Genomic DNA, 46,736 nt, shown 5'->3' with positions numbered 1-46,736 from the left:
AGAAGATTTTGCGATTGTCAGTCCAATTAATAGAGAACATTTTATCAACAAAGTGAAAAAACAAGCAAAGTAAAATACATGTAAAAAAAAGGGAACTGGATCGTCTTAACATCCCTGTTCCCTTTTTTTATTTTTCCATAGTGAATGAGATGGTAAAAAAATAAATTAATTACCTTTTATGGAATCCATGCAACGCTAGTGGGTACCTCACTAGTGAAAAATGGCCATGGCAATTGTAGCGTATTAACTGAATTAAATCTGGCACAGGCACCCAACTCTAAAGCCGCTCCATGTTACCACGGAACGGCTCTTGTTTGTAGTTGCATGCAAGATTCCTATCGACTCTTCACATCCCGAATCTACGTATCACCCTTGGCAAAGCTCTTCGGCGATATTTACAAAATAACTCACACCATACTGTAATGCTTTTTCCTCAATCTTAAATTTAGGATGATGTAAAGGATAAGCAAGACCGAAGTCTTCGTTGTGAACGCCAATAAATTGCATGGAAGCTGGAACGACCTCTGAATAGGCGGCAAAATCTTCTGCCCCGAACATAGGCTCCGGCAAGTCGTGCACATTTTCCTTTCCGACTATTTTTGCCGCTGCTCGACGGGTAATCTCAGTCGCTTCCTCGTCATTGTGGACAGCCGCACAGCCAAGGTCCCACTTCACCTCTGCTGTCGCTCCATGAGTACTAGCAATCCCTTTGGCGACCTGCTCCAAAAACTCTCTTGCCTGCACGCGAACGACCGGATCGTGTGAGCGGATGGTCCCACCCAATGTAGCCTTTTCTTCTATGACATTCAATGAATTTCCGCAGTTGAACTTCGTAACAGTGATAACTGGTGCATTCAAAATGGGTAATTTACGAGACACAATCAGCTGAATATTCGTTACAACTTCCGCCCCAATAATCAGTGGGTCAATCGTAAGTTCCGGGGTGGATGCATGTCCTCCTCGACCTTTTATTGTAATCTCAAAGTCATCGCCTGCTGCATTCATTTTGCCAGCGCGCATTGAGAAAGTCCCGGCATTTTCATACGGATAGACATGTAGCGCAAACACGTAGTCCACATCTTTCATAACTCCGTGCTCAACAAGCTCCATCGCTCCTCCAGGCGTCACTTCCTCTGCATGCTGGAAAATGAAACGGATTTCCCCACTGAATTCATCTCGCCGATTCGATAATGCTTTTGCAGCTCCAAGCAGCATTGCCGCGTGCGCATCATGGCCACAGGCGTGCATGACGCCGGGTGTGTTTGATTTGAAATCGACATCCGCTTCTTCCTGGATGGGTAGTGCATCGATATCTGCGCGGAACGCAATCGTGCGCGGCTTTGCACCAGCCCGCTTTCCGCCTTTCAGTACAGCATACACGCTCGTCTTTGTAGGCCTAGTGACAGTCAGCCCCGGAAATGTCGAGACCGTCTCATAAATATAATCAGACGTTTTGTATTCATGATAAGATAGTTCCGCATTTTCATGTAAATGTCGTCGCCATGCAATAACTTCTTTTTGTAATTCATCCTGGATTGTCAATGTGACAACCTCCTCTCAATTAAAACGGACCATAGTTGATCGTTTGTGCAATTATGATGAAAATGATAGCAATTCCAACTTGCAGTAAGAAATAGGGAAAGACCCACTTCAACCATTTTGTAAACGGAATTCCTGCAATTGCAAGTCCCGCCAACAACACGCCGCTCGTCGGAATGACCATATTCGAAATGCCATCCCCCATCTGGAAGGCAAACACCGCTGTTTGTCTCGAAACGCCAATCATATCAGCAAGCGGCGTCATGAGTGGCATCGTCAATGCTGCCTGACCACTCCCGGACGGAACAATGAAGTTAATGAACAACTGCATGATGAACATCCCAACAGCATTGATGGAAGCAGGCAACTGTCCGACTAGCCCGGCTGCATAATAAAGAATTGTATCGAGCAGTCCACCATCTTTTGTTACGACCAGTATGGTTTGTGCAATTCCGATTATCAACGCGCCGGCAACCATTTCGCGTGCTCCTGAGACGAAGCCATCCGCCATTTTGTTCGGTCGTATCCCGCCAATGATCCCCATAATAATCGCGCTCAACAGGAAAATTCCTCCTATCTCGCTAATGTACCATCCAAACTTAATGACCCCAACAATTAATGCAATGAAATTTCCGAGCAGAACAAGCAATGCGAAGAAATGTCTTCGACTCATCTTGAACGTCAAGTCAATTTCCGGTTGTTCATTCGGATTAAACTTACCGTATACGCCGAGTTCGGGATTCTTCTTCACTTTTGAAGCATGTCTATAAATATAAATCACTGTAAGAAGATAGAACACGATGAAAATCGCGATTCGCAATCCCATCCCCGAATAGATCGGTAGCTCTGCAATACTTTGGGCAACCGCCACGTTAAACGGATTCGTGATCCCCGTCACAAACCCCGTTGCGAGTGTTCCAAGCATAACAATCGCAAAACCGGTCAATGCGTCCATCCGTAGTGCCATCGTCAACGGCACGATGATGGCGATGTAAACTAGTGTATCCTCTGCTGATCCGATCAATGTCCCTAACAAGGCAAAGATTAACACAAGCACAGGAATGAGTATGGCCTCCCGCTTCCCAAAACGCGCAGCGACGACTTTGATGAACGAATCGATTGCTCCAGTAGCCTGCATGATCCCAAGCGCCCCACCAAATAAAAATACAAACAGAATGATATGCGCACCTTCCATTAACCCTAAATGCACACTATTGAACATTTGAAGGAAACCGACAGGCGTATTGTCTACAAATTGAAATGACGCTGCGTCAACAAGCGTTCTTCCATCCTTTTCAACCCGATCGAAATGCCCGGCCGGCACGATATACGTTAAGACCGTCATGATAGCTATTACGAGAAACATCAGCACAAATGCATTAATCCCTTTTTCCGGTGTTTCTTGTTCTTCATGGTTCACATAGTCTTTAATAGGTTTCGTCATTGTTTTCCCCCCAGGGTAATTGAGTCATTTACTATCAGAACATGCTTTTAACCAATGTTTCCAAAATGACCGGCATCTCTTTGAATGCGCTATCCACATGCAGCCGCTCCGTTTTCTGATGTGCATCTTTTCCGAACGGGCCCACATTCAAGACGGGTGCCTGCAACTCGGACATCGCCTCAAATGGGATGCTGTACGTTTCACCATAAACAGGCGTATTGTTTTCAAACGCCGTCCATCCGTGTGCATCATCGGAGTAGTTCACATAACTTAAATCGCAAATTCCGTTGAAATAATGAATTTGATTCACCGTCAAGTCGAACGTACTTGCAGTTTGCTGTACTAATTTAATCGCTTGATCGACGAGCGGAGAATCTGACGAATTGATGGCCGGATAATACGGAGGCGCATAGAGCAGAACAGTTGCCGGAGCAAGTTCCTGACACTGGATCATCAGATTATCCACAATGCGAAGCGATTTTTCCCGATCATCCCATTCCTCGTTCTGGAGTGCTTCTTGCTTATGCCGATTCACTTCCTCCACGCCTAGTTTGTTCAAAGCATATGACAACAGTTCCTCATATCGCAGCACTTTTACATCCCCAACACCCTTCAATTGCTCCCGTTCGCATACTGCCTTGTAATGCGCATTGCATTCCGCCATCGCAACACTTGCAACTTCCGCGAAAATATCCATCACTTCAGCAGCCGTCCGCTTGAATAAGAACACATTGTAAAGGGCCGCCGCACGGTAAGGTGTTTGGGTCGAGTATTGCGTCTTCAAATCCTTTTGTTGCAATGAAACCGGCAGCGGCGTGCTCTCCCCTCGATCTGTTTCCCGAAATCGTTCATTCCATTCCATTTTTTGTGTCAAAAACGAAGCGATATAGTTCGCCGTCATCCCTCGGAGTGGTTCTCCGACATGTGTCTCTTTACCATAGAACAATGCAGCCGGCATGATTTTCCCAATCGTTCCCGAATAGATGTATTCTTTATTGTCTGCTGGACCTTGAGAAAAAGAAGGTTCACCATTCAAAAACAATTTGTACGTCAAGCCATACTCTTCCCGAAGACGGACGAGCTCCGTAACGACGGTACGCATCCCTGCAGAGTTGACCTCTTCATCTGGAACAGTCGTCAACACGAGGTTGATCGGCCATTTTTCCTTGCTCGCTTTCTCGATCAGTTGCATATGTAGCGCGAGACCCATCTTCATATCCATCGTGCCGCGGCCGAATAAGTAATTTCCAGATTCAAGATCCTCTCTCGCTTCTACAGATAAATCCTCTTTATGGTCGTGCAGCTTCTTCGTCAACTCTTCCGGATGAAAAGCAAGCGGCTCCAACACACCATATTCCTCGGTCTGAACCGTATCAAAATGGCTGATCAGCACAATCGTTTCCGTTGCTTCGGCATGCTTGTACAATGCTGTGACAGCACTTCGGCCTAATCCTGCATCATGCATAGCCAAATGTTCAGGATAATCGCGGAAGTAGTCGAGCTCGCCTAGCTTCGCCATCACTTTCGGTGCGAAAAATCGCTCTCCTTCTGTCAATGTTCGACTATCCCAACTGACAAGTTCACATAACAAAGCACGTAGGTTCTCAGATGTCGCCCATAAAGATTCTTTCATTGTTCCCAATCTCCTCTTCCAGTGCCAGGCACTTTATATAATGTAATTCCTTATTTCGTTTCAGGCTCAAGCTCCGATGCTCCAGCACTCACAGGAGGCTTCTTTGACAATTTAAATTTATAGAACAACATACAAGCGATGAAAAAGCCGACGCCGTATAGTAATCCGATCCGTTGTGTAGGATCACTTGCAAGGAAGCCGAGTACAGCTAAACAGAAGACAATACAGAAAATCGGAAGCCAAGGATAAAAGCGGACTCGGTACTCCAGTTCTTCTATTTTCCCGCCTCCTTTAATGTACCGATAACGGAACATTAATTGGGACGTTGCAATACCCATCCATGAAATCGTGACCGCGATTCCAGCAATCGACATGAGCAGCACGAACACTGTATCGGCTTCCATCACACTTGTTAACAGCGATAGCAAAGAGAAGAACATCGTGAAGATCAACGCATTGAGCGGCACTTTGTTTTTCGTCAAGCGACCGAACAGCTTAGGTGCCATCCCTTCATTCGCCATCGACCAAAGCAAGCGTGTGGATGCGTATAAACAAGAGTTACCTACCGATAAAATCGCAGTTAGGATAATGAAGTTCATGATGCCTGCCGCATAGGGAACACCCGCCAATTTCATCAATGTGACAAATGGACTTTCCATCAGCCCTAACTCAGATGACGGAAAAATCGCAGACAACACGACGATGGATGCAATATAAAAAACGATGATACGGAACAATATTGTCCGAATGGCTTTCGGAATGTTCTTTTTCGGATTCTCCGTCTCCCCAGCCGCGATTCCAACGAGTTCAGAACCTTGGTAAGAAAAAATGACATTCATCATCGTCACGAATACAATGACAATCCCTGCTGGAAACATGTTGCTAGGCGCCAAATTAGAGAAATGCGGCGCCACACGGTCTTGCAGCGGTATCCACCCGAATATTGCAAGTGCTCCGATTACGATGAAAGCGATTACAGCAAGGACTTTTATACCTGCAAACCAAAACTCCGCTTCCGCAAAACCTTTTGTTGTGAGCGCATTCAAAAAGAACAACAACGCCATGAATACGGCACACCACACCCAAACCGATATATCAGGAAACCAATGTTTCATGAGAATTCCTGCAGCTGTGAACTCGACTCCCGCCGTAGCAGCCGAACCAACAAAGTATATCCAACCGAGTGAAAACCCTGCCGAAGGACTTATATAGCGAGTTGCATACGTTTGGAATGATCCAGTCACCGGCATATGGACGGCAAGTTCCCCCAAACAAGTCATCACCATATATAAAATTAATCCACCAATCAAGTACCCGACAAGCGCTCCTCCAGGGCCAGCTTGATTGATCGTATAGCCGACATTCAAAAACAATCCGGTTCCAATCACACCTCCAAGAGACAGCATGAGCAAGTGACGGCTTTTCATCGAACGATTCAATTGCGGCGTATGTGCTTGTTCCCCTACTTTCTTCATACCATCCACTCTCCCATTACCTCTGAATAAAAATAAGATTCAGTCTTCTTTAATTTGAAAGTATCCCCGATAAATTCTTTTTAAATTAATCGGGGATTTCTCATTAGAAACGTAAAGACAAGCAGCTTAGACCACCATCATGTTTTTGAAACTCCGACATTTCAAGCTCAATCGTTTGCAGGCCGGCTTCATTTAATTGACGTTTTGTTGCTTCGTAGCCTTTTGGAATGATGACATAATCATTCACTTGAATGCAGTTCGCTGAATACTCATCTTCTTTACTGACGATGATTTTTTCATATGAATCAAAAGCAGGATGGTCCACGAACTCACCAGCAAGTACCATCCGATTCTCTCCCACATAAGCGATGCCCGTCTTTAAATGGAAGAATTCTTTCAACGGAATAATGTCCGCTTCATATCCTTCTTTCTCAAGGATTCCCTTTAGCTGACGTGCACCTTCTTCATTCGTCCGTTCAGAAATTCCGATATAAAAGTGGTCTTCTGCTTGGAGTACATCTCCTCCGTCCACTGTTCCGGTTCCTTCGATAAAGTAGATTTTGTCATAGAACTTCCGAATGGCAGGCTCCATGTCTTCGATTTCACGATTACGGGAAGCAGCTCCGGGATTACAAATAACAGCGAAATCTGAAGTGAGGACTGCCGTATCTTCAACGAACGTGGAATCCGGGAACGCTTCATTCGCAGGCAAATGGGTCACGTTGACGCCACATTGTTTCAAAGCTTCCACATAAGCCTTATGCTGTTCGAGCAAAACATTGTAAATCGGCTCCCCTAAATCCGATGTCGTTAGTCCATTTAAATAGCTCTTACCTGGTGTTTTTACGATGACATTTGTAAACATTTGAAATCTCTCCTTTTTATTTAGGTTCTAACAACTGGACAGGTGAGACACGTCGGTCCCCCCGTGCCTAAAACGCTTATTTCATCGCCCTTATACTCGTAAACCGTTGCACCGGCTTTCTCTAATTGCTCCTTTGTGGAAACGTTTCCAATTGGGAGCATACAGACGCGTGGTGCCAATGCCAACACATTGCAGCCTAGCTTGTCGTACTCCTCATTCGGAACCTCGATGAGCTGAATCCCTCTATCGATCAACAACTGACGGAAAAACACAGGCATCAATCTAGAGTGAACAACTGCCAAGTCTTGGTCCACCATACTGATGAAAGACATTAAATGCAGACACTCCGCTTCACCTAAATCATGTGGCAATTGTACAACGATGAACTCGTCCACCATATGAGCAGTCATTTCTTTTAATTGGCGGATGGCTTCATCATTTGTCCGGTATCCTCTTCCAACCACAAGTGTCCGTTCATCCAGCCAGACGATATCACCGCCATCCGAAACAGCATCACCTGTTAACTCGCCGATGATCGGAATACCTTTCTCTTTCAAAAACTGCTTATAGGCAGCAGCTTCCGGTTGCCGCAGCTCTTTTCCTGATTTTAAAATGATGGCCCCAACAGGTGTGAACTTTACCGGGTCATGGGCATATAAAGAATCCAAACCGACATCGTCCGACTGCGGTAAATAATCAATTTGTTCAACATGCTTGCTCAGAATGTCAATGAATCTGTCATACTCTTTGACCGCTTCTTCAAAATTAGGTTCAGCTAAATAGTTGAAGGTACGCCATTCACTCGCCAGATGCGACTGATTACGGAATGCATCGTTCGGATGCTTCACAATTACGTGTTTCAAAGATCTATACATTGAAGAACAATACGTCAATTTAACTCCTCCTTTTCCACTGAACGGAAAGCGTTTCCGTTGTCAGGAAATTTAATAGATTAAATATATTGCTATTATGGTAAAATGTCAATAAGGTTGAAGAAAGTAATCTATTTTTTTTTACAACAAAAAATCTATCGATCCTAATCGACTTACTCAAGGGAGGAAAATTTCTGTGCAAACCATTGATCGCGCGATGCTCATTGCAAATTTATTAGCAACTCAAACTACTGATACAGGATTATCCATTTCGGAGCTTTCCGAAAAACTGCATCTTCCACTCAGCACCCTACATCGAATCCTAAAAGCGATGATTAAACAAAGAATGGTAGAGCAAGATCCTAAAACGAAACTATATCGGCTCGGCACCATTTGGCTGGAGTACGGCCTGCAAGTATATGACTCGATGGATTACGTGAATACAATCCGAGTGGAGCTCGACCAGCTTTCAAGGGAAGTGGAAGAAAGCGTCTATTTAAGCAAACCAGCAGAAATGGACGCCATCATTATCGAAAGAATTGATAATGAAAAAAACCAAATCCGTATTTACGATCAACTCGGGATTCGGATTCCTTTACACATTGGCGCAGCGAACAAAGTGATGCTAGCCGCCTTCCCGAAAGATAAAACGCGAGCTATTTTAAAAAGACTCATTCAAGAACAAGAGATCCCTGAATTTGAAATGAAATTAAAAGAAATAAGAAAACAAGGATACGCAGAAAGTCACGGGGAACGAACAGAAGGAACCTCCTCCATAGCCGTCTCGATCGTGAACGGATTCGGGGAAGTCGTCGGCGCGGTCAGCATCGGCTTCGCCAGCTTCCACATGACCGAAGAACGCCTCGCCTCTTTGCGAGAGCGATTACTCGAAACAGGAGCGCGCATCTCAAAAAAACTGGGACATCGTTCGGGTTATTAACGTAGTGAGTGATGATTTGCGGAAGACGCCGAGAAAAATGATCACGCGTACTTACAGGTATACGACGTAAAAGGAAGCCGAAGTTACTTGGCTTCCTTTTTACAATTGTCGCTATTAAGCAATGCTGCTTGTTTTCCCGATATGCCGAATCATAATCTTCACGGTACCTGTGCCAGAAACATTTACGTCAAGGTTTTTTCAGAAGTAAATATAAAAAAAAGAGAACTTTAATAGTTATCTCTTATAATCCATCTGACCAAACAACTCTTCAACAGTTTTCACTTTACGATATGGGGCAATCTCACCATAGACCCTGATGAAAGAGTGACTGGCACCTGAACTAATTTTCTTTAGTCCATTTTCCTATCCTATGAATATTCTTTTCACAAAAGTTTGTTATAATGACTATAGACATATTAATCAGTAGAACTCTGTAATTTTTAGCAACAATGTATAGCTCGATCCTTATCGGAAGATCGTGCTTCTTTTGTTGAAATGAATGTAGAGTAAGGCATCAAAACTTTCTTTCACTATTTTTTTACAGAAGTCTATTGACTGCAATGTGTAATAGGAAATTTAAATAGATAACGATTGAAGGGCATGAGCATATGATGAATGAAATGGAACTAATTGGAATGAATCTATTGGAAGAAAAGACGAATATTGCACATAAAATTCATGAAGTGCGATTATCAGAGGTTCCGGAGGATCAAAGACAAGAAATCCCTACTCAAATCGAAGAGGAAATCGTCAATATGAGAGCAAACTTCGTAGGTCTCTTCGGAGAATTCCTGGTCAGCCCCGAAAAGAGAGATATGGCCTATGAGCTGATCGAAAAATGGGCGGCTCAAACTTCCGAGTATGTATTTAAACTTTGCGTACCACTAGATGAAGCCTTGAAAGATACGGTGCTGTATCGAACATATATCAATGAAGAAATTGAGAAGATGGTGTTGACACATGATATGTCGGTAAAATCGTTGTTAGCAACTTCCAAAATCATAGATCCATTGCTGGATTATGCTGTTTACTGTTTCAGCTTGACCTTTGTCAACTTCTACACAGTCAGTATCGATAGTGCAAAAAAAGCATTTATTGAGTTATCTGTTCCGATTGTTTCAATTTCGGATGATATCGCCATCCTGCCATTGATCGGAGATATTGATACTGAACGGGCATTAATGTTGATGGACAACACGACAAAAGAAGCAGCAAGATTGAAGATTTCTTACTTAATACTCGATTTGTCAGGGGTTGCGATTGTCGATACGATGGTGGCACATCATATCTTCAATTTGAGTTCCACCTTAAAATTGTTAGGAGTAAAAACAATCTTAACCGGTGTGAGACCTGAAGTGGCTCAGACTGCTGTAAGCCTAGGCTTGGACTTTAGGGATCAAATTACAAAAGGTACCTTGCAACAGGCACTAGCAGAACTTCAGATTATTTCTTGAAAAAAGTACCAGGTTCTAGAATAATTATGAATTCATTGAGAACCTGGTACTCAAAATTTATCTACTCCATATAAGGTTCTGCCCTTATAAAACACGACCAACGAAGTGGTGTAAGAATGCTTCCGCTTGAACGTCCGTACATACGAAGACTTTCGGTTCGCCCACTGAAGAAGCGACCGTCCTCCCCGTCTCATCCCCTTCCACTATCACCTCTATGTGCCATGCTTCTCTCTTCACGAAATCAGGATCGATCGCAACACCTACCGCCAACGGATCGTGCAAGGCGCAGCCCCCAATGCCCGGTTGAAAAGTTTCATAAGCGTTCATATAAAAACCGGTCATGTCCGCAAAGAACCGGGCTTTCTCTGTCCCTCTCGCCCGCCAATCCGCTACGACCGCTTCAGGCAACAGCGTCTTCATCGTCACATCCAGACCGACAACGGTAATCGGAAGTCCGGACGCAAACACCAATGCAGCAGCTTCTGGATCCGTATAAATATTCGCTTCACTATACGGCGTGACATTCCCAGGGACGAAAACAGCCCCTCCCATAATGATGACCTCTTTAAAAAGAGGGATGATTTCAGGAGCCTTCAGGATCGCCTTTGCAAGATTCGTAAGCGGTCCTACCGGAATCAGCGTAATGTCATTCGGCCGCTGTTTCACTTGGCGGATGATAAAATCTACCGCATTCTCGTCTTCCGCTTTCCCAAGCGGCTCATTCGTCGGACAATCGCCAAGCCCGTCCTCTCCATGGACATGGGTCGGAATGTCCCTTGTCTCGCGCTTAAGCGGCTTATCGGCACCTTTATAGACAGGCACGGACTTCCCTGCCATTTCTACAATAGCAAGTGTATTCCGTGTCGTTTTCTCAATCGTGTTATTCCCAAAGCACGTCGTTAACCCGATCACATCCAACTCAGGTGACTGCAATGCATATGTAATCGCCAATGCATCATCGATCCCTGTATCCACGTCCAAAATCACTCGTTTCATTCGATATTCCTCCCTTTCGCATTTCGTACATTAAGTGTCCTTAAAAACCCTTCGACTTCTTCCATCGTTGGCATCCCTGCCTGAGCACCAAACTTCGTCACCGAAATGGCCCCGACAACATTGGCAAACCGGCAAGCTTCCTCGACACTTTTCCCTTGGCACAATGCAAAAGCCAATGCACCGTTGAAGGAATCCCCAGCACCTGTCGTATCCACCGCTTCCACCTCAACGCCCGGAATCAAGATCTCTTCACCATTTTGATAAAGCATAACCCCTTTGGAACCTTTCGTCACAATGCACTTTTCTTTCAAGCGCTCCAATTGCTTCACGCTTCCGTCCGTCGAAGCGAACAAGAGGGTCTGTTCGTGTTCATTGGGCGTCAAATAATCCACCATCTCCAGCAACTCCATCGGGAGAGGCTGAATCGGAGCCGGATTCAAGATTGTGCGGATGTTATGTTTCTTTGCCAGTTGTACAGCACGGATGACACTGTCGAGCGGGATTTCCAATTGCACGAGCAGCATGTCGCTGTTCTTCAGGACTTCTTCCTGTGCCTCGATGACAGCAGGCGTGATCGAGTGATTCGCACCAGGTACGACAATAATGCTATTGTCTCCGTCAGACACCGTGATGGCGGCGATTCCTGTTGAGCAACCTTCCACTATCCTAATAGCATCTGTCCCGATGCCCTGCTGCTTCAAATTATTCATTGCCGCCTCGCCAAACGCATCATCACCTACCGCACCGACCATCGTCACCTCCGCACCAAGACGGGCCGCCGCCATGGCCTGATTTGCGCCCTTTCCACCCGGCGTCGTATGGAACGCATCACCGATCACCGTCTCCCCTACTGCCGGAATCCGGTTCGTGCTCGTCACTAAATCCATGTTCATGCTGCCAACCACAATTATTTTACTTGCTGCCATAAGATTTTCAGCTCCTTTAATGCGGTGCCTGTCACCCAAACATTCACGTTAACTAGAACAAACTTGAATGTTATAACTTTCATGAATGAATGAGTGACTGTCACTAAGAATTGACTAGATCGTGCGTGGCACAGGCACCTGGGACTAACAGATTCTTTTAAGCATATTATGTACCGCGCGTTCTGCTGAACAAAGGGCGCCTTCGAGATGTCCTCCATGTGAAGAGGTTTCCGTGCCGGCAAAGAACAATTTACTTTTCCAAATGCCGGCATCTTCCGGCTGACCATACACAGGAAAATCGGTAAGCGGTTTGGCGTCCTCAAGTACTGATGTATCCATGTCCCGTGACCAGTCTTTAAAAAGAAGTGCAACCGGTCGCTCTGCAGGAGACCCGAACAACTTTGCCAATTGAGCAATCACAAGCTCACGAATCCTTTCCTCTCTCAACTGCTTACGATCAATTGCCGTCAGCCCGAAAAACCCGAAAAGAGCTCCGCTGCCTGCCCCGGGTGAAGCGTCATGGATTTCCTGCAATGGACCAGCCCAACTCGTCACTTGTCCGGAAAGACCCACATCCCGCCAAAAGGGTTGCTCATAGACTGCGATCGCTTTTGCCTGTCCAGCCATCCAAGTCGGCTTGGCGGTTAGGCTTATCATCAAATCATTGGGAAGCGGCGGTGTAAATATGATTCCTCTCGCAACGATGCGGGGCGGCAGTGCCAAGATGACAGCTCGTGCCTGTAGACTTTCCTTCCCTTCTCCTGCATGTTCGACATCCAGAGAGACCATTCCTTCCTCGTCCATATGGATTGCGGTCACTCGCCGATTGAGTTGGATAACGCCATCCGGCAAACCGTCTGCTATCGCGTCAATTAAAGACTGCACTCCTCCAACAAAGCGCATCGATTTCGCAACAGTCCCCTCCGTCAGCATATGACGCTGTGCAGGCTGATCTGCAGATTGCTCGAAAAGCAGTGCCCCGTTGGTATGCTGCTCGAATGTCCGCAGCCCAAGTTCCTTGACCAATGCAGCGATAACGGGCTCATGCTCCGGCCAAAACCACGTCGGCCCGAGGTCAAATTTCCCTAACTCGGGACGATCTGCAATCGGCTCGCTCAACACCCTCCCGCCAATCCGCCCCCGCGCTTCAAGAACGACGTACTCGATCCCTTTAGCACTTAATACGGAAGCAGCATGAAGGCCGCTTAACCCTGCCCCGATAATTATTACGGGATTATTCATCATCTCCACACCACCAATTCGATATTTGTGTACCAGAACTTTGCCTATTCACTACAATGTAATATTCTTTTTCATGAATCCTATTAGGTCGAGGTAATTATAGTGATCCTTTCTTCAAGTAACTAGATTGTAAAACGTTAATTCAGGCAATTTGGATATGAATACAGCATTATTTTAGAAATACTGATTTTGCAACATACCTATTACATCTTAATGCAATTGTAGTGGATTGTCCGAATCCAACTATGCACAAGGCACAGCTCGAAGCAACTATGCAAGGAATTATCGATTCGCAAGTAGTTCAAGTCGAAGGCTCCATTCTTGCAACTGTAAAAGGCGCTCGCGTTATCGAATATACTTTTGAAGTTCTTGTAAAAGTATATATTCAAAAGGCTCTCCAGCCAGACTGGGGAGCCTTTGCGGTGCCTGGCACTCAAACATTCACGTTAACTAAAACAAACATGAATGTTACAACTTTCACGATTGAATGAGTGACTGTCACCCTCACAGTCATCTACGATCCCCATTTCTTGAATAAAACAGCCAAGGTGAATGTATCACCATCCACTTCAGCAACCGCCTGCCCTCCCAAATTCCCGATGAGCTGTCGGACGATATGCAAGCCGAGTCCGAGCTGCCCGTCCGATCGGCTGCCGTCCATCCGGAACGTCCTGTCGAAAATCCGTTCGATCTGCGCAACATCCATGGACTCAAAATCATTTGTCACTTGCAGGCCAATATTGGCCCCTTCTTCTGACAGCTGGATCGTCACCGTGCTTTTACTGTAGGTGAGGGCATTTTGGATGATGTTGGCGACGATCCGGCTCACAGCCTTCTGATCCGCCAATATAGGCAGACCCTCACTTTCATCGAAATGAACCTCTAATTGCTTCTTTTCAAACTCATCATAGAACGATAGGAGGACATCGATGACCGTTTGATTCAAATCCACTTTCTCAATCACTAGATGCTGGTCCGATGAATTCAGCTGCGACAATTCATAAAACAGATCCACGATGTCAATCAAATGATCGATTTTCTTCTGGACAACCGCCAAGTATTCCTTCTTTTCACTATCCGTCAAGGAAGTATCCGACAACAGTTCCGAAAATCCTTTCATCGATGTCAAAGGTGTACGGAAGTCATGCGAAATGTTCGTGATTTCCTGTTTTAAATTCTTCTCCCGCGCAACTCCCCGCTGCTGGTCCTGTTTGAACACAGAGATGAGTTTGTTGATGTTGGCAGCGAATTTGGACAAGCTTCGGTTATGCGTGCTCGTCCGTACAATTTCATTCGTCCCGAAGTTCTCGATAATCCCGTCAAGCTGTCTCGTCATCGTGCGTATGTCGTAGCGCAGAAGCAGATAGAAGATGGAGACAATGAGCAGAAGTCCTATAAGGATTGCGATGATTAGCCAGCTGCCCATATGTCTTCATCCTCCTTCAGTCAATTGGTTTTTTCGAGAATTGTATAATTCCGATGACGATCGCCGCTGCCGCCAACAACCCGCCCGTCAAAAAGTACGGATAACCGATTTGCGCCGTCTTGTCCATGAATCCCATCAGATTCCGACCCATCAGTGTATCAGGTGCATACTCATACAACTTTTTAAAGAAGGGGAACTTCTTCGCTACCACCCATAAAAGGTTGCCGGCAAAGCCGTAAATGCCGAGCAGGATCACCAATATATACACGTCACCCATGTTCAACAACTTCAGCGTATGAATCAGCAGAAACGCGCTAAGAATGATTGGCACCATATTTGCCACTGCCGCCAACAGATTGCTGATCGATCCACTTTCGCTAGCCAGAAATGTTTCCCCGATGCCGATCAAGAGACTAAGTCCGATGATGCAAAGGACGAGGAAATAAATGAATGTGAGAATCAGCTTGGACCAGTACACCGTCTTCCTCTTAATCCCAAACGAAATCGTGTTCTTCAATACCGTGGTATCTTTGCCGGTTAAGCTGAAATTGACGATGAACGCTACCAAAATGATGAGCCCTGCACCGCCAAGCACATTCGAATAATAGAAATTGGACGTGGCGTACGGGAACGTAGGGTCAGTCTTTCCGAAATAAGCGAGCACCGCTCCGGCCGCACTGATGAGCAACAGGCAGACAAGACTCGTCAGATGCAATGATTTCTTCCGCAGCATCCTGTACTGTTCACTCTTTAAATAATTGATCATATCGCTGCACCTCCGACCAATTCTAAAAAGTACTCTTCCAAGTTCCGAGCCTCCGCGCGGAATTCCATGACGGTTACGCCGTTCATCGTAAACAGGCGGTTGATCTCCCCGCCGTCCTCAATGTGACCATCGATGGTGATCACTTGATCCGGCAACACCTTATAGGAAATTGCAGGATAGTTCTGCTCCAACAGACGTACAGCTTTTGCCGCATCATCCACCGTCACAATGAGCTGTTTCCGGCTTTTCTCCTGCAACGCCTCTTTCGAAATATCTTCCACGACTGCGCCGTCCTTCAGAAATACAAACCGCGTCGCCAATAAATGCAGTTCGGTCAGAATATGGCTTGAAATGAAAATCGTGATTTGTTTCTCTTCATTCAGCCTGATCAGCAAGTTGCGAATTTCACGAATGCCTTCCGCGTCCAAGCCATTGATCGGCTCATCCAGCACTAAGCAGTCCGGACTGCTGAGCAGACAGAGGGCGAGGCCCAATCGTTGCTTCATCCCCATCGAATACTCTTTAAACCGCTTCCTCTTCTCGTTCGCCAACCCGACAATCGCCAATACCTCGGCAATCCGGTTCTTTTCCACGATGCCCCGCTGAAGCACATAATACTTTAAATTTTGCTCGGCTGTGAAGTCGGGAAAGAAAGCTGGCGTCTCGATCAAGAACCCCATACGCCGCCTCGCATCCTCCTTGTCCTGTTCGATTTTCCCGAATAACCGGATTTCACCCGACGTCGGAATTAACTGGCCCGACAGCATTTTAAAGATTGTCGATTTCCCCGCTCCGTTCTGGCCAATTAATGCACAAATCTCTCCCTTAAACAACGAGAAGTGGAACGGTTTGATTACATTCGTCCCTTTGAAACTTTTCGTCAGCTGTGCTGTTTGAATGACTGTCTCCATATTAGTAACCCCTTTTCAAAAGTAGTTCGTACCTATATGGTAACGCAGCCCTCTTTAACATCCTGTAAGCCAAACATAAAGAATTCATAAAGATGCCTTACACTAACATAAAGCCGACGCCCCAAACGGTTTTTATGTATTCCTCGGTTGTGTATTCAGCCAGTTTCCGGCGCAGGTTCGACATATGTACGCTGATCGTATTGTCATCGCCATAGTACGTGTCTTTCCAAATACTTTCATAGATTTCCCTTTTCGAAAAGGCGCGCTCAGGCTGACGCATCAATAAATACAGGATGTCAAACTCTGCATTCGTCATTTGAAGCAGCTGGCCCGACAGGCAAACTGACCTCTTTTCCGTATGCAGCTGCAGATTCCGCCAAACGTGTTCCACCGGCTTTTGCGAAGACGGACCCGCTTTCCTCAACTGCACGTCCACCCTCGCTACCACTTCCTGCTGATGAAACGGCTTCGTAATATAATCATCCGCACCCATTTTCAGGACGTTCACCTTATCATCCACATCCGTCTTCGCTGAAATGACAATAATCGGAATGGCGCTCTCCTTGCGAATCTCCCCGATCAGCTCCTCGCCAATCTTACCCGGAAGCATCAAATCCAACAAAATCAAATCGAACGTGTCCATCTGCAGCTGAAGCAGCCCTTCCGTCCCTGAATACGCCTGCACAGTTTCAACCGTCTTGCCCGTCAGCATAATCCGCAAAAGCTTATTGATCTCCGGATCATCTTCTATAATTAAAATCCTCTTTTTTTCCTCCATTATGCTCACCTGTCTATTCTGAGTACTGTCTATTCAGTATACATAATTTCTGTCAGTCCAAAAAAGGTACCTGTGCAAGAAACATTCAAGTTAATTCAGACAGTTTGGATATTAATACAAGATTATTTTAGAAACTCCAATGTATCAACATTTCTATTTCATCTTAATACAATAGTAGTGTATAGTCTGAATTCAACCTTGCATAGGTACCTGACAATTATTCACATTTTCACTTCTTCAATACATGTTTTTTATCCCGCACATCTATAATCTCCAGTCCTTTGTCTGTCACCATCATATCTTTTGCTTGAATGCTTGATAATTGAGCTGTTTTCTTATCTAGCAAGCTGTATTTAAATACCCCTTTTTTATTGAAATAGTATATGGTTGAATGCTCATACTCTACGGACTTATGTTTTTGAGTATAAGGGAACGTACCGACTTTTGGTCCAATGTCCTCAAAGATGAATCGAGCATTAAACTTGGATTCCAATTTTAAATCCCCACCGCTCAAATTGATGGAATACAGAAGTAGGGAATCGTCTACATTAGGAATATCTTTATAGTAAGACTCAAAATCACGTGGCTCTTTTTCAACTGTATAGTAGATTCTGTCGTTCCATACATACATATTTCTTTCTTTTGCATTATACGATATGAATGGAAGATTAATTTCTTCCACCTTTCCACCATCTATCGTTGTCTTCATCAAGCCAAACGAAGAAGGGATCTCACTCATCATCCCAATTACTTTATGGTACGGGATATAGAGATCATCATTGTATAAAATAACAGGGAACCCTCTTCCAAGCCTTTTCTCAAAGTACCCTTCCACCCGTTCAAAGTCGATTCTTGTAAGCAACACTACCTCTTCATTTGTCTTTTGATTTATTTTGATTAACCTATCGTCTTCAATCGTATATTTCCACCCGTCCCGAACAATTTCAGAACCGGTTTCCCCTACATAAGATTTAGAAGCTTTCACTTTCATCGAATCTTCCATTGCACGAGCTAGGAAGGCAGAGAAATGTGCACGCGTAACCACGTCAGACGGCTTGAAAGAACCATCTGGATACCCACTGGCGACCCGATTTTCAGCAATGCTATTAATATCTGCATATGCCCAATGCACTGGAGGTACATCTGTAAAAGTAGGTTGACTCTCTAAAGGCATATTGAACGCCCTTCGTAAAATAGCAGCCATCTGCGCGCGAGAAGTTGGTTCCCCAGGACGCATATATCCGTTATCTCCCCGGATTATTCCTTTTTCATTGATGGTCGCTAGAATGGAATAATAGTTCGATTTCTTCGTGACATCTTTGAACTGAACGGTTGGATTTTCAATCACCTCAATATCGAGTGCTTTCAATAACATCGCCGCTGCCTGTGCACGCGTTATCGGCTCACTCGGCCTGAACGTTCCATCTGGATAACCACTGATAATATGCTTATCATGTAAATATAAAATTGCTTCCGTGGCGCTGTTTCCTTTTAAATCTGAAAACACTGGGTTTGACTGCGCTTCCACGCTAGATGTCATGGGAACTATTAGCACAAATGCAATGATAAACACCATAAACTTTTTCATTCCAATCATCCTTTCATTAATGAAATCCGAAATCTCTTTATTAAAAGACTACCCTAAGCAAATTTTTCGGTCAATGAACTTACCAATAAACCTATGTCATCTATACCCTTTACGGTTGCAATGAAGCGTTTTTAAGCCACTTCTTGGACAAGCCATGTTATCTATATTCTTTAGATCCTTCAGAGGAAGAGATTTTGTTAAGTGGAAAGTTAATGGGCGCGAATGTTAGAACAAACACATTCGAAATCAATGCAAGTGATGGTGAATTAATCATTGGGAGAATTAGTAAAGATGCTCTTCCTGAAGTTGCTTCATTTGTTCTTGATCAACAATGTAATGCTTGTTCATAATAAGCGATATCCCGATGCAAGCTCTCCATCTCCTGATGCCGCTGCATCGGATTCGCCGTACACGTCGGTTTCTGGTTCTTCACCGCTTCCAGATGCTCATACAATTTATCTACCTTTGTCATCCTCATCACTTCTTGATATTTTGCCAAACAAAAAACTCTTCCCCATAGAGAGAAGAGTCTGCATGCAATATTTCTCCTCATCGTTCAGGTTTCCCTGTTGGACGTAGCACCTTACCCGCAGGCAGTTTGCTGAGACTTCGTCGGGCCAATTCCCTCCATCTCTCATAATAAATAAAGAGAGTTTGTGTTTAGTTGAATTTAGTACTCATGTGTTCCAGTCACTCACACAATTTACCGATCGTTTAAGTTGGATGGAGCATCGAAATGAAATTGCATCATGCACCAGCACTTGTTTAATCAAATAAATGGTCTTGCCTATTCATAAATCTCACGACTCTCAGATCTTCCCGAATTTCAAACATATGGATACCTGTATCACCTGTAGCAAAAACAACGTCGCCAACAGGCAATTGTAGAAACGCTTGAATTAAACTCGAAATCAACCCTCCATGGGAAACGATCGCAATTCTAGTGGCGCCTTCATAGTCATGTAGAACTTGACGTAAGATCCGTTCTGCCCGGTAACGCAAATCCAGTTCCGATTCCCCTCCTTCAATCGGGATATGGACTGGCCTTCCACCTTCAGGCAACGGATACTTGACGGCCGCCTCTTCCATTGGTAGCCCCGCTAAAACCCCATTATGCCATTCCATCAAATCGTCATCATACTTCAGTTCACATCCGATGGCCTCTTGTAAAATACTGGCCGTCTGACTAGCCCTCTTTAAAGGACTTGCCAAAATCAGCACAGGTGGATATTGTTCGGCTATATAGTCCGCCATCTTCCTAGCTTGCGTTTGTCCCAATTCTGTCAGCGGGTAGTCTGCTCTGCCTTCAAGGACATCGATCAGATCTGCCTCAGATTGGCCATGTCTGATGAAGAGTAGTTCGATCTTTTTTATCTTTATGGAATGCATAGTGATAGTCCCCCTCTGTTATAATACGGTGTTTGGCACTCAAAATTTAAAAGTAGAAATAAACACCACTCAAGTAACTTTCTAAACTGTTTTCAGCCACTAAGTCATAATGTTTCTTGCATACATCCTTTCAAAATCAAACCACTCTTCATCGATTCCCAGTTCTATAACTGTATTTTTAAATCGACGGAAAGGATTTCGTCCATCCAGTGCAACAAACAACACTTTCATTCTATCGGCAGATTGTTTTCGAGCGAATTCCATCATGACTTGAAACATCTCAGAGGATGATGAAACAGGTATTTCTATAAAAGCACTTGCCTCTTCTCCGTCCCAATCAATTCCCGGCTCACCTGTTAATGATTGTGGAGCGTCCAATAGAACTTCTTCATTTGATCTTATTATGAAACCGACTCAAATTGTCTTGATGGGTCTTTAAAACTCTTCAAGCCCTTAACTACTTTTTCTTTCCACATTCATATTCTTCGTATACCGGCAGCTAGGATAATTTACACAGCCATAAAATTCCCCATACCTACCCTTCTTCATTACCAATTCTCCATTACACGTTGGACACACACCATTCACTGAAGAGGCTACTTCCTTCATAGGCCTAGCTTGTTTTCCAACCGATCGCTTGACACTTTTCGCCCTCCGCACCGATTGCATATGCTCAGTCTTCAGCTGCTTCTTATCACTTCTATCCACCGCTAAAAGCTTTGTTAGCTTTTCATTGACATCCTTCACGGCTGTTTCACTGAGCCTTTGCTCTTTGTACTGTCTAATCGTCTTCAACAATTCTCCAAACTTGATAACATGTGCTGACGTAAATTCCTTCTTGAATTTAAACGTCGAGTTCGGTGAGAATGCAATGATCGAATGAACATCTAGTTCCTGCATTTCAGCTTGTCCTATGTAAGTTAATAAAGCCTGCACATGTCCGTAATTCTGTCGTATCGGATTGTGCATTTTCGTCTTCTTCTTATAGATGACTTGCGTCCAGTCCGGTTTGTATTCATCACCAAAAATCCATCCCGCATAGTGCTTCGTCTCAATGACAAAAATGCCATACACAGACGTAACGATATGATCGACCTGCGTCAGACCACGATCACCATTTGGAATATACACATCGTGGAAAACCGTATAGGACTCCCCTAATCTTCGCAGTTTTGACTTTACTACCCATTCCCCAAACATACCTTTGATCACCGGCATCTTCCAACGAACGACCATCGAAAGAATCATAAAAAGAACGACAAATGGGAATGCGCTTGAGGTGATGAACATCTTCAAAAATAGTAAAATGCCTTCGTAGAAGCCGGCTATCATAGTGTTTTCTAGCATGAAATCCTCCTTTTGTTTACTGAGTCAACACGCAAGTGCCAGTCACTAGAATAATTCACTTATAACCCACTTCTTGAAGGGGCTATGTTCTAGAATATCGAACTAGGTTCTAAGCACATCTTTTCTCTTGAATATATATTTTTTCACAAAAAATGTTGTTTAATTAACTCTCTTAGAACTTTCAAATTCTCGTCCTCCAACTTTTTAATAACTCTCCTCCTTTCACGCTCATTAGATAAGAAATAGAGAGATACTATAGCAGTTTTCAAATCATTTGAAGATGTAAGTTCTTTTATCACCTTTGCATCATTGAAAGTAATAAAGTTTTCCAACTCAAAAGGTTCTTTTTCATAATTATAAAGCTTGAAATTACTACTCTCTTGTTCACCAAAATATGAAACGTAAGTATCAAATGCAGTTCTTCCAGCTTTATCATTATCCAGTAGAACTAAATACTTGTTCGAACTTGCTATACTTAAAGATATCAATTCTTTTAGGTTAGCAGCACCCATCCCAGGGATAATACGCATATTAGCCCAAGAAAAATCTTCTCTGTATTCCATTAACATATTAATAAAATAATAATCAGTTATCCCTTCCGTTATTACTATGTTCTTATTGTCAATATTCCCTAAACCTGTCTTTAAGTGAAGAGCATCGAGTAATGGGCTAAGTGCCCCCTGACTGTTATTTTTTCCATAAGAGTTAAAAGATATTAGATTAACTTTTCCTTCTTGTTTTACTGCAATCTTAATAGTAGAGACATTAATGCTATCAGGATCTAATAAGTATTGTGAATGTGTACAATATAACAATGTATTTTTTTTAGAGATTTCCTTCAACTCACTTAATAATTCTTCTTGAGCAGATGAATGAAGATAAGAGCCTGGTTCATCTAATAAGTAAATTGCATTCGAAGGATTATTCTTATATTTCGCGTTGAATTTCAATTTTATAATAAAATTGAAATACCATTGAAATCCTTTACTTCTCTCAATCACATTAAATTGTCTTTTTTTTCCTCCAACAGTTTTATCTATCACCTTGAATTGAAAACTGTAACTTGGGTTGTCATCAGTTGGTGATATATAGTTGATTATTAACTCCAAGTCGTCTTCATCATTTGCTAAAGCTTTGCTACCTTTGCTTTTAAGTTTTTTCCATTCATTTATGATGTCACTATTTAACTGGTCACTTACGTCACTAAGTAATGCAGCTTTATCATCTTCATTTGTCATTTCCAAAAAATCTTTTAATTCATCTTCTCCATTAGTCGATCTAAGAAATATCTCTTCCAGAAGATTGCGCCATTCTGCTTGTATACTTGTGCTACTTCGCAAACCTTTTTCTATATAGTTAATTGGGAAATCTATAATATCGGGAACTCGATCGCTAAAATCATCAAAATACAGAATAATTGGTAGCTCATCGAAAATCTTTTCAGCTAATTCTTTATTTCTTTCATCTTCTACAGGGAAGTTTACAAGGCTATATTTTTTGTCATTCAAGGATCTTGATACTTTAATACTTTTTTGACTTTGGACATATTCTTTTAGCCTCTCGTATAAACTATCACCTACTTTTAATTTCATTTTTCTAGCTATCTTCTCTACTTCTTCTTCTGTTTCTAAAACTATATTTGCTACAATATTACATTCCTTTTCTTTGTAAATATATTTATTCTTATAGTTCAGATGTTCTCCTTTATTATAGTTGTCTTTTAATTTATCAAATGAGAGGATTGCTTTCAGAACTGAAGTCTTTCCCGACTCATTTATCCCTATAATAGGTATAAGGGAGTTGGAAATCTTCACTTCTATGTATTCAATTGCCCGATAATTTTCTATTTCGAAACCTATATATTTCATCTAGACACCGCCTAAAGATATTTTTAATCGAGAAAGGATTTTATGGTTATATATACATAATAATTTGTAAATAAATACAGCGAGAATCTGGTACTAGAGATTAAGTCTACAGGACAGGATTTTTTCATATGGCGTTAGGAAACTCCTTAAAAAACTCATTTAGTTATAGACAATAATAAACTCTATTTTCATCCGCCTTCGCTCTCCCGTACCCCCATCAAATTGAAAGACATAAATCTCAAGCCGAAATCGTGGCGGGGTATGCATCTTTTATGATTTTTTCCAAATTCAAACCAACATCACCTGTCTAAACTCATAAAGCTTTAAATACTCTAATGTTGTTTCTATATCAACTTCATGAGCCAGATGAAATTTATCCTGCAAAACTTTCGGCAAGTATGATGAGTACTTTGAAAAATGATATTCATGCTCTTTCGTGTATGGAATCAAATCACCCGGCTGCCAATCATTTCGTTTTATTTTTTTTAGAATTGAACAAATATCCGGTGTCCCAGTAATTTGTATCCTACCAATACCATCTATTCCTCGCACATCGACCCCGAACGATCTTAACAACCAAGCTAAAGTTCTGGAAATGGTCGTTCCGGTAAACGTCTCTATAATTATTTCTTCTTTCCCTATCCAAATAGGCCTGCAATCCGAAGTAAATCCATACTGGTTATACTTTGCTCGCATGCTGTTAAGAGTTGCAGCCGCTTCATCATTTATGTATGGAAATTGTTGATTCGAACAGGCGATTGCCCACATTTTTTCACCAATGTGTTTATGTATCTTCCCTCCATTGCCTGCATATTGAGGAGGCTTACCATTCGACGCGCCAGTAACATACACTTTGTTTTTATCTGCATCAACATCCATGATTGTCCACAACTTGCCCGCTAATATTATATTATCTCCTGCGTTGAGGAAAGGTGATTTGTCCAGTTTACCAATTCTTCTAATTCCTGATAAAACTTCATATTCCTCAGCTGTTATAAAGACCGAATAAAACTCCTTGTTCCTTAATATCCTTTCTCCTTCAATTCCAACGATTAGATCATCTCTTCCCCGGATAATTTCCAAGTAATCTTGCTCAATCATATGATCAATCAATAGTTGAACATCAAAACTATCTAAAGTGTGTAAAATATGGTTCATTTCAATTCTGTTTGTCAATTCGCTATTCCTCAAACCATTTGTCTCCTGGCAAATAGATATGATTTGATGGAATGCTATGTCAATAGGAAACTGATAATCAGCGGATGGCTCTACCCATTTCTCAAGCACCAATACCATTACAGCCAATGACTGTAGAAGGCTGTCCTCCCTGGTCGAATATAGCTGCAACATTTGATCAGCCTCTTTTTTCCTACCAGACCTCCCTAACCTTTGCTTTAAGGAAGAAACGGTAAAAGTGCTGTCCAATTGAATGACAACATCAACGTCCCCTATATCGATGCCCAATTCCAATGAACTTGTGGCTACCACGCTCTTAGGTAACTTGGAATCCATAATCGTTTTTTCCACAAACTCTCTTTCCTTTTTATCTATCGATGAATGGTGTGCGTAATAGGTTTCTCCCATCTTCTCTCTCTCGGCTAGTCGATTTAAAAATACCGTAGTCTCTTCTACGCTGCCTCTACTATTACAGAAGATGATTGCTTTCTGATACCTTGTCAAGTCACGGATATCTTCAAATAATTCAACAGGAATTTTTCTATCCTCACCTGTCGGCATGTGCATCAGGTGATATAGTAATCTCTTATCACTATTTGAAGCTTGAATAACTTCGACATTCTCAATGTCGTTAAAGTTAATCCATCGTTTCACTAATTCAAAATTGTCAATCGTGGCTGACAATCCGATGATTCTTGGCTTGTTTAGTGTATAAATTTGAATTCGAGATAACAAGGAGCGGAGTTGCACACCTCTCTCACTTCCAATGAAAGAATGAATTTCATCGATAATAATGAAGTCCAAATTTCGAAAAATTAGTTGCAGCTGTCCTGTTCTATTAATAAACAGACTTTCAATTGATTCTGGCGTTATTTGTAGGACCCCAGCGGGTTGATTCATAAACTTTTTCTTTTGGTTTTGGTTGATATCACCATGCCATCGGTATATGGGGATATCTGTGTACTCGCAGAGCTCCTCAATTCTTCCAAACTGATTATTAATTAGCGCCTTAAGTGGCGATACGTACAAGACTTTCAAAGAAGTCGCAGCCTCTTTTTCAATTAAAGAAATAATAGGCAAAAATGCGGCCTCCGTTTTTCCGGATGCTGTTGCTGAAGAAATGACAACATCTCTTTCTGTTTGTAAAATCACAGGAATTGTCTTATCTTGAATCTCAGTGAAGCTGTCCCATTTCATATCCCAAATCTTCTTCTGAATACTTTGTGATAACAATCCAAACGAGTCCATTCCATTCACTACCCTTCTGTCCTGGAAAATCGCGAATGAATATCGGATACTGTGTTTGTATGTAGATCTCTCTCCCCAAAAATTTCAGACCGATTATAACTTGGATTTTGATGGAGTATATTCAGAGCTCCCAAGAAGTTTCTAATAATATCGCCAACCGTTAAATGCAATTGAGCACCCGGTCTTGAATACTCACTGCGAAGAAAATTTTTAATCTCTTCATCACTAATATCTACATCATATCCGAAATGGCCTGCATGGATGTCTCTAAGATTCCGAAGCAGAACGAACGTGTCATCTAGCTGAAGAGGGGTCAACTTGATGACTGGTTGGGTTAGATCTCGGAATTCAATCGTTTCATGAGGATTGGACTGCAGACGACGTTTTAATGCTCCATAGCTAAACAATCCACGACGTTCATCCTCTAAAAATTCAGGTGTACCTCCGAAAGTTATATACAGCCCCTCTATATTTCCTTGCAAGGTATCATTATAAATCTTTAATATGGTTTCATAATTTTTGTCTCTTGTCTGCGGATGTGTAATCTTATACAGATTAATGGCTTCATCAAAATTAACGACTAATCCAGAGTATCCAATTTGCTTAACGAACTGAGAAAGGACCTTAATGTAATCATAATAATTATGATCATTAATAATATCTCTTACTCCTAATTCAGCTTTTGCTTCAGTCTTAGTTCCATATTCTCCACATAACCATCGAATTGCTCTACGTTGAAGGTCATTATCATCTTCGATAAATCCTTGAAAATACAAAGTTAGTATCCGAGCAAAATCATAACCACCTGTAAGCCCATCCATCTTATTGACAATAGAGGTGATTTCACCTTCAACATCCTTAATGAACTCCTGATTATCAAATTCCACAGTCAGATAATTCTTCTCTTTAACAACCAATGACAATACTTCGCTAATCCATTTATCCAAGATTGTTGGAAGAGCCCCACCATCCGGCACCGTGGATGTGGAAATATTTTTCATTAGCTCAGTATATATAGCTACGGCCTTTCCTTCACTTCCATATAGTCTTCTTTCAGGCGTGAAGTCCGCTTTCGTGACAACAAATTTTTCAGCAAATGCAATTTGTTGTGTTAAAGCTTGGATAAAACTCTTTCCACTCCCAAACGGCCCAATGAAAAGCTTAATAATCGAAGATCCATTTTTCACACTTGACAAATCTGAAAGAATTTGTTTAGCTTCTTCTGCACGGCCTACCATGATATATTGCAAACCTCTACTAGGCACGACACCGCCCAGTAATGAGTTTAAAATAGCAGTTGAATCACGTTTATTAATTTTCAAGGATAGCTCTCTCCTTTGCTAATAATGTCACCTTTCCGAATTCTTCATAAAGAATAATTCTTTCACTCATTTCCTCCAAAAGGTTATCTCCAAGAAATTCATTTGCCTTTTCATTCATCGTACTCAAAACCATTCCAAGCATCTGTCCCCGTTGCTTCAAGAACATTTTTGCTTCCTCACCGTTAAATTGTTCGTTTTCAAACCGGGATAAAAACTCCATCTCAATAGTTGTCAATGACTCTATAAATTCATTGAGATCCCCTTCGCCAACTTCAATACTCTCCAGAAACTGATGTTGTTTAAAAAGAGCGATTTCTTCTTTTGGTAGCAGTATTACTTCAGAGGAATTATCTGCAACACTAATCGAAGAGTCTTCTGCTCTTTCTAAAGCATTCTGTTTAAGAGTACTTTCAGTTGATTGCGACACATCATTGTTGAAGGAATGGCTTTCGAAGAACGTCAGAAACTCTTCTTGCAAAGCCTTATTCTCGTTAGCTTTTTCTTCTATAATCTCGTCATTGAATTGAATGGCTGCAAAACGATTTAAGTCATCCAGTTCTTCTGCCGATTCATTCCCAATATCAGGTTGCGGAATTCCACTTCCACCCTGAACGCTTCCTACTTCCTGCACAACTGTAAAACGCTTGTTGGTTCTCTTAGCTTTTTCTAGTCTTTCAACAATCCGCTGCTGAAAATCGTCTGGCAATATACCACTCTCCACTTTAATTTCCCGTTTTTCACCATTCAATAAGCGGGTGACATTTTCCGCCATCTTAAATAGGGCAGTAATTTCGTTATAAAGCATTTCAGTAGGAACATAGGTAGTCGTATAAATATGAACATCATCTACATCCCTTGCTAAAACGGCACTCCTGAAAAGAGGTCTTACATTACGCTGTTCCGCTCTTTCGAACCATACATCTTCAAGTGAATTTCCCTGCTCTTCATGATAAGATTTAAGCAACGGAATGCTTTCTTTGAAAGTTTTGTAGATCTTACTCTTATTGTTCGAGAAAAATACCGTCTCACGCAAGTTACGGAAATAAGGCCTCCAAGTTGGAATAGAAATCTTCTCGAGAATCTCCTTTTTTTCAATAAGTTGCGAATACAAGGATGGCAGCGTCTCTACTTCATTACGCCACTCCTTTGCTAATTCTTCTTCACTCAACTCCATCAACATGTCTGCAATCCACTCCGGTAAGTAGTTCGCTACTTTTGGAATTCTTTCTATATAATTGTCATGTAACTTAACCAACATACTTACATTAAAGGCTGCCTTTTGGTGGAACGTGTAATTTATGAGTTCATAAGTGAACAAAATCAAATAACTTAAATCGACATCTAAGTAATTCCCTTTCAGCACTTGCTCTCTCCAATAAAAATACCACTTCAGCTGTCTCTCATTTAACTTGCTAAAGGTTGTCCAATACTCTTTTAAAGGAATTTCGGGCACATTACTATGCTTCTTATTTCTATATTTATAAGAATCCTTCGCAAAGTCTTGTTGACTATTTGAATAAGTGATAATGAAGCCCGTTTGGTTTTTTTCTTTGGTTGGCTTAACTAAAGCACGAACATTGTCTTCGATATATTTAGGCGTTGTCAGATGTGCGTACTTCGAAAGAATAATGTCGTGACCAATCGGTAGCGAATACTCTTGTGACAATTTATGTATTTGTTCTTCGGAAGAAAGAGTGCTATTCTCCGGCTTATCCGCTACACTAAGCGTAGCATTAGTTAAAACAGATGGCTTGCGGATAGTACTTTTTTGAGAACTTCGCATAACCTCATTAATCCTCAAGTTAATCTTATCGTTCCACTTTGCGATGAAAAACATATCAACCCATCCTAAAATTATGGGTATGAAAGTCCAACAGAACAATAAATATAACGTACCTCTCACATAATTCCGATAGTAAAAATGATGTGCACCAATTCCTCCAACTAACAAAGCCAAAATGTATCCAGTCGCTTTATATTTATAAGCCGGCAATTCGTAACCCCCTTGAAAGTATTTTTAAACTCGAATGCAATCCTATTTGACGAATAATTTATAATAAATTTAATCGAATATGATAATATTTCTAGCGGGACAAGATTCTGCGAATCAGGTGGATTTCAATAATTCTTCTAGAACCTCTGCAAAGTAATTCACATCTTCCTCCGAGCCGATTCTCTCAAGTTCCTGTCAATACCCAAACTTTCCTTGATGGCTTTCGTCAAACCATGTCCAATCACTTTCAGGATGTCGTTGCCAAAATTAGCTCAGTTGCATCTTGCGAAGAGAGAGCGTCGTAGAATTCTACTTTCATCCTGAAACAATCCTGTGTTTTCACCAGTTTTATAGGATTCGTTCATTTCCTTTGCCAGTTCAATCAGCTCTTCAATGACCTTTGACTTTTTGATTGGGACGCTTGTTATTTATTGATGCCTACGTAAGAAAAGTTCGTATGATATCTTGATTTCGCGTGGTCTCTCTGGTATCACTCTCCTTTGTATTTCAAAACGGAAAAGTGCCAGGTTCTGAAACAATGTTGAATTCAATGAGAATTTCAACTTCTCCTTCCGGAAGATGGTTTTAAAAAATAACGTGATATGTTTTGTTATTGCGTCTTCAGCAATAAACCATTTCATGAAAAGTCTTCAACCCCACCATTTTAAATAACTCCAATCATTTTATTAATAATCCTAACCAGTCATCAAAAACGTTGCAAATGCAGTAATTAGTTTTTCACTACTCGGACTACCACAATCACTTTAAATGAATTTAAGTATCTGTTGTAAATGGTCGGAAAAATTCCGAAGTATGCTTATTTCAGAGTCAAAATAGAGTAGTTCTTGACACAATAAGACCCGCCAATCGCATTCTGTTAAAACTTAATTTCTTCTCATCCATAACAATCATACCGAATTGTCCACCCCTAAAAACAACTTCCCCAATTACTGTAACAATAATTTCATCTTCACTTTCCTCATAAAGCTTTTTTAACCCTTCGATCATCGGTCGAATATTGAGAGAGGAGTTCTCATAGAAAAATTCTTCTAGATAAAGCGGGAAGTAAACATGCTCGTGCTTATCAACTATTATGACAAGTGAATACTTTTCTTCTATATGAACTTCTCTTAAATAACCTACAGTACTAATTGTCAGTCCAATATCTGAAAAAACAAAGTCTGCTACCGACATTCTTTTCTTCACAGTGGGATTTCTATCACCTTCTTTTACTTCTTCAACACTCAAAGAAGTTGAAGGAAGGGTCATGAATACATCCTCAAACTCCATAGTGTCTTGCCGTTCTATCACTTTATTTCTTCGTTTTCTTGAATTGCTATTTTGGCGTTCTAATCTTTTCACACGTTCTTCCTCAGTCTCATTAAACCTATCAAATGTATCGTTCAATACATTTTTCACATGCCCATCTCTTAACCTTGATATATTCTTACCAACTATACGGAAGGATTTTGCGCCCATGATCGTTTCTCTGAAATATGGACAATCTTCAACATGGTCATAGCCTTTCCACTTTTTAAAATGAGCTACCTTAACTCCCTCAGGAACAAATACAAGTCTACAATTACATTCCGAGGTAGCGCAGTACAAATTCTCTTTGACTGTTATGTAATCAGCGTGACTTGTTATCGTCTCCAATGTTACAACTTCTTCATTTCTCCCCTCTCTAAAAATTGCTCTATCGATTCTCATAACAAAACCCCCTCTACCGTTTTACCCGAGCCTCTAATTGGTTATATTATACCATGGAAGGTGATGGAAATCGACATTAGTAGAGTGAAAATTATATCTTTTTCAATTAAATGGTTTGCTACTACAAATGAACAGTTTATGAACATTATTGCTGGGATTTCAAGAAAGTAACCAAATAACCCTCCAGCAAATTTCCCTGGAGGGTTCGTGTCAAAGTATCTAAATGCCTTTTCTAATTTTTTTGTTCCCTAAAGATATAACTAAAACCTACCTCAACTCATCCCCATAAGGTACAATCTCCTCATTCAACACCTGCAACCACTCCCGCTTCGTCTGCGGACCATACTTCAAAGGCTTCGCATCAGGATTTACCTCTTTATATTTATCAAAATGCTTGCTGTCGAGGATTGCTCCGATGTTCGGGATCGTGTCGGATCCAGGTACGTATTGGATGGCGGATAGGTGAAGCTGGTCTTCATTTACAAACCATGTACTCGATAAGTTTTCAATTGTACTTTTATAGGCATTTGTAAAATAGCGTCGTTTGACGGCAAGAATATCTTTCTGTGTATCGATTTTTCCTTCGTCGATGTCGTTAAGGATTCTTTCATAAACACTTTTTGCTGCTGGTTTGTTCAATTTGGCAAGCGCTTTTTCAATCTCTCCACGAGTATCCTGGTTATGCGCTGTATACGTTTCTAGTAGACGGTCGATGTAAGTGGAGTCGATATCATAGAGCTTTGTCGTATTGTCTCCATAAAACTCAATCTAGGAGAAATCCGGTTCTGCTTCTCCCCCCTCGCCCTCTTCTTCCATCAAGGAACCCTTTACTGCGTTATATACACCAAGGTAGTTTTCCAACGTCTTGACTTGTTCCTGCAACGCTTTGGAGGTTTCCATGTCATCGTTGTAGTCATCGTAGGTTACAAGGGATTCGTAGGCGTTGTTCAATTCTTGGAAGGCTTTCACAAATTCAACGCGTTGCTCTAAAGGTGAATTTTCATCGATTTTTTCCAAGTCAGGAACGACATTAGTCAATGTCTTACGAGCTGCCTTGCACCGTTTTTTCGACTTGTCGTATGACGGATACACAAGTACAGTTTATTCCTGGGCCTGAGAATATAGCTTAGTTGCGTCTTCTACGTTCTTTTCCATTGTCGCTGGCTTTCGGTGCATTATGACGGTGCCTGTGCCGCAAACATTCACGTTAATTCAACCAATTTGAATGGATATACAAAAAATAATGTGAAACACATTTCCTACAGCATTCAGAATTTATGTATATGCAATTGTAGTGAATTAACCGAATTAAATCATGCACAGTCACCCGATTTTATATATTACCCTTTAAACTGATAGAACCGGAAATATCTTTCTTCCTTCAATCAAATTTCCTGTTGCAGTTTTGCTATAATAGAAACAGAATCCCACTTTAATCCAGCGAGGGTTTTCAGTATCACTTCAAACTGCACTCAAAACAAGGTCCTAATCCAATCAATTCCGAGGTGTGAGCCTTATAACTTTTATTTCCATTTTAAACACATACTATTCTTTAGTTAATTTCATGTAATGCAAAGAGGCGAAATTTCTCCAAAGTCCATGTAGTTCCTCAATTTGTTCCTCTCTTAGATAGGAAAATACTTTTCCAAATTCATCAACTAAATTTTCTACGTTTAAAGATACAAAACCACCTCTAACTTGTTCCTCCTCCAATAGGAGAAATAGAAGATGATTTTTACCTACGTACTGATTAGTAAATAAGTTCGTTGATGGCTCTATAATAATCAATCGAAAAATGGATGAATTTCCATACAACTCATAATAAGCAGAATTCAAGTTACCAGAGAAGTAGTTTATACCAATTGAATCTTCATCCAATAATAGTTTAGGACCTTCCATGAATTTTCCTCTAAGAATTTTCTGGATTTCTTTTTCTTTATTTAACATAAGCCCCCTCCTCTACTTGTATTTGCGATAAAAAATCATCTATCTTTTCTTTTAATATGTCATAACCAAATGATTTTATATCACTGTTTGGATCACTTGGCTCAACTTGAATATATAGCATACTCTCTCCATAAACATGGTCTGCCTTAACTGGATCAACACCACTCTGTTTTGGATATAAAACTATTACTTTATTGATCGGTGTCTTCACAGGATCATTTCCCCTATGAAACGCTAAGGAGTCAAAATACTCCAGGTTTTTAAAATCCCGTAGTTGCAACTTAACATCAGGATCTATATTCTGATTAATTAAGTATTTATGACGTCTACACTTAGACTCTACTATTAAACCCGCTTTATCAGAATACAGCGAACCGTCTTGATGATATATCGTTATCCGTATATCGGGTCTTCTTCCTACATTGTTAAAATAACGGCTATAACTTTGATCAATTATTGTACTTTCGATTTCGGTATCATATGCAACTTCAATATAATGATCACTATCTTCTTTTTCAAAACGCAAGATCGTATCAGGTGGTAAAGTTCCTATATGATGATGGGGACTGTCTTTACTAGCCAACCAACCATCAACCCACTTATAATTATTTTCTCTTAATATATTGATGACTAAGCCAACATTATAATATTCAAATAGCTGCCAGGTTCGTCTAAATTGAAGACCAGGTAAATTAGATTCAATCTTTTTTGATTCTATTTTTACTAATTCTTTGTACAGCAAATAAATCTTTCGATATCTATAATCTTTTAATAGACGTTGAGTAATTTTCCGAGGTTTAAAAATTGGTATCTGTTTAATCCAGTTGTTTTCTTCATACTCCGTAAAGAAGTTATTTAGTTGACGCAAGAATTTCCTGTATTCTATATAGCTGCCTTTTTCTTTTTCTAACTCCTCAATTCTATTAATTATTCTCTTCTTATTTCTATTTAGTCCTTCGAGTGACTTTTTATATCCAAAAGCATTATTACCTATTTCTATTTGTTTCCTATTTTGTTGTAATATTATGTTTTGATGTTTTATTTTTTGAGACACTTGTAAGATTTCTTTTTGGAAGCTCATTTCAAGTTTTCGAAAGCGTTGAAGGAAAAAATAAATAATAAACTTTATCCATTGATTTTCTATATTATTAAATGTTAAAGTTGCATGTTTTGTATAATAAAGGCTTGGATATGAGGATAAAGATTTTTTTTGTTCTCCTTTTTGGGCTTGCCATCGAAAACTTTTACTATCCAATTTCCTCGGGGCCGGTGAAGCGGTATATTCACCGATAAGATCCGTTATGGGGTCTTGTAAAATCATATCTAAGTTACGCTGAATAGGTCCCTTGTATTTATTTATGAATTGAAATAGCTGTAACAAGGTAGGATTAAAATCCACTATCGGAGTAGCCATTCCTAATTTTTGTCTAATTATATCATACGATAAACCTTGAAGTAGGCTCTCTAAATATAATCTTAGATTTAATAATGATTCATCTGAAAAGTCTTTTGATCGTACTGTATAATAAGAAACAAAATGGGATTTGCTAGTGATAACTTCAAACCTATAATGTCCCGGCACCAACATATATTCAGTATTAGCTCCACTCATGATGGTCGTCGCAACATCCAATGGCTTAAGATTGAGTTCATCATTAGATTCACATGTTTCTATTTTTAAAATCGCATTATTATCACTTGGATAAACTAACTGTACGTCAACCTTAGCATACTCAGTAACTTCAATTCCTGAATACCCCACTTGTGAGGAGGATACTAGAACTACTTCTCGTTTTAAGGGCTTAGAATTAGGATGATATATTGTGAATATAACCTTAGGTTGCGTACCCATTTAAACTTAGCTCCCTTGCTTTTCGTATTAATTCATTCTTTGTCTTATTAAAATTACTAATTTGGTTTGCTGCGTTACTACTGAATAAAGAAAATAATGCTCCATTAGGCTCTTGTCCGCCCACTTCTAAAACCCCTATAAGACCCTCGTATAATTCTATTGGTCCTCTAATTTTCGTTATTACTCTTTGTTTTATAAACAAATCAATAGCTTCCCGTCTTTCAATGTTATATTCATTTGAAGAGTCTGCTGGCAAATTATTTATATATGCTCCCATTCTTATCAAACTACGAATTGAAAATCCTTTTAGAGGATCTACATTAGAAATAAAACTATCCAGTTCATCGAAGAACTCTAGTTCCTGATCTTCGAATGCATTCCAGTTTTCATTCTTGCTTTTCCATGTCATATATACTTCACCATAGGCATCTTCCAAACCAGAGTTATAAGTAAGACTTCTATCAAAGTTCTCAAGTTCATTTTTTATATCAGTAAATGAACGTTTCTCCAGCACAACTACATTAGAACGGTCTAATAAACGATCAGATAAGTCTTTTGTGGTTTCATCAGTATTCATTGTACCAACTATTACTAGATTATTTTTCAATTGGATACTATGTTTATACGTTTGGCCATTATGACAAACAGAGCCTTTACTATACAAATGTAAGAACCGTTCTCTTTCTTCCAATTCTAATAATGATATAAACGGTGCGAAGTAATGCTCAATTTGACTCAAGTTCATCTCATCCATAATTAACATATGTACTTGATTTTCATTTTCTTCTGCATGTAATAGGAATTCAACCAAACCGGTTTCTGCTGGCATATACAGACCTGAAGATGGATTCAAATAGCCTAGGATATCACCCGGTTCTGTATAAGCAGGCGATATAGGCATAATTAACATTGTTTTCTTCTCTTGACTCAAACCCAGAGTCTCTCCGTATATTGTCGCCAATTTGGTTTTTCCTATACCACTTTGACCAGATAATATAGTCATTGCACTAGATTTAACACTAGTGTGAAAGTTCACTAAGTCTTCTCTACTATAAACAAGATTTCGTGATTTTGCTTTAGATTCTAAATCTCTAATAAAAGTTATTTCATGAATCTGATTTGTGTTATTAGTGTTTTCGTCTTTACGACCACTACCGAGACCTTGTTCAGGTTCTTCTTGCATCAGTATCTCCTCTTCTAATTCTCCTAATTTCATTCCATTAAAATCTAATCGATCAGCAATTATAGTATTAATAAATTCCTCATCAAAGAAAACTATTGAATCTCTATCAGAACCAATAAACTCCTGTTTTTCATCCTCAGTTATTTCCACACGTTTTACATTATCAGGTGAGATAATCACCCGTGCATTATGATTGATAGAGGAGTCGATTCTCCATTGATTCTCCTTAATATTCCCATAGATATAATTTCCGCATAATATATAGAGAGGAGCTGGCATCGCATGGTTATATCGCTCTAAATTAATTGCTTCTTCTGCTAATAATTTCGATTCAAACTCCACTGGTTTCAAGTTTACTTTTGGCACTGCATAATAAGACAATCCCTGTTTCCACTCTTCCTCAACTATAAGGTCGTCAATATTTTTATGATATCGTTCAGACTTCTGAGTTAATACTGGTTTAAAAACCAGTAGTTTGCCACTTAATAGCTCCTTTATATATTCAATCTTCTCATTTGTGTTTGAATTATACTTAAACTCCAACGGTAGATTACTTATACTTTTGCTTCCAAAACCAATATATAGGTTTGTCATATTACTACTTTCCTGCGCCTCCAAAATCTCTTTTGGCTCTTGACTCAATGGTTTAACAAAAAAAATTACATCATCCATTTGATTAGAGTAAGTTACAGGTAATTGCTCATCACCTAATCTTGGAATATATTCTCCTTCAGACGCCAAAACTCCAACCACATAGTTTTCCTTTATCTGTTCTAATATCTTTGATGAATATAACTTTATCATTTTCGCACCGCATTCCTTTCTTTTGTTTTTTTATATCCAATCCAATCAATAAATTCCTTGTAGTCATCAAAATCCAAAACTTCATAGATTTTATTATTTTTCTCAATTTCTTTTTTCAAATTATTAAATCGCCTCGTAGATAATCCTTTCATTAACACATATACAATATCAATGTCGTTATTAGAAACTAGTCTTCTTACCTCATCTTTACTATTAGAGTTAGCAACGAATATTTCAGGGTATATTTCTCTTGTTAATTCATAATCAGTCAGGCAAACAATTCCCCAATTGTAAGATTTAGAACTACTAGTCTTGAATTTATTGATTCTATCTTCCTCAATAATCTTTTTTAGACTTAATTTATCTTTTAGTATCTCAATTTCCTTCTCGGCAATTTTTATCGAAATTCCCGACGATTCGTAGTGTTTTTCAAACTTCTCTTGCATTTCTTTTTCGAGCGCATGAAACCTTGTTTGCGAACCAACAATTTGTTCTTCTATAATACTTTTTTCTCTTTCTATTACATTCATTTTTTTTCTAAGCTTGGATAACTCTAATTTGAGTTTTGAAATTTCCTCTTCCTTAACATTTTTTGATTTTTCATACTCTCTTTCCTTACTAAGTAGTGTCTCTTTGAATACTTTGTTTTTATTTTCAATTATGGCTTCAATATTGTTGTCTTGAACTTTTAATACCTGATACATTGCTTCAATTGCCAATAACATAGACACATCATAATCTTCATCTAAATGTGTAAGAATGTATGCGGCATTGGAAATTGATAAACTATACTCTTTTTCAAACACCTCTCTAGAATTGTAGTACTGTAAAAGATTATAACTTTTGATATGTTCTTTGCATTTCTTTAATTTTTCATTGTATTCATTAGGTTGGAACTCAGATATTGTTTCAATAATATCTCTAGGAGCACCCTCACCAATGAAGCTTCTATTTTTCCTCAAATAATTTTTTAATGCTTCATCACTTTCAAAATGTTTATCAAATTGCAAAGGATCTTTTCCTGCTATAATGTTTTTTTCGATTTCTTCTAATTTAATTTTTACTTCCTCTGGATACTCTAAGAACAAAACTGCAAATCTAATATAAGAGGGTACTTTATCCCTAACTTCATTAATAAAAGCTAAAAATTCTAAAAAATTACTAAACGATTGTTTCCTGGGGATATTATAAGCTCTTATAAAAGTATAAAATGGATCTGCAGCGCCCTTAATTCGTTTACGAATCATTTTAGGCGTTGATGATTTGAATATTTTTTTTATATGTTGTTTCTTTTGATCAAACGTGGCTTTGTTTTGTCTGGTTCCCAATGGGGTTTCACCAAAGTGCTTTAGTATTCTATCAGCTTCTTTATCGTCAATTAATTCTACAAATATTTCCATTTCATTCATTGACGTCTCCCCCTAATAAATAATCTGCTTACTGTTCTAAACACCCTCACACTTTTTATTTTTTCATATTATATTCTTGCTTTACATCCACCAAATACAACAACTTTTCCCTATCCTTCTTATAAAGCGAAACCTTCTCCAATCGCTCTTCCAAATACTCCTTCAATCCCGGATCTGTACAATACACAAAACATCCCTTCTGCCCACGCGTCATCAATGTCCTATATGTATTCCGGATAATCGGGTCAGCCAGCGTATGTGCTTTTTCAGGATCTTTCTTCGCAATTCCTTTAATGCCATTTAAGGTTTTATCCCCTTTGGCACGCTTAGTAAAATCTGTGATTACTTGTCCATCTTCGAACCGCATATCATCGCCAATGATGACGCCGACATAGTCAAACTCCAATCCCTGAGCAGTATGAATACACCCTGCTTCTCTGACTGAAGAATTCTCGATTGCCCATGTATTTTCGACATTCCAACTCATACTGAAATCGTATTCTGGAATCTGAATGTCGTGGTGATTTACATCTTTGCGTTTCTTTGTTGGCCATTCCCAACAATAACCCGCCATGACCCGTGATTTATTGTTTTTACTATTTAATGCTTCAATGTCAGCTAGCATTTCATTGGGGTTGTCATACACTCTTACATCATAATCCATACCAAGATCATTCATATTCGCTGTATTTCTAATTTGGAGTACATCATCCAGCCATGCGATATATCCATCAGAACCTCCACAACGGAATTGCGAAGTCAAGCTACACGAAATAACATCTGCTTCATACTCTTTAGCGTACTGCTTGATTAAATCAACACTTCCTATGTCACTCAACGTCACTTTTTGATTTTCATCGATGAAGAATATCGTGAATGTCGAGCCTTTGATTAGTTCCTTGACTTGATTTTCACCCATATTTCCATAAAAACCCGATTTCTCATTTAATCGGTGCGCTTCATCAATAATCAATACATCAAACTCATTCTCATCCACCTTAGTAAAGCTACCTGAGCTTTTAAACAAATTATCAATATGAGTCTTTTTAAAATCACCTTTGAGCTTAATGGAATACACATCTCGAGGCGTGGAGTTCTTCGTTACATACATAGCGACAAGCCCCTCGTTGATCAATTTGACTAGTAAATTGATGGCGAGCACGGACTTTCCTGTGCCAGGTCCCCCTTCAACGATCATAACTTGCTTCGTATCCGTATTAGCAGCTTCGATTGCTTTGTGGAATGCCTCTTCAAAGAACACTTTTTGCTCATCGATCATGATGAATTCTTCGTTGCCCTTCAACATGTTATTCAATGAATCTTGTAGTGATTTAGAAGGTCGAATCCGGCCGTTTTCAATCTGATAGATCAGCTTATTTCGGTCGCCTAGTTTTATGTATTTCTTGATGAACGAGCGTAATTTTTCTATCTCCCCTTTGGAAAACACTGGTGCTTTCTCCAGATGATCTTCATAATGAGGATCTGTAAGAGGATCATTTTCTGTCTTTCTGTAATTATGTAAATATGCACAGGGCTTCAACTGGATTTCCTGCTTCTGGACGTTTTCGTTGAAGTCTTCAATGAGCGCTGCATATGACCAGGCCTGATAGGAAGGATGAGTTGTCTCACGATTTCCTTTCCCAAGGTATGTTTTCACGATTGCGTCACGTGTCGGAACTTTTTCCACGACTTCCCATTGTTTCAATTCCACAATGACAACGTGATCTTGTTGGCCGTCGTTACCAGCAATCAGAAAGTCTACCCGCTTGGATGTATTCGGTATGTTGAATTCGATAGCGACAGAAGCATCGTTAGGAATGGCCTCATCCTGCATGACATTGGACATCTTTTGTAAGGAATTTTCCCATGACCTGATTTCAGCTTTCGAAGTACGACCGATCTTCTGCTGATAGGAGTTGTACAATCGATCAACAAGTAATTCATTAACAATATCACCGACGAACTGTTCTTTTGTCGATTCATAAATGATCATATGCTAACCCTCTTTCTCATTACAAGGTTCTAGTAGATGAACGTAGTCTATATGGTTTAATTTATTAGATTATCATTAATTCAATATTACCATAACATCTGTATAGTTTCAGGAAATCATTGTAAGTAACTTATCATATTATGTATTTCTCAAAGAAATAACTACACTACTAGGTCAGTTTTACCAAAAAAAGGGGTTGCATGATACACTTATCAACGTCCTAGCATTACCGCCCATTGGTAGAGCTTCATTTTTGAAGATAAAAAAAGCCGAAAGCATCAGCCCTCGACTCTCATTCCTCACTCCCCATCCTCAAACGCTTCCGGATAATTCACCGTGCCAAACACTTCCCCACTACTATAATCAACCGTATCGATCGTCACGCTCAACTTCTCTGTATCCACCCCATCAAACAACTGATAAAACATCCCAGACATCGCGAGTCCCATTGCTGCGAATCCGTCGAAGCTGTTTTCGAATGCTTCTTTGTCGACTTCCAGTGTGAATTTGGAGAAGTCTTTGTTGTAGGTGATGTCATTGATGGAGGTGAAGTCTTCATTGTTGATGAGGTCTTCGATATACTCCGTTGCGTTCGTTTTCATTTCCTGCATCATTTCTTTGTGCTTCGCTTTGGTCATTTTGTATGTAACGGATCCGTCTGCGTTTTTCTTGGCGTCTTTGATGCCGTCTTCTTTTGCTTCGGCTACGACGGCGTCGATGTCTTCGCCTTCCAGGAAGGAGGCGGGGATTGTCACTTCGACGTTCATTAGCCCTTTATCGACGGCAACTGCTCCGTTCGTTTCTTCCGTCTTTTTCTCTTCTTGTTTGCCGTTATCCACTTTTTCGCTAGCGTCATCCTTTGATGAACAAGCCGCCAAGGTGAGAGTCGATAACAACAGGATTGCCAACAGTTTTTTCTTCATCAATTTCATCTCCACTTCTTTATTTCACAAAAAAGAATACCGGTGATCCTTCGCTCGAGTTATAGGAAATCTTAAAGTCATCGCCGACTTTTACTTGATTGGCGATGTAGCCTTCCGCGGTGCCGCCATTGTAAAGCTCTTTTGACAACTCATTCGGAATGACCGCGGTTTTCCAGTCATACACTTCCCCTTCATTCGACACGAATTTGAAATTCATGCTGCTGAAATAGAGGCTGTCATCTTCGGTTTCGGACTCTTTCAGGAATCCTTTTACTTTCACCAGCACATATTCGAATCCGTCATCCGCCGGTTCATTGAACATATTTTCCGCTTCGATCAGTTTCCACGCTTCGTCGCCCTGAATTGTTTCAAGAAGTGTAATGTCGACGAATGATTCGTAGGAATTGAAGCTGTCGTCGTAAATATTTTCTTTTACCGTGATCGTGTCACCGAATGGCAATGGGTTGGACCGCGTACCGACAGGCTTTTCTTTTTCTTCAACTTCCTCTTTTTCTGCATCCGTCGCTTCGTCGGTTTCTGAAGCAACGTCCGCACTTGACTTCACTTCCCGGGTATTTTTCTCGTCAATATCCCCACAAGCCGCGAGTGTCATTAGTACGAACATACTGCAAATCATCATTAATTTCTTCATTCCAATGCCCTCCTTTTTTCTTTCTCCTTCATTCTAAAGGCACGAGAAGAAGAACCTTTACGGATATCCGCAAAGGTTAGTGATAATGCTTATACATCTTTTCCGCTTCCTCTTTCATTCGACTGACAAGTTGTTGAGGATGGATGACTTTTACGTCACCGCCCCACCGGAACAACCAACGGACGAGCCCTTCACTCATCGAAACTTGCGCTTTCAAAAGGAACGTCCCGTCCTCATGATCTTGTATATTGGCATCCAGGCCGAATCGGTCGATGACGACATTAATGAGCTGAGCGGCAAATCTCGCTTCCAATGAGATGAGTTCGCCGCCGAACATATGGAACATCTTTTTTGTGTATGTATGCAGGTCGAAGTACGGGGCAGGTACAAATGGCTCGTCCTGCACACGGACGTTCCGCATCCGGTCGACCCGGTATTGTCGGATCTCTTCTGCCAGGGGGAAATAGGCAATGAGATAATAACGGTCATTGTTCCAGACGAGGCCGAGTGGATGGATGACGTAGTCTTGCCCTTCATTGCTTAACTTGAACTGAAGGTCTGTTCCATAGCGGCCGTATTGGAAGGCAACGATGCGTTTATCGTGGATTGCTTCATGGAGCAGTTGGACGGTTGCAACGATATTGGTGGCGTCTTGCGCTGAAGGTTCCGCCACATGCAGTTCATTCGTCAATTGTTTTGCTAGTCTCCGGCTTGTCAGCTTACGGATTTTCATGAGCAAACGATCGGTTTCAGGCCGAGAGATGAATTTTGCGGCACTGATCGCATCCATGAGCAAGCGGAGTTCGTGGATTTCAAACGGCCTGCCGTCATAATAATAATGCTTTGGCATGCCTAGTTTCTCTTGCACTGGAGAAACCGGGAACACAATGGATTCTTCAAGCGCTGCTACATCTTCCCGCACTGCCCCGATGCCCACTTGCGCGTCTTCGGGGAAACGGCTATGTATATCATGGATCGACAGCTTATCCTCTTCGTCTGAATAGGCCTCCAGGATGTGGATCACTTCAAGCAGGCGTTCTCTTGCCGGGATGGGCGTATGCGGCACGGTCATCATCCTTTCAAAAGTATGTAGGGAGTGAGTTCTTCAAAAAAACTCATCCAGCAATTGATAATAAAAAACCCTTTCTTCATCCACTTCTGCTAGGCCATAACCCGTCAGAAAAAACGGGACAAATTCCTTGCCGAACTTTGAGGTGATGCTCCGTATTGCCAACGCCAGATCCTGGTACTTGTCCGCAATGCCCGCTCTTCCCCAGTCGATGAAACCGCTCACCTCATCGTTAGCGATCAACACATTCGGCAAACAAAAATCCCCATGCGCAAAGACAAGTTCTTCCTGGTGAGGCTTTTGCGAGAGGAGCAGTCCGAAAAGCTCCACCGCTGTCTTCCCGATACGCTCTGCATCGAAATGATCCTCGTCCACGAGATTTTGGTCCACCCGTCTTCTCGCTTCCGCTAGCTTCCTATCTAGCCTTTGATCGAACGGGCAGTTATCGATCGGCACGCGATGGATCCTCTTCAGCCCCGCACCTAACGACCCTAACACGGAAGGCAAATTGCTAAGATGTGATGGGACGGCAGCATTTACACCATCCACTTCAGTGGCCAATAAATACTCGTTCGACGCCTCCTCCCCGTAGAAAAGGACACGCGACACTGGGAGTTGCCCGGCCACCCACTCCATCTTTTCTTTTTCAACACGAAGAGACTACGCAGAGCCCTGTCGCTGCACTTTCAAATAGTAATTATCCTGCATGCCTTCCAATAAATACGTACTAGCTTCTGAATGACCGATTGTAATGGGTTTCCATGTGGATCCGTCTATCATCGCCACTAAGTCTGAAGGGACTTCCAACAAATGAATCACCGTCTTTTCTATGCGATATAGGTTTCCATATAGACTACTTCCCCTTATAAGTCGAAGAGCCGATTTCCATCTCAACTTCTAGTAATCCTTTAACTAGTTCTCACTTCAAAGTGATAATGAGTTAGCGGAGGGGGGTACTTTTTTAATTGATGTTTCAGTGAGTCGAATGCTATAGTGTCCACGTCTGTAGATTGACTTTATCTAAATCGCTTTTCTGCTAAAAACCTATCAAAATCATCTTTCCCAGGTTTTGATAATCGTTGTTGTTGGAAGATGTCATATTGCTCTTTTGCTAACTGGTCCGCTACTCTCTTGCTGACTTTCCCCGAGTTTTTGAGAATTTCATGCTCATTGAATTCTAAAAAAGCATCTAATTTTTCCGTCCAGTCTTTCATGTACATCGGCTTTTGTTTTTTCGCTTGGGATTCGGCATAATCCAAATACATTGTGACAATTCGGTTTAAATCATCTAGCTCACTCTCCGTTAAATAATTTTTAGCAATAGTAACGTCGTCTTTTCTAATCTGATCTCCTTTCCAAGTAGTTAACCCCATATTGTCTTTGGTTGCATCAGCACGCTGCTTAATCAGTTCTGATGCTGTATGGCCATGAATAGCAAAATGCAATTTATTTTGGACTCTTGCAAAAAAGTCTTTCGTCATTTGCACATTTGGCGAGTAGTCAATGGAGGTCGAATATATGTCCGTGATTTTATTGTAGAAGCGTTTCTCAGAAGCACGAATATCACGAATTCGTGATAGAAGTTCGTCAAAATAATCTTGACCAAGATTGCGTATTTCTTTTAATCGTTCATCATCCATTGTAAATCCCTTAACAAGGTATTCATTAAGCCTATCTGTAGCCCATTGACGAAATTGTGTGCCGCGATGCGAACGGACGCGAAAACCAACAGCGATAATCATTCCGAGGTTATAGTGTTTAACGTTTCTATGAACCTCTCGTGAACCTTCAACTCGAACTTGTAAGTATTCCTTACATGTTCGATTTTCCGATAATTCCTCTTCTTCGTATATATTTTTCACATGCAGCGTAATGTTTTGTGGTGTAGTCTGAAACAACTCTGCCATCGCTTTCTGCGTCATCCAAACGGTCTCATCTTCCACGCGCACATTAATTTTTGTTTCCCCGTCTTCAGTTTGGTACATTAAGAAATTCGTATCATTTTCCACTCTTGTCACCCCTAAGCCGCTTTTCTTTTGTACTGTAGCTATTAAGAATAAGCTTACCCTAAACGAACATACGTTTCAAGCAATGACGGCTTTGTCTATCTCATCATTCCGATACGTACTCGATGTCACTTGACATCTAGTGGCACCAGAATTCCATATGATATGATATTTGCAAAAGACATGAGGGGGAAACGTGATGAATCTTTACCATTTTAAGGATCAGGTCAATCGCGTTATACTGGGCCGGGGATTTGAGTATTATGCATCGGGAATGGTCGAGGATCTTACTCATAGGGGCGAGGGCCGATACAAAGCTTTTGTGGAAGGGACAGACTTGTATGAAGTGACGATACATATGGACGAGCTTTATACGATCCTTTCATCAGCATGCACTTGCCCTTACGATTTATGACCGGTTTGCAAGCATGAAGTTGCGGTTTATTATGAAATGCTGGATCACTTCGAGGAGGGAGAGCTTCCTGAACAGAACGCTTCTCTAAGCAATCAACCCGACTTGAGAGACGTTCTAGGAAGTTTATCTAAAGAAAAATTGATTGAAATACTGGTCGATTTGGCGGATGAAGACCACGTATTGCATAAAACGTTGGTTTTCAACTACGCAAGCGTTGACAGGCAGGTGGAACTGGATCGTTGCAGAGAGCTGATTGACTCGATTACCCATAAGTTTTTAGCGAAGGAAGGATATATTTCCTATCGAAATGTCGATGATTTTGCGGATGACTTAACTCGCGTACTTGAGAGAGTCGAAACGATAGAAGATTCTTTGATAGCAATGGAGGTTGCCGGTTTGCTCCTGACTGAAGCGGTTAATTCTTATCAATACGCGGATGATTCGGGTGGCGCCATTGGTGATTTAGTTGATCAAACAATGACTATTATACAAAGTATTGCAGAAGAATCGACAGATGTAAATGTGCAGAAAGAACTCCTGGATAAGCTCATTCAGCTTTCGAAAGACAAAGCGTTTGAAGGATGGATAGACTATCGCATCGATGTACTTTCCATCAGTACTACGTTTGCGGAAGATGATGCGTTACGCAGGAGATTGATTGGTGAATTGGAATTATGGATAGATGATTCGGGAAATCGCTATGGGCATTATTCGAATGAGCGGATTTACAACTTGTTGTATGAGATGATCCAAACGCATGGTACTGTTGCGGAAGCGCGTCAGTTTATGCATGACAAATTAGACTATCCATCATTTCGCGAACGATTGTTGCAAATTGAATTGGATAATGATAATTATGAGCGCGTAGTGGAACTGGCGATGGTTGGCGAGAAAAAGGACGCAGACTGTAAAGGGTTAGTAAATCGGTGGAAAAAATGGCGCTATACAGCCTACAAGAAGATGAACTCGTCGAAAGAGCAGATAATTCTAGGGCGTGAATTAGTAGTTGACGGAGAGTTCGATTACTACTGGGACTTGAAAGACCTTGCTGCGGATGACTTCCCTTCATTTTACGCCCGATTGAAAAATGAATTGGAGACTAAGAATAATAGGGTGTATCTTCAGTTGATTGAGGCGGAAGAAGACATGGATGCCATGCTTCGCTATGTACGAGCAAACCCTTCGCATATTGAGCCTTTTTTGAAGTACTTAATGGATGAACATGAGGAAGAGGCTATTCATTTATTCAAGATTTATATTAAGGAAATGGCTGACCGGACAAACAACCGGAGTCAATATAAAGGGATTTGCCAAATGTTGCGTCGATTTAAGAAAGTTGGTGGACGAGAAGTCCAAATTCGTTTGGTTGAAGAGTTGCAAGTGCAGTATAAAAGAAGACCCGCTTTTATTGATGAGCTTAGTAAACTGTTGTGATGGGGTGTGTATTTACTGAATTGTGCGCTGCACAGGCACTGGTCACCAGCGTTGAATGGCAAGAAAAAAACAGTAAGAGCGTACAAAATATTACAGAAAAACTCTTGCAAATAAACAAAAAAGCTCCTAATGTAGATAGGG

General features: G+C 40.8%; 37 protein-coding genes, 2 pseudogenes and 1 riboswitch. Of the genes and pseudogenes, 4 read left to right on the top strand and 35 right to left on the bottom strand.

The window, feature by feature from the left end; translation table 11 throughout:
* Positions 1-366: 366 nt before the first annotated feature.
* From H9649_RS15510 to H9649_RS15485, 6 genes are all read right to left on the bottom strand, one after another.
* Positions 367-1,542 (bottom strand): M20 metallopeptidase family protein, encoded by a 1,176-nt coding sequence (locus H9649_RS15510; protein ID WP_225229937.1) that lies wholly within the window; start codon positions 1,540-1,542, stop codon positions 367-369.
* 19 nt (positions 1,543-1,561) lie between these two features.
* Entirely contained in the window at positions 1,562-2,983 is a 1,422-nt protein-coding gene (locus tag H9649_RS15505) for a YfcC family protein (RefSeq protein ID WP_191695803.1), read from the bottom strand.
* Between the two features lie 34 nt (positions 2,984-3,017).
* Complete coding sequence (locus tag H9649_RS15500) at positions 3,018-4,616, bottom strand: M20/M25/M40 family metallo-hydrolase (RefSeq protein WP_191695802.1); 1,599 nt, start codon at positions 4,614-4,616, stop codon at positions 3,018-3,020.
* A 50-nt stretch (positions 4,617-4,666) separates the two neighbouring features.
* Positions 4,667-6,091, bottom strand: coding sequence for an amino acid permease (locus H9649_RS15495; RefSeq protein WP_191695801.1), 1,425 nt, complete (start codon positions 6,089-6,091; stop codon positions 4,667-4,669).
* 103 nt (positions 6,092-6,194) lie between these two features.
* A complete protein-coding gene (locus H9649_RS15490) occupies positions 6,195-6,956 on the bottom strand; it encodes a dimethylarginine dimethylaminohydrolase family protein (RefSeq protein WP_191695800.1) in 762 nt (253 codons plus the stop codon).
* A gap of 20 nt (positions 6,957-6,976) precedes the next feature.
* Positions 6,977-7,831 carry a dimethylarginine dimethylaminohydrolase family protein gene (locus tag H9649_RS15485; RefSeq protein ID WP_191695807.1) on the bottom strand — a complete coding sequence of 285 codons (855 nt, stop codon included), beginning with the start codon at positions 7,829-7,831 and terminating at the stop codon, positions 6,977-6,979.
* A gap of 193 nt (positions 7,832-8,024) precedes the next feature.
* Here H9649_RS15485 and H9649_RS15480 point away from each other — a divergent pair, with 193 nt between their 5' ends.
* The gene (locus tag H9649_RS15480) at positions 8,025-8,768 is read left to right on the top strand and encodes an IclR family transcriptional regulator (RefSeq protein WP_191695799.1); all 744 of its coding nucleotides are present in this window, start codon (positions 8,025-8,027) and stop codon (positions 8,766-8,768) included.
* 608 nt (positions 8,769-9,376) lie between these two features.
* The gene (locus H9649_RS15475; protein WP_191695798.1) at positions 9,377-10,222 is read left to right on the top strand and encodes an STAS domain-containing protein; all 846 of its coding nucleotides are present in this window, start codon (positions 9,377-9,379) and stop codon (positions 10,220-10,222) included.
* 84 nt (positions 10,223-10,306) lie between these two features.
* Here H9649_RS15475 and H9649_RS15470 read toward each other — a convergent pair whose 3' ends face one another.
* The 3 genes from H9649_RS15470 to H9649_RS15460 form a co-directional block, all read right to left on the bottom strand.
* Positions 10,307-11,218 (bottom strand): nucleoside hydrolase, encoded by a 912-nt coding sequence (locus tag H9649_RS15470; RefSeq protein ID WP_191695797.1) that lies wholly within the window; start codon positions 11,216-11,218, stop codon positions 10,307-10,309.
* Positions 11,215-12,144, bottom strand: a complete 930-nt coding sequence (gene rbsK / locus H9649_RS15465; RefSeq protein WP_191695796.1) for a ribokinase — start codon at positions 12,142-12,144, stop codon at positions 11,215-11,217. The genes H9649_RS15470 and rbsK overlap by 4 nt, the downstream gene beginning before the upstream one ends.
* 144 nt (positions 12,145-12,288) lie before the next feature.
* Positions 12,289-13,389 (bottom strand): flavin monoamine oxidase family protein, encoded by a 1,101-nt coding sequence (locus H9649_RS15460; RefSeq protein WP_318241708.1) that lies wholly within the window; start codon positions 13,387-13,389, stop codon positions 12,289-12,291.
* A 221-nt stretch (positions 13,390-13,610) separates the two neighbouring features.
* On the opposite strand from H9649_RS15460, the gene H9649_RS15455 reads away from it, so the two are divergent.
* Entirely contained in the window at positions 13,611-13,877 is a 267-nt protein-coding gene (locus tag H9649_RS15455) for a DUF2922 family protein (RefSeq protein WP_318241707.1), read from the top strand.
* Positions 13,878-13,900: 23 nt separating this feature from the next.
* Here H9649_RS15455 and H9649_RS15450 read toward each other — a convergent pair whose 3' ends face one another.
* The 26 genes and pseudogenes from H9649_RS15450 to H9649_RS15325 all read right to left on the bottom strand — a co-directional run bounded on the left by H9649_RS15450 (position 13,901) and on the right by H9649_RS15325 (position 44,749).
* A complete protein-coding gene (locus tag H9649_RS15450; RefSeq protein WP_191695794.1) occupies positions 13,901-14,812 on the bottom strand; it encodes a sensor histidine kinase in 912 nt (303 codons plus the stop codon).
* A 16-nt stretch (positions 14,813-14,828) separates the two neighbouring features.
* Positions 14,829-15,578 (bottom strand): ABC transporter permease, encoded by a 750-nt coding sequence (locus H9649_RS15445; RefSeq protein ID WP_191695793.1) that lies wholly within the window; start codon positions 15,576-15,578, stop codon positions 14,829-14,831.
* The gene (locus tag H9649_RS15440; protein ID WP_191695792.1) at positions 15,575-16,489 is read right to left on the bottom strand and encodes an ATP-binding cassette domain-containing protein; all 915 of its coding nucleotides are present in this window, start codon (positions 16,487-16,489) and stop codon (positions 15,575-15,577) included. The genes H9649_RS15445 and H9649_RS15440 overlap by 4 nt, the downstream gene beginning before the upstream one ends.
* Positions 16,490-16,586: 97 nt before the next feature.
* The gene (locus H9649_RS15435) at positions 16,587-17,267 is read right to left on the bottom strand and encodes a response regulator transcription factor (RefSeq protein WP_191695791.1); all 681 of its coding nucleotides are present in this window, start codon (positions 17,265-17,267) and stop codon (positions 16,587-16,589) included.
* Between the two features lie 229 nt (positions 17,268-17,496).
* Positions 17,497-18,855, bottom strand: a complete 1,359-nt coding sequence (locus H9649_RS15430; RefSeq protein ID WP_191695790.1) for an S-layer homology domain-containing protein — start codon at positions 18,853-18,855, stop codon at positions 17,497-17,499.
* Positions 18,856-19,180: 325 nt separating this feature from the next.
* A complete protein-coding gene (locus H9649_RS15425) occupies positions 19,181-19,354 on the bottom strand; it encodes a hypothetical protein (RefSeq protein ID WP_191695789.1) in 174 nt (57 codons plus the stop codon).
* Positions 19,355-19,401: 47 nt separating this feature from the next.
* A riboswitch (SAM riboswitch) is annotated at positions 19,402-19,501 on the bottom strand.
* Positions 19,502-19,620: 119 nt separating this feature from the next.
* Positions 19,621-20,244 carry a histidine phosphatase family protein gene (locus H9649_RS15420; RefSeq protein WP_225229936.1) on the bottom strand — a complete coding sequence of 208 codons (624 nt, stop codon included), beginning with the start codon at positions 20,242-20,244 and terminating at the stop codon, positions 19,621-19,623.
* Positions 20,245-20,343: 99 nt separating this feature from the next.
* A complete protein-coding gene (locus H9649_RS15415) occupies positions 20,344-20,622 on the bottom strand; it encodes a hypothetical protein (RefSeq protein WP_191695788.1) in 279 nt (92 codons plus the stop codon).
* A gap of 75 nt (positions 20,623-20,697) precedes the next feature.
* Complete coding sequence (locus H9649_RS15410) at positions 20,698-21,591, bottom strand: NERD domain-containing protein (RefSeq protein ID WP_191695787.1); 894 nt, start codon at positions 21,589-21,591, stop codon at positions 20,698-20,700.
* A gap of 143 nt (positions 21,592-21,734) precedes the next feature.
* The gene (locus tag H9649_RS15405) at positions 21,735-23,459 is read right to left on the bottom strand and encodes an ATP-dependent nuclease (RefSeq protein ID WP_191695786.1); all 1,725 of its coding nucleotides are present in this window, start codon (positions 23,457-23,459) and stop codon (positions 21,735-21,737) included.
* A 288-nt stretch (positions 23,460-23,747) separates the two neighbouring features.
* Positions 23,748-25,883, bottom strand: coding sequence for a DEAD/DEAH box helicase (locus tag H9649_RS15400; RefSeq protein ID WP_191695804.1), 2,136 nt, complete (start codon positions 25,881-25,883; stop codon positions 23,748-23,750).
* A gap of 8 nt (positions 25,884-25,891) precedes the next feature.
* Positions 25,892-27,205, bottom strand: a complete 1,314-nt coding sequence (locus tag H9649_RS15395; protein ID WP_191695785.1) for an ATP-binding protein — start codon at positions 27,203-27,205, stop codon at positions 25,892-25,894.
* On the bottom strand, positions 27,195-29,198 hold the full coding sequence (locus H9649_RS15390; protein WP_191695784.1) for a TerB N-terminal domain-containing protein: 2,004 nt from the start codon (positions 29,196-29,198) through the stop codon (positions 27,195-27,197). Before H9649_RS15390 ends, H9649_RS15395 begins: the two co-directional genes overlap by 11 nt.
* An 828-nt stretch (positions 29,199-30,026) precedes the next feature.
* Complete coding sequence (locus tag H9649_RS15385) at positions 30,027-30,908, bottom strand: hypothetical protein (protein WP_191695783.1); 882 nt, start codon at positions 30,906-30,908, stop codon at positions 30,027-30,029.
* A 267-nt stretch (positions 30,909-31,175) separates the two neighbouring features.
* Positions 31,176-32,096: pseudogene (locus H9649_RS15380) on the bottom strand (type I restriction endonuclease subunit R, EcoR124 family); the annotation flags it as partial.
* 357 nt (positions 32,097-32,453) lie between these two features.
* Positions 32,454-32,855, bottom strand: a complete 402-nt coding sequence (locus H9649_RS15375; protein WP_191695782.1) for a hypothetical protein — start codon at positions 32,853-32,855, stop codon at positions 32,454-32,456.
* Entirely contained in the window at positions 32,845-34,707 is a 1,863-nt protein-coding gene (locus H9649_RS15370) for a DUF2357 domain-containing protein (RefSeq protein ID WP_191695781.1), read from the bottom strand. The genes H9649_RS15375 and H9649_RS15370 overlap by 11 nt, the downstream gene beginning before the upstream one ends.
* On the bottom strand, positions 34,691-36,694 hold the full coding sequence (locus H9649_RS15365; RefSeq protein WP_191695780.1) for an AAA family ATPase: 2,004 nt from the start codon (positions 36,692-36,694) through the stop codon (positions 34,691-34,693). Before H9649_RS15365 ends, H9649_RS15370 begins: the two co-directional genes overlap by 17 nt.
* Positions 36,691-38,103, bottom strand: a complete 1,413-nt coding sequence (locus H9649_RS15360) for a hypothetical protein (protein ID WP_191695779.1) — start codon at positions 38,101-38,103, stop codon at positions 36,691-36,693. Before H9649_RS15360 ends, H9649_RS15365 begins: the two co-directional genes overlap by 4 nt.
* Before the next feature lie 55 nt (positions 38,104-38,158).
* Entirely contained in the window at positions 38,159-40,096 is a 1,938-nt protein-coding gene (locus tag H9649_RS15355; protein WP_191695778.1) for a DUF2075 domain-containing protein, read from the bottom strand.
* 299 nt (positions 40,097-40,395) lie between these two features.
* Complete coding sequence (locus H9649_RS15350; RefSeq protein ID WP_191695777.1) at positions 40,396-41,019, bottom strand: hypothetical protein; 624 nt, start codon at positions 41,017-41,019, stop codon at positions 40,396-40,398.
* A 19-nt stretch (positions 41,020-41,038) separates the two neighbouring features.
* Entirely contained in the window at positions 41,039-41,671 is a 633-nt protein-coding gene (locus tag H9649_RS15345; protein ID WP_191695776.1) for a hypothetical protein, read from the bottom strand.
* Positions 41,672-41,747: 76 nt separating this feature from the next.
* Positions 41,748-42,737 carry a helix-turn-helix transcriptional regulator gene (locus tag H9649_RS15340; protein ID WP_191695775.1) on the bottom strand — a complete coding sequence of 330 codons (990 nt, stop codon included), beginning with the start codon at positions 42,735-42,737 and terminating at the stop codon, positions 41,748-41,750.
* 39 nt (positions 42,738-42,776) lie between these two features.
* A pseudogene (locus tag H9649_RS15335) lies at positions 42,777-43,385 on the bottom strand (APH(3') family aminoglycoside O-phosphotransferase); the annotation flags it as partial.
* A 15-nt stretch (positions 43,386-43,400) separates the two neighbouring features.
* Positions 43,401-43,547, bottom strand: a complete 147-nt coding sequence (locus H9649_RS15330; RefSeq protein ID WP_191695773.1) for a hypothetical protein — start codon at positions 43,545-43,547, stop codon at positions 43,401-43,403.
* A 209-nt stretch (positions 43,548-43,756) separates the two neighbouring features.
* Positions 43,757-44,749, bottom strand: coding sequence for a virulence RhuM family protein (locus H9649_RS15325; protein WP_191695772.1), 993 nt, complete (start codon positions 44,747-44,749; stop codon positions 43,757-43,759).
* Positions 44,750-45,197: 448 nt separating this feature from the next.
* On the opposite strand from H9649_RS15325, the gene H9649_RS15320 reads away from it, so the two are divergent.
* On the top strand, positions 45,198-46,595 hold the full coding sequence (locus H9649_RS15320) for a hypothetical protein (RefSeq protein WP_191695771.1): 1,398 nt from the start codon (positions 45,198-45,200) through the stop codon (positions 46,593-46,595).
* The last annotated feature ends 141 nt before the right edge of the window (positions 46,596-46,736 follow it).

Origin of the sequence: Sporosarcina quadrami (assembly GCF_014836615.1) — a bacterium.
Lineage (GTDB): Bacteria > Bacillota > Bacilli > Bacillales_A > Planococcaceae > Sporosarcina > Sporosarcina quadrami.
The sequence above is the reverse complement of the archived record's forward strand: the minus strand, read 5'-3'. Positions and strand labels throughout refer to the sequence as shown.

Coding starts and splice junctions, on each gene's coding strand:
- H9649_RS15505 (WP_191695803.1), bottom strand. CDS start 2,983: ATGACGAAACCTATTAAAGACTATGTGAACCATGAAGAACAAGAAACA.
- H9649_RS15500 (WP_191695802.1), bottom strand. CDS start 4,616: ATGAAAGAATCTTTATGGGCGACATCTGAGAACCTACGTGCTTTGTTA.
- H9649_RS15495 (WP_191695801.1), bottom strand. CDS start 6,091: ATGAAGAAAGTAGGGGAACAAGCACATACGCCGCAATTGAATCGTTCG.
- H9649_RS15490 (WP_191695800.1), bottom strand. CDS start 6,956: ATGTTTACAAATGTCATCGTAAAAACACCAGGTAAGAGCTATTTAAAT.
- H9649_RS15485 (WP_191695807.1), bottom strand. CDS start 7,831: ATGTATAGATCTTTGAAACACGTAATTGTGAAGCATCCGAACGATGCA.
- H9649_RS15475 (WP_191695798.1), top strand. CDS start 9,377: ATGATGAATGAAATGGAACTAATTGGAATGAATCTATTGGAAGAAAAG.
- H9649_RS15470 (WP_191695797.1), bottom strand. CDS start 11,218: ATGAAACGAGTGATTTTGGACGTGGATACAGGGATCGATGATGCATTG.
- rbsK (WP_191695796.1), bottom strand. CDS start 12,144: ATGGCAGCAAGTAAAATAATTGTGGTTGGCAGCATGAACATGGATTTA.
- H9649_RS15460 (WP_318241708.1), bottom strand. CDS start 13,389: ATGATGAATAATCCCGTAATAATTATCGGGGCAGGGTTAAGCGGCCTT.
- H9649_RS15450 (WP_191695794.1), bottom strand. CDS start 14,812: ATGGGCAGCTGGCTAATCATCGCAATCCTTATAGGACTTCTGCTCATT.
- H9649_RS15445 (WP_191695793.1), bottom strand. CDS start 15,578: ATGATCAATTATTTAAAGAGTGAACAGTACAGGATGCTGCGGAAGAAA.
- H9649_RS15440 (WP_191695792.1), bottom strand. CDS start 16,489: ATGGAGACAGTCATTCAAACAGCACAGCTGACGAAAAGTTTCAAAGGG.
- H9649_RS15435 (WP_191695791.1), bottom strand. CDS start 17,267: ATGGAGGAAAAAAAGAGGATTTTAATTATAGAAGATGATCCGGAGATC.
- H9649_RS15430 (WP_191695790.1), bottom strand. CDS start 18,855: ATGAAAAAGTTTATGGTGTTTATCATTGCATTTGTGCTAATAGTTCCC.
- H9649_RS15420 (WP_225229936.1), bottom strand. CDS start 20,244: ATGCATTCCATAAAGATAAAAAAGATCGAACTACTCTTCATCAGACAT.
- H9649_RS15410 (WP_191695787.1), bottom strand. CDS start 21,591: ATGCTAGAAAACACTATGATAGCCGGCTTCTACGAAGGCATTTTACTA.
- H9649_RS15405 (WP_191695786.1), bottom strand. CDS start 23,459: ATGAAATATATAGGTTTCGAAATAGAAAATTATCGGGCAATTGAATAC.
- H9649_RS15400 (WP_191695804.1), bottom strand. CDS start 25,883: ATGGACTCGTTTGGATTGTTATCACAAAGTATTCAGAAGAAGATTTGG.
- H9649_RS15385 (WP_191695783.1), bottom strand. CDS start 30,908: ATGAGAATCGATAGAGCAATTTTTAGAGAGGGGAGAAATGAAGAAGTT.
- H9649_RS15375 (WP_191695782.1), bottom strand. CDS start 32,855: ATGTTAAATAAAGAAAAAGAAATCCAGAAAATTCTTAGAGGAAAATTC.
- H9649_RS15370 (WP_191695781.1), bottom strand. CDS start 34,707: ATGGGTACGCAACCTAAGGTTATATTCACAATATATCATCCTAATTCT.
- H9649_RS15365 (WP_191695780.1), bottom strand. CDS start 36,694: ATGATAAAGTTATATTCATCAAAGATATTAGAACAGATAAAGGAAAAC.
- H9649_RS15360 (WP_191695779.1), bottom strand. CDS start 38,103: ATGAATGAAATGGAAATATTTGTAGAATTAATTGACGATAAAGAAGCT.
- H9649_RS15355 (WP_191695778.1), bottom strand. CDS start 40,096: ATGATCATTTATGAATCGACAAAAGAACAGTTCGTCGGTGATATTGTT.
- H9649_RS15350 (WP_191695777.1), bottom strand. CDS start 41,019: ATGAAGAAAAAACTGTTGGCAATCCTGTTGTTATCGACTCTCACCTTG.
- H9649_RS15345 (WP_191695776.1), bottom strand. CDS start 41,671: ATGAAGAAATTAATGATGATTTGCAGTATGTTCGTACTAATGACACTC.
- H9649_RS15320 (WP_191695771.1), top strand. CDS start 45,198: ATGCTGGATCACTTCGAGGAGGGAGAGCTTCCTGAACAGAACGCTTCT.